This window comes from Nocardia flavorosea NBRC 108225 (assembly GCF_001613385.1).
Classification (GTDB): Bacteria; Actinomycetota; Actinomycetes; order Mycobacteriales; family Mycobacteriaceae; genus Nocardia; species Nocardia flavorosea.
This window is the reverse complement of the sequence record NZ_BDCG01000012.1, coordinates 400,927-456,218: the sequence shown is the minus strand read 5'-3', so window position 1 is coordinate 456,218 and position 55,292 is coordinate 400,927. Positions and strand designations below refer to the sequence as shown.

Genomic DNA, 55,292 nt, shown 5'->3' with positions numbered 1-55,292 from the left:
AGATCGGCGCGACCGACCACCGCCCGTCCTCATCCTCGAGTACGCCGAGATTCTTTCCGTGTAGATCCCCGTTGCCGGTCAGCCAAGCGAACAGGAACTGCAGGTAGAGATTTCTGACGGCCACACGCGGGGCGTGCGTCACTCCGGCCAGCGCTCGGACCACCTCGATCGCGTCTACGGCGTACTTCTCGGAGGGTGGGACGCCCAATACCTGCGTGGCATCTTCGAACGCCCGGCGAGTCCATACGCCATCGCGTGCGACACGATCGAACCGTCGTACGAGCAGTCCTGACGTGCCGGTCCGGTCGGCTATCAATTCAGCGGCCGCGACCGGTACTTTGAGCGCCCGAGCCGCCACGAGATGGGCCGCTTCGTTCTCGATGAGGTAGGGGAATCCGGGCTGCGTCAGTTTCAGGATGAACCGCCCGAAACCGGCTGCGAGAGGTGTGCTGATCATCGACGCGCTGGCTTTTTCCTGGACGCCGGGCAGCGCATGTGGATCCACCTTGTCCACCAGGGCAGCGAAGTCCAGATCCGCCGCAGACTCGCCGTCGATGAGTGCGGGAGCCTCCACAAGAGGTTCGCCTCGAGGTGTCACCTGTACGTCGCCCGGTGCGTCTGTACCCACCGCGAGCAGCAAGGAGAGCTCGTCGTCGAGGCCGGTTTTCACCGCGCGCTGTAGGACCGAGAGCCGGTGTCCTTCAGGTAGCAACCCTGCGAAGTAGGCGGGCAGACTGCCCCCGAATGTGCGAACAGGGTCGTCGGTCACCGGCAGTGTGGTGGCGATCGGCCGCGCGGAATCGGCCGAATACTCAGGAAGGTAGCGAAACTCGACAGTCCCTTCCGCACTCTTGGTCAGCTGTGCGGCCCGTCTGCCGGACTTGTAGATATCCGCAGCACGGATCGTGCGGAGACGCTCGAGGTCCGTCATTCGGTGACCCCCAGCGTGAGGCCTAAAACGTCGGCGACCTCGGCCACCGTCCCGACGCTGGTGGCTCCGGTGCCGTGCTCGATATCGCGGACCGTGCGCGTCGAAGTCCCCGCCAGCTCCGCCAGTTGCTCCTGGGTAAGCCGGTATCGGCGGCGGGCAGCGCGAATCTCTCCGCCGATACGTTCCGCTTCGTTCATCCAGCCCTCCGGACCGGCAGAATACTGCCGATTTGTATTTATGATGCCTTGAAACTAGTCCAATATCAGCAGATCGGCAAGATATTGCCGATTCTGTCTCGGTTCGCCTCGAGTGGGTGTTCGCAATTGGATGATTCGGCAATATATTGCCGAAGACATGCGGCCCCCGCCGGGCGTGCCCCGGAAACCGCCCGCGAAATCCTGATGGCCGGCCTGTTCACCGCTCGGCTCACGGTCCCGGGCGGGCAATCCCGGGGTGCCGCCGTTACCATCCCGCGGGCGTCGAACCGGCCCGGAACGTCGAGCTGCGGATACCGGCATCATCCTCCCCTCGCCCTCGGCGTGTGGCTGCGCAATAGTCTTTGCCGCACTGTGGCCAACTATGCGCACACCCGGCGCCGGGCTCACGCCGCACCGGAGCTGTTCCGGATCCCGTCCCCGCAGTGGAAGCCTGGAACCGTAATCGCAAGGCGCCAGCCCAGCTCACAGCCGATGTGCGCGATAGTAGATTCCGGATATGAGTTTCCGGCTGGCCGCCTACGCCGTGTGCATCACCGATGGACGGGTGCTCCTGGCCTGCCATAGCCCCCGGAACAGGGAGTCCACCTGGACTCTTCCCGGTGGCAGAGTGGAGCATTGCGAGGACCCATTCGAGGCCGTGACCAGGGAACTCACCGAAGAAACCGGCTGCCACGGCATCGTCGAACGTCTACTCGGCGTCGATTCGAGAGTTATCCCCGCGGCCGTCGCCCGCGCCGGAACAGAGCACCAGAACGTGGGAGTTTTCTACAGCGTCCGCATCGTCGGCGGTGAACTGCGACCGGAACCCGACGGCGAGACCGCCGAATCGGTCTGGACGCCGATCCCCGAGGTCACCGGCTTGCGCCGCTCATCGCTCGTCGACATAGGCCTCACGCTCGCCCGGACTCTTCCGCCGACCGGTCACGTACCACCGGTGGAGGTCGGCGGTTCGATCCAGCATTGAGCAACGCGATCGACGATCTCGATCAACTACACCTCGGGCACCACGGGGCGGCCCAAAGGCGGCTGACCGACGAATTCGCCGTCGAGCTCACCGTTGCATACCGTGCCACGGCCGCGGCCATCACCGGCGCACGGCAACATGACATCGTCGAGCTCGAGCATGTCGCGGTGGGCCGGGCCGGGATCAGCCCGCCTACACGAACCTGACGGACACTCCGCGCGCCCTGCACTTGGCGAGTCTTGCGGTGTCGAGCCTGGTCTACACAGCGGACAAGCATGTCACTGCCTTCGGCGGCAGTCCATTGAGCGGACTTGTTGCACACAACGTGGAGGAGAGTCGCCGCATCGCCCGAGAAGCCCTCTGCAACGTCGGGCGGTCGTGTGCTGGATCTGCGACGAGCCTGCCGAGTATCCCGGTTTTCGGGTGGCGTCTCGCACGCGCTGAATCCGCGAGCGGCGCGGCACTCACATCTCTCGATGAGCGACCCGGTCCTGAATCCGCACACTGACACCGACTGCGTGAAGGAAACCGAGCAGTGCTCCAGAGTCAGCCGAGACGATCAGATGGCTCTGGAATTCACAGCCTCGGGGTCGACGTCGGACAGGAGCCCGATCAGTCGGGGGCACGAGTCTTTGCCACGTTCGATCATGTTGGAGGTGTTGCTGCGAGCTTGTCCGATCAAGAGCGCTCGATCGCATCCTCACCGGTTCGCGTGCTCGGGATGAACGCCGCGATGATGATGCTGACTATCGCGGCGGCAAATGCGAGCGCGAGGGTGAGGAGGAAGCCGCTCTCGCTCGGCCCTGTCACGCCGCCGACTGTCGTGACGGACTGAGCGAGGATCGCGCCGGTGACGGCTGCGGCGATCGTTGTTCCGAGTGAGCGCATGAGTGCGTTGAGCCCGTTCGCGGCCCCGGTCGCGTGTGCCGGTACGGCTTGCATGATGAGTGCCGGCATGGCCGCGTAGCCGAAGCCGACGCCTACGCCGAGTACGACGCTGACGACGAGGATGTGCCATACCTCCGCGTGGAAGAGCAGCGCCAATCCGTAGGCGAAGGCGAGGATCACGGCACCGATGATGAGCAGCTGCTTCGCACCCCAGCGGTGCTGGACCTTGCCTGCGACGGGCGATACGACCATCATCGCCAGGCCTGAGGGGGCGACGATGAGCGCCGCGATCGTGAGCGTGCGGCCGAGGCCGATTCCACTCGCCCGCGGCAGCGTGAGCAGCTGCGGAAGCACCACGTTCGAGGCGAAGAGCGCGAAGCCCATCGCCACCGAGGCGAGGTTGGTGAGCAGCACCGGCCCGCGTGCGCTGACTCGCAGATCGACGAGCGGGTCCTTCACGTGCAGCTCGATCGGGCCCCAGATCAGCAGCACGACTGTGCCGCCGATCAGCAGGGCCAGGGTTCGTGCGTCTCCCCAGCCCCAATTGCCACCGCGCGAGACGGCGATGAGCACGCCGACGAGTCCGAGTGTGAGTCCGGCGATGCCGACGATGTCGATATGCCCGGGCGAGCGCTGTGCGCTCGAGGGTACGAACACCGCGCAGGCGATGAAAGCGAGCACGGCGATTCCGGCTGCCGCCCAGAACAGCGCGTGCCAGTCGAGGTTCTCGGCCACGACCGCGCTGAGCGGCAGGCCGAGCGCGCCGCCGACGCCGAGGGTCGCGCTGACGAGGGCGATGCCTGAGCCGAGCCGCTGCGGCGGCAGCACATCGCGAAGGATCGAGATGCCCAGCGGGATGACGCCGGCTACCGCCCCCTGCAGGGCCCGCGCGACGATCAGGGTCGCCACATCGTTCGAGAGCGCAGCGAGGATCGCGCCGACGGCCTGCAGCAGCAGGAGTGCCATGACGATACGGCGCTTGCCGAACATGTCGCCGAGCCGGCCGGCGACGGGGGTGCAGACAGCGGCGGCCACCAAGGTCGCTGTGATCGCCCATGCCGTGTTGTCGCTGGTGGTGTTCAGTAGCTTCGGGAGCTCGCCCTGGATCGGTATGAGGATGGTTTGCATGAACGACGCCCCGAGACCCGCGAAGGCAAGCACGGCGAGGGTCACCCCCGAACCGTGTCGAGTCGTGCGTGCGCGTCCGGATCTGCGCGCGCCGCGGTCATCGGCGGAGGCCAGGGGGATGCCCTGGGCCTGGGTGGAGGTCATCGGTGGTTCTTCCGTTCATTGCTCGTAGTCTCCGCGGAGTGAGACGGCGTCTCATTATGCGGAGACCGTATCACGATGTAGACTTCGGTTCATGTCGAACGGTGTGCGCGACCGCAGTCGTGAGATCCTGCGTGGAGAGCTTGCGGATGCCGCTGCCACCTTCTGCGTCGAGCACGGCTTCGACGAGGTGACGGCAGCGGAGATCGCACGCGGCATCGGCGTCTCTCGCGCCACCTTCTTCCGATACTTCGCCTCGAAGGAGGACGCGGTGGTATCCGCCGCACGCCTCGCCGCCACGCGCGCCGGCTCCTTCGCTCAGAGCGTCGCCGAGGCCGCCGACGCGGCCGCGCCCGGAACGACCGTGTGGGCAATCATGCGCACGGCCACGGAGTCGATGGTCAGCACGGCCGAGACGCGCGGAGACCTGTTGCGAGCGCGCATTCGCATGATCAGCGACGTGCCCGCGCTCAAGGGGTACCTGGCCTCCCAGCGGGGCAGCGACCAGTCTGCCGTCGTCGACGTGCTCCGTGCTCGACACTGCGATGACCGCACTGCCCACGCCCTCGCCGCTGCCGGGGTCGCGGCTGTCGATCTCGCCTGGCAGGAGTGGGCCCGCACGCCGGGCGCGAAACTGCGCCCTCTACTCGACGCTTACTTCGCGGCATTCGGCGATATCGCGACGCCGAAGCTCACGTGAGCCCACAGTAACCTCACTCGCGCCGGTTCCACGGAGATCGCGCGCCGGTTGTGCTCATGCGAAATCAGCTGTCGGGCGCATGCGGTAGTGTCCCGGTGGTCGATCGGCCAGGAAGGGGAGCAGTAGTGCTGGGGGTGGATTCGACCTTCGCCGGGTATCGGATCGAGGGCATTCTCGGTCGGGGCGGGATGGGGACCGTCTACCTTGCCCGGCATCCACGATTGCCCCGCAGTGTCGCGCTGAAACTGCTGAACCGTGAGGTCTCCACCGATCCGGAACTGTCCCGCCGCTTCGAACGCGAGGCCGACGTCGTCGCGCGCCTGGAGCATCCGGGGGTTGCCGACCGGAACGGCCGTGGGATGCTTGTAGCGACGCCGCACGATACGCAGGCGGCCCACCGAACGTTTGCTCCACACGATCCGGGATCCGTACCGAACGTGTATCCGGCAGTGGGTGCCGCGGGGAAGTGGTCCGGACCGCCGCCGCCGAAAGGGACGGCGGTTACCGCGGGGGTCCTCACGCTGATCCTCGGGCTCCTGTTCGTGGCCGGATTTGTCGGCGGCCTGGTGAATACCGTGACGGGCACGACCAGCGGCCCGGTTTCGATCGTGGTACTCATTATCTTTCTGCTGCTCATGGTTTTGTGGAACGGTGCGGCGATACTGTTGCTGTCGGGTAGACATGCCGGACGTATCCTGACCGCGATCTGCTGGGGTGTCGGCACCGTGGCCGCTGTTGTCGCGCTCTTCGTGACCAGATCCGAAGCAGGGTCGGGACTTTTTCTTTGCTTGCTGATGCTGTGCGCGGTTGCACTGACGTCGGCTGCGGGAGGTGCGACGAAACGCTGGGTCGAATATCGCACCTGTATCCGGGCCGAGAAATACAGGTAGGTACCGATGTTCCGAACTGGGTGCACGGCCGGGTTCCGGCAGAATCCTGCCGGGAAAGGGTTCGAGAGATTTCGGTGCCGGAAGGTTCGCCATGACGGGGGCACCGGCCTGAACGCCACGTGGGTCGTGTGCGCCGGAGCCGGTCTCGCCGCCCGGACGGGCGGCGACGAGGTGACAGCCATCGCCCCCATGGTGGCGGTTCCGGGCGAACAGGTCGGATCGGAGGGAGCAGGGGACAGATGACTATTCGGAACGAGGACCCGAGGATCGGCGATCCCGAGGAACCCAGCGGTTTCTCGCATACCGAAATCAACAACGCTTTCAGACCTCTGGTCCCGGGGGAGCACGGCATGATGGCCTCCGATCAGTACGGTGAGATCGCCAGGTTGTGGGAGCAGGGCGTGCAGGTGTTCGCTGCGCGGATACGGCGGTCGAGTTCGGCGGCGTGGGACGGGCCGGCAGCGGAACAGTCGCGGCAGGCGATCGGTGACTATGCCACGCGCGCCGAGGATTTGGTGCCGGCATTGAACGCTCTGGCGACGCAGGTCTACAACGCGGTGGTGGCGATCATGCGCACCCAGACCGAGCTGCCCGAGGTGCCCGAGGAGAGATCGCTGCTCAACAGTGGTGGGTGGTCGTGGCTCCCGGGGGTCGATTACACCAGCCGCGGTGACGCGGAGGAGCAGGCGCGACAGGTGATGTCGGACGAGTTCGTCAAACCGTTCACCCAGGTGGACGGCCTGATCCCGGCTTTCGGCCCACCGGTGAACCCCACCGCCCCGGTGCATACCGATCTGCCCGCCGGGCAGCCGGCCCCCGGCGTTCCGGGCAGCACCTCTACCGGGGACAATCCGGCAGGTCCGACTCCCGGCGCACCCGCGGGCGAGGATCCGTCTCAGGAGCAACAGCCCGGCGAAGGGCCGCCCGCCGCGCCGGAGAACACCGGCCCGGGCGATCCGGCCACCACAGCGGAGGGGCCGCAGGATCCCGCGTCCACGACGCCGTCCACCACCACTGCCGGTGTTCCCGCCACGACCCCCAGCACCACCACCCCCGGCACCACTACGACACCCGGCGCCCCTGGTTCCCCGGCACCAGGTTCCCCCGGTGGGGTTCCGGCGCCGGGCGCGCCACCGGCGCCGGGCGCCACCCTGCCCGGCGCCCCGAGAGCACCGGGTGCTCCGGGTGTGCCCGGCGCGACCGGCACACCCACCGGTGCCGCGGGCGCACCGCGTACCGGAATGCCGGGCATGATGTCGCCGGGTGCGGCCGGGCGCGGCGGGCAATCCCAGGACGACGAGCGCGACGGAATCCCCGACTACCTGATCACGGCCGAGAACACCCGGGAGCTTCTCGGTGAGCCGGAGGCGACACTTCCGGATGGCACGCTGGGTGGCGATGCGCCTTCCGCGCAACCATCGCGCGACACCTGAACCACCCACCACCGCCCGGCCCGCGCACCGCCCGCCCGCGGGTGGCGGTGCACCGCCCGCTGCTCGAACGCGAGGTTTACACCGACAATGACGAAATGGATCTGGGAGCCCGACGATTTCGCCGTCTTCTGGTACAGCGACGGTATCGACCGGTTTCCGCGTCCGCTGCGCTATCTGAGCCGCTTCCGTACCCGCAATCCTCTTCTGGCGCACGCAGCTGCTGTGCGCGCCCGCTATGACCGTGAGGAACACGAACTGATCCGGCGCGCGCTGCGCACCGTATCGCACGGCGAGATGCGGATCGAGATACTGGGGTCGTCCAGCGCGACGGCCCAGGGCCGCGTACGCGAGTACCGGATTGTCGGCTCTCGCACCGCGCATGCGGCGACGGTGCTGGCGCAATCGGCGGTCGACGGCATATCCGGTCCCGTGCACGCCCACCACATGCCCCCCGGGCAGCTCCCGAAATATCTTGCGGGTCTGCTGCCGGCATGCCGACCCGGCCGGGAATCCGCGGGCACCTTCCATATCGACGATCTCGGGCCGGGCACCCCGCGTGAGCGGGGGTATGCCCGCAGCCCGGGCGAACGGTACCGGGCGCTGGCGGGGCGGCCCGCCGATGGCGGCGGTATCGCGATTCTGCGGGTGGGGTCGATTCTGGATCGCCCGGATCCCTGGTTCGGGACCCAGTGGTACGACATCACCGGCGACGGTCGCTACCTGGAGAAACGTGCGCGCGAGCACATCACGGTGCGCCCGGCCGGTGAATCCGATTTTGCCTCGGGTTTCGCCGACTGGATAGACCGCGCCCAGCGCCGGCTCCGCGAGGACGAGCCGGACAGGTGGTGAACCAGTACACTGCCCGGCGTGGTGCCGGTGTGCATACCGCCGGCCGGTGTGGTGCCGGTCGGTGGGCGAGCTGCAGGTGCGGTGCGGGCGGCCGGTGTGCGCACACGTTCTCTCACGCATCGAGGTACCGCGCTATCTCGGTGAGTGTGGCTGCGCTGTGGAGGTGTGCGCCGTCGTCGGCGTCGAGCAGCATCCAGCCGGCCGGGATGTCCTGCCCGCGCACGAGTTCGTAGCCGAGGTCGCCGGCCCGCGCGGCAACGGCAGCGAAGGATACGGTGCCGGTGCGGTCGGCCGAGCCGCCGGTCATCGTCGGCGCTCCTCGTCTCGTGGCTGCCTGCAGTGCAGGGCATCGGCAATACGCCGGAGCGTATCGAGCGTGATCGGGGGGTTCCATTTCGGACCGTCCGGAATGGGAATTACACCCGGGGTCCTTTTCGGGATCTGGTTCATCGGAATCAGCCTTCGTGTGAATAGTTCAGTACGCGGAGAATTCCCGATCGCCGGGAACCATCCGTTGTTCCTCGATGAGCCGGGCCTTGGCCTGCCTTTTGATCGGACAGTCCGCGGAAAGGCATTCGAGGTGATCCTGCATCACCGCATGTGCGTACTGAACAGTCATCACGGGTACACGTCGGTGATCGGTCACCGGGATGCCGAACTGCATTGTCACCTCGCAACTTCGGGTTATGGACAGGGGTAGCGGTCCGGCGGTCAGGTGCGTGCAACCGCTGGATTCACCGGACATATGTGTGGAAACTTCCACCACGGAAGCTCCATATTTTTCGGTACGCGATGAAGTCAATCATCCTCTTCCGAAATTGTGAACCTATCCGTAAGATTCAGCCGCATACCGGATTTGATCCGAATGGATCGGTAATTCCGAACTGCTCGACCGTTCCATCTGGAATGACATAAACCCGAGTTACACACATGAAAGGCGACGCGTCATGTCGATCGAATCGGACCCACCCACGCTGCCCCGCCGAGTCCTCGGCCGCCGCCTGCGCGAGATGCGCGAGGTCGCCGGGTTGACGCGCGCGAAGGCTGCCCGGAAGTGCGAGATGGGTGCACAAACCCTGTGGCGCTTGGAGTCCGGTCGCAACAAGGAGACGAAGAAGATGGTGGTCAATGCCCTGTGCGATACGTACGAGGCGAGCGCCGACGATCGTCGCGAGCTCTTGTGGCTCGTAGATGAGTCCCGCAAGGACGGGTGGTGGCATTCGTATGCCGATGCCGTGGTTCCGGAGGCCGAGATGTTTGTCGGGCTCGAACAGGCAGCACGCACGGTCTTCTCATGGCAGACGATGACCTTGCCGGGATTGCTCCAGACTCCCGGATACCGGCGTGCCATGTGGACGATCGGGGAACCGCTCGGGAGGAAGATCGATCTCGAACGTGAAATCGACCTCCTCCGTCGACGTCAAGAGAGGCTGAGCGATCCGTCCGGCTTCACTCTGGAGGTCGTGCTGGATGAATCCGCGTTGCGGGCTCCCATCGGAGGGATGGCGGCGATGGCGGACCAGTTGGACCATCTCGTCGAACTCAGTGCACGGCCACATATCTCGATCCGTGTCGTACCCCTCGGCGCTCCGCAGCATCTTGGAATGGCGGCGAAGCACTTCGTGTACCTGGAGTTTCCGGATCACCTGAACCCGGTGCTCACTGAACCGCCCGTGGTGTACGTCGAAGGCTTCACCGGCGGGTTGTACCTCGACAAGCCGAACGAGATCGAGCAGTATCAGGCGGCTCGCGCGTCCGTTCTGGAAGTAGCATTGGACGATCGAGACACAGAGCGCCTCTTGGAGGCGACGGCGAGGGAGTACCGGCTATGAACATCGACCTATCCGGAGCGGCGTGGTTCAAGAGCAGCCGTAGTGCCAGCGGTAATGACTGCGTCGAGGTCGCTCACCTGCGTAGCGGCATGGTGGGAGTTCGGGATTCGAAGAACCCGGCCGGTCCGGCTCTGGTGTTCGATCCGGGCGCATGGGACGCCTTTACTGCTGTGATCAGCGACGACAACCTCGCGCCGAAAGCCTGAACCGCCTGCGTTCGAGTGCCGCTGGTCCAAGGCTGTGAAATCTAGCCCAGGGCTGTGCCTGGCGGAATGGGAATGGCAGGGGGCAGCGCCAGCGGGACCGCCGGTGGCGCACCGGCCATCAACTCGTTGTACCGGGCGGCGAAGGCGTCGTCGGTTTCCATGTACCGCTGCGCGATCACCCGGTGCAGCTCCTGGATGTCTTCCACGATTCGGTAGTGCTGCTCCAGGACCTCGAAGATGGCGTTGCCGTCATCGGCCCCTTTGGCCTTGGACCGGAATCTCCCGACGACAATTCTCGCCGAGTCCATGTCCTTCTCTCCCAGGTCCCACCGCTCCCGGTCTGCGATATCTTCCGCCATCGACTGTAGCTCCTGAATCAGGAGTTTGAAGCCTTCGCAGTCTCTTTCGATGTAGACGAACTCCTCGGCGTTGGCGCGCACCTCATCGGGCGCGCCTTGGCCGAGGCTCACCGACAAACTGCCCTCCCGGGCTTGGGTCAGAAGGCTCCCCAACGGGCGTGGTGGCGGGTCCTCGCTCACTGTCTACTCCTTCTCAGTTTTACGTGATCAGTGACGGTCCGGAGTCTTGGCGGCCTCACGCATCGGGGATCAATGGGACGACCTTTTCCGCCAAACCCAGCGCGAGGCCGCAGGTGTCGAGATCGCCGGTCTTGTTACGGGACTCAGGATTGCTCATCGACAGCTCGAGGCTGCCCCCGGCCATCTCCACATAGAAGATGCACCGACCACGAGGGTTCGGCTCGTCGACGGTCGTGACCCCGATCGCCGCCCGGCCGTCTACGGTGTATTCCTGGCGGACGACGAAATTCTCGTCGTCCCGCACAACTCCAAGAGTGAGGTTGGTGGTCGTGATGCCCACCGCATAACTGTCCGGTGCGACATACCGGCAGCCCCGCCACTTGATGCCTTGGCCGCCATCGACATTCGCATCCGATATCCCTCGCACCAGGTTCTCCGATGCCAGGATCTCCTGCGGGATAGCGCACGGATCGAACGACGCCGGCGCTTCCGGCGCAATCGGCAACCCGGTCGTTGTAGTCACCGCGGGTGCCGCGTCCTCGCCCCCGGTCCCGCACCCCGCAACCACCAGCGCCACCCCCGCCGCGCACACCAACCCCCGCAACGACCGAACAGCGACCATGACGAACCTTCCGACACCGGACTCACCTCGAACGGGAACCGGCCGGCCCCCCGCGTCCTCGCCGACCCTACCCATCTCACCGGCCCCCGCTCAACCTTCGTGCGTACTACTTGGGCTGCTCGCCGACGGAACAGTGGAGCGATCTCGCCTGATAGGCTCCGGCCGGTTCCGGATATGAAGGAGGGGAGGTAATGCCGGAAGAGTTATCCGTGGAGCCGGATCATCTGGACAACCTCGCGACCAAGCTGACAACGCTCGCCGATGGAAACGTCCAGGCGCAGGCGTACGTGCAGAAGCATGTCGATCTGTCGGTGGAGGAGGCGGGCCCGATGTGCTGCGAGAGAACCTTCCGACACACACTCCCGAATCACCTCGGCCGAGCGCGGAACCTCGACAGGAGCGCCCGGCCCCTCCGGCGGGGACCACGTCTGCTCGTGATATCCCCGCCGGTGCAGCGCAGAAGTCGAGACAGTCCTGGCGTGACGTGGTCGTCACCCCCGACGAACCAGATGAGGACGATCTGTACTTCCAAGAGCGACAGCGACGCGGCTGGCTGCAGTGAATCCGGTGCCGGCTGCAGTGCGTTCGATGCGGAAGGTTGATACGACCATCGCTTTGCGCCGCGAACGAGGGAAGATTGTCCTTCGTGAATTCGAGTGGAGTACCGCCGATGCGATCGGCGCACCTGCGCGGTTCGCCCTGGAACTCGCCCAGCCGCTACCGGATCGATGTGCCCGGCACGGCCGGCCCGCGGTCCGGCATATCGATACCGAGATGCGGATGCACACGGGCTTCAACGGCAGCCCGGTGGAGACCAGTTGGTGGTCCAGTTTCCTCGAGAGCTGGTTGACCCACGACCCCAGCTGGGGGCCGTCGACCGTCGGTGAGGTGAGTGGTCGCCGGCCGATGTGTGCACGGTGTATGCGGCAGCGGGCAATCCTGCACGGCATCGCCTACTGTCTCGGACTCGCCGGACCTCTCGCCCCGGTGGTGCTTTTCCTTGCGGCGCAGGCAGGTGTGCTGCAGTCGGTGTCGATGCCGTTGATCCTTGCCTTCTTTCCCGGCTGGCTGCCCGGCGGCCTGGCGGTGGCCCTCACGCTGTACGCGCGTGGTAACAGCCCGGTGCGGGCGCGCCCGCTCACCAGTGCCTCGGCGATGACGATCCGTGCCCACCCTGCCTTCGCCGAAGCGCTCGCCGCTCGCTGCCGGTAGCCGAGGCCTGTCACTCGCCTCCCGGTCACACATCCCAGGCGACGGGGAGGCTTTTCACCCCGTAGATGTCCGCGGTCTCCGGGCGCAAGGCAACCTCCTCGGCCGGTACGGCGAGGCGCAGTGTGGGAAATCTGTTGATCAGTGCGGGGAACGCGACCCGCATCTCGACGCGGGCGAGTTGCGCACCCAGGCAAAGGTGGGTGCCGTGGCCGAAGGCCAGGTGCCCGGCGGACTGCCTGCGGATATCGAGCGTGTGGGGGTCGGCGAAGTGCTCGGGGTCGCGGTTGGCGGTGTGGTACGACGCGATGACCACCTGCCCGGCTTCGATCGTCCGGCCGCCCAGCTCGACGTCTTCCAGCGCCGTTCTCATGAATGTCTTTGCGACACTCAGGTAGCGCAGCAGTTCCTCTACGGCCTGGTCGGTGAGCGCGGGATCGGCGCGCAGCGCGGCGAGCTGCTCGGGATTGCGCAGCAGTGCGAAGGTGCCCAGCGCCAGCATGTTCGCGGTGGTGTCGAACCCGGCCGCCAACAGGACCAGGGCCATCCCCCGCAGTTCTTCATCGGTGAGATCGGTGCCGGTGAGGTCGCTGATCACGTCGTCGGTGGGGTTCGCGCGTTTGGCGGCCACCAGTTCCGTGAGGTAGTCGTAGGTCGCGGTGACCGCGGCTATCTGCTCTTCGTCGCTGGTCTCCCCGTTCAGGAAGGATTCGACGTGGTGCTGAAAACGTCCCCGGTCCTCGTAGGGCACTCCGAGCAGTTCGCAGATCATGGTGGCGGGGATGGGCCGGGCGAAGGCGGTCACCAGATCTGCCGGCGGCCCGGCCTTCTCCATGGCGTCGAGGTGGTCGCTGGTGATCTGCTCGATGCGTTCGGTGAGTAGCCGCATCCGCCGTGCGGTCAACTTGCCCGCCAATGGTTTCCGGTAGCGCCCGTGCTGCGGCTCGTCCATGAGGAGGAACTCGCCGGGCGCTGCCGGAGGGGTCTCGAAACCCGAATAGTCGATGGTCGGGTGGAGCAGGAGCTCTTTGCGTGAGCTGAACCGTGAGTCGGCCAGCACCGACTTGGTCAGGTCATATCCGGTGATCAGCCAGCCGGGCTTTCCGCCGGGGAAGGTGTAGTGGCTGATCGGCCCGTGCCGGCGGGCCTCGATCAGCTCTGCCGGTGGGTCGAAGGGGCAGCCGGGCTGACGCTGCACAGGCATCGTCGTGACGGTGTGGAGGGATTCACTCATGGGCATCTCCGTCTCGCGGTAGTGCTGATCTGGCGCAGCTCGAAAAGCAGAAAGAGCCTGCCATGTACGTATCTGTATACGTAGAATACGTAGATGTATACGTATATGCAATACGGAGCTTGTGCGGTTTCGGCCGCGGTCGTCCAGCGTCATGTAACCCAAGTGCAAGAACAGGACCCGCGGGGGTGGATCCCAGTCGGTCGGACAGGGCGCAGGGAAAGGGGGTAGGGAAAGGGGGTAGGGAAAGGGGGTAGGGAAAGGGGGTAGGGAATGAATAATGCGCACACGAGGTCATATGCGGGACCGCATGTGGTGGAATTTCGAATAGGAGAGCTTGATCGTGGAATATCGCCAGTTCGGGCGCAGTGGTCTGACCGTGTCGGCACTCGGTCTGGGATGCAACAACTTCGGGATGCGCATCGACCGGCAGCAGTCCGCCGCGGTGGTGCACCGGGCACTCGACCTGGGCGTCACACTGTTCGATACCGCGCAGATGTACGGGCAGGGCACCTCGGAGGAGTATCTCGGGGCGGCACTCGGCACGCGACGGCCGGAGGTAGTTCTCGCGACGAAATTCGGTGGTCCGAAACCGGCCGGGCCGGATCAGGCGCCGGCGTCACGACGCAATGTCGTTCGCGAGTGCGAGGAGAGTCTGCGGCGGCTCGGCACCGACTATATCGACCTGTACTACCTGCATTTTTCCGATCCGCGAACACCGATCGAGGAGACTCTCGCGGCGCTGGACGATCTGGTGCATCAGGGCAAGGTTCGCTATATCGCCTCCTCGAACCTCGCCGGCTGGCAGATAGCGGATGCCCATCACATCGCGGCGAACCTCGGCGTGACTCGCTTCAGTGGTAGTCAGGTGGAATGGAGCCTGGTGAAGCGGGCCGTGGAGGACGAAATCGTCCCGGCGTGCGAGCGGTTCGACTTGGGCATCATCCCGTACTTCCCGCTCGCGTCCGGACTGCTGACGGGAAAGTACACCGCGGGCACGGAGTTTCCGGCCGGGTCACGTATGGCCGAGGTGCCGCGCCTTGCCGGTGACGCAACCGATGCGAATTTCGCCCTGGTCGACCGGTTGACTGCGATAGCGAAGGGGCAGGGGCACACCATCTTGGAGCTGGCCATCTGCTGGCTGCTCTCACAGCCTGGTGTCTCGTCGGTCATCACCGGCGCGACCACCCCGGAGCAGATCGCGGCGAATGTCGACGCCGCCACCTGGCGCCTGAATCCTGAGGAACTCGCCGCGGTCGAGAGTGCATTCGTGTAGTGGACTGCGAACCGCGCTTCGCGACATCGAGTCCCGGGGCGGCGGGGGCGCGGTCAGTATTGTGCACCGATGGTTTCGGTGGAGGCGGCCCCATGGTTGTCGGATCTTGCGGGATCCAGCGGATCTGGTGCGATATCGAGACGGGAACTGTCCCCAGGGGCCTGCGGGCACCAGCGCGAGAAACCGCTGGTGCCCGCGAGGTAGGGGCCGCCCTCACATGAGGAACTTCAGGGCCAGTTCGTTGAAACGCTGCGAATGTTCGTGCTGGGGCCAGTGCCCGCACTCGGGGAAGATCTCCAAATTCGAACCGGGGATCGACTCGTGCATCCGCTGCGCCTCTGTTGGAACCGATGACGACCAGGGCATCGGGCCGTTGTTCGGCGAGCGCCGCTCGTGCCGCAGCGAGGCCGTCGCGGAATCGGTGCGCCGCGTCGAGATCGTCCACCTCGGCCCAGTGCGTATTCATCAGGGTGCTGTGCGAGGCACCCACACCCATTACGAGTTCACTCACGGGATACTCCGTTCTCGGGTACACAACGTGATCGCGGTGTGCACGATGGCCCGGGTCAGCCGGACTGCCTCCCGGATGTCGACCACATTCATCCCGGACGGAAAATCCAGTGGCAGAGGAGCATCCGCTCCGATCCGGTCCATGCCGATACGAGCGGTCGGCAAGCCTCGCGCGCGCAGGATATTCGCGTCGGTGGCGCCGCTGTTGGCGACGATCGGTTCGTGTGGCCGGCCGGTCTCGTCCTCCCAGGACGCGATGGCGGCGGCGACCACCGGACTGCCGGGCGGGGTGTATGTGCCCGGGATGGCCAGCACCATGTCCCAATCACGATGACGACGGTGTATTCACTGAGCTACGGCGAGCGCGCGCTCGGGCTCAGCAGCAGTACGGTGCTCACGACCCTGCTGACGGCCACCGTAGCCATCCTGATCTGCCTGCCGTTGTTCGGCGCGCTCGGAGACCGTCTCGGTGTCCGCCGGGTATTCCTCGGCGGTGCGGCATCGCTCATATTCCTGCCGTTCTGCTGGTTCGCCCTCATGGACACCCGCCAGCTGGGCTGGATGATCCTGGGATTCGTGCTGATCTTCGCCGGCTATTCGGCCAACTACGCGGTCGTGCCGTCCTACTTCTCCCAGGTGTTCCCGCCCGCTGTCCGATTCACCGGTATGTCCGTCGGAATCACGATCGGTCTCATCGCCGGAACATGTGGCAGTCCTCGAATCGGGTATCCCGAACGCCCGGGCGGTCGAGATGCCCGGTGCCGGTCACTCGCCCATGCTCGATCACCCGGCCGAGTTCATCCGCCTGATCGCCGACCACCTCGAAGCCGCCGGACAGCCTTTGGGTTCGGTCATCGCGCACGTACTCACAGCTACTCGGAGTGGCGTGACCGACCCCGGCCACCCTGGTGCCGAGCGGTGCACCAGGGTGGCCGGGCGTCCGGCACATGGAGATCGCCGGCATCGGCCGGGCAGATGCACACCGTGCGGCACGCCCGGTTATGCGTGGGCCCGCAGCGCGGCGATGAGCCATTCGGCGCCCGGGACCATCGAGGGACGAGCGGGCCAGTCGTTGATGATGCCGAGCAGCGACCAGTAACGCTCGACACGCCTGTCGGTGAACGTGGCCATCTGATCGGCCAGCGCCGCTCGGTCGATGACGTCCGGAAGGGCCCGGGCGAGGATATCGGCCGCTGCCGCCGAGTCCGGTGCGATACCGGCCTCCAGCGCGGCTGTGCCGGCTTCCATCGCAGCGGTGCCGGCGGCGGTATCGGCCTCCGGGACCTGTGAGTCGCCGGCGCGGGCGCCGGTGACCGCCATTTCCCGGCAGCGCTCCCGGAAACCCTGGTCGCGGACCAGCTCGGCCAGTTCGATCCAGGCGTCGACCTGTTCGGGTGACGGATCGTCGGGCAGGGTGGCGGGCATCGACCGCATGCCGGTGGCGATCTGGGCGCCGGGGGCGTCCGGTTCGATCCCCGCGAATGCTTCGTCGACGAAATCGTCGATGATCCGCTGCCGTTCGGCGGCGGACAGGGTGGCGAGTTCGTGCATGATCCTCAACTCCTCGGTGGTGCTGTTGCGGTGTGCGACCGACCGCAGGACCGCGCGCCGCACCCGCAGTGTGCGGATTTCGGCGTCCAGGGCGCGTGCGTGCGCGGCCGCCACGTCCGCGAGACTGGCTTGCCGTTCCACCACTGCCCGCACGGTGGCCGTATCCAGGTCCAGTTCGCGCAGCGTGTGTACCAGTTCGAGCCGGGCGACGGCTTCGGTGTCGTACAGCCGGTATCCGGCGGGGCTGCGGGTGGTGGGCGGCACCAGACCCGTATCCGACCAGAACCGGATGGTCCTGGCGTCGAGGCCGGTGCGCTGTGCCAGCTGCCCGATGGTGAACAGGGTGTCGCGGTCGGTCACGAGTACAGCGTGAACCTTCCAGCGGGTGGAAGGTCAAGTCCTGCGGTAGTCGCGGTTCGACCGTCGCCGACGGTGTGGAATCAGAGCTGGTGGGCGGCAGTGCGGCCGCCGAACTCGCGGACGACGGCGGTCGAGGCGGTGGCGGCGATATCGTCGATCCAGACCGGGATCGGGGCGGCGCGTGCGATGTAGTCGCGGACCAGGCCGTAGGGGATGGCTTTGATGGCGGCGGCGGCCACCGCCATGCCGGATTCGTCGGCGACGCCGAACTCCGCTGTCACGGCGTCGCGTATGGCGGTATTCATCTCGTCGTTGACGGTGGCGATCGCGTCCCTCAGACCGGCCGGTCCGGTCTCGAGCAGTTCGTCGCGGTGGAACATCTTCATCGCCCGTGCCTCGGTGGGATGTTCGCGGCAATAGCGGGGTAGGTATGCCGCGGCGGCGAGTAGGGGATCCGGGCCGGACAGGGCGTCGATGAGTCGTCTTCATCGGGTCGGTGCACACCGTCATGGGGATCGTCATCTGGGCAACCCAGGATCAGGACCCCGAACCGTCGTTCTGGTTCACCGCATTCGGTGTCCTCGCCGTCGGTTTGGGGATCGCGGTCATCGAGGTCGAACGCGCCCGCGGATTCGTCACCGCGCCGATCCTCGCGGCCCTCGCGGTGCTGGCCGCTTTCGGGCTGATCTCCATGCCGGTCTCCGGTTTCGTCAGCCTGCTCCTGCCACTTGCCTTCGGCGTGATCGGCTGGAGCAAACGTCGCACAGTGGCCCGTGCCGCGACCTGAGGACCCGGTAGTCGACATTGCAGCTGCCTGCTCAGAGAGCGGCGGAGGGAGTGTCCGCCGGTACGACGACGGCCACAACGGCTCAGAATGCGAGGGAGTCCCAGAGGATTTCGATCGGGAACGGATATCCGAACTTCACCCCTGCCTCGTCGGCGTGCGCCCATTCGCCGACCAGCCGGTAGTCGGACCGGTGCAGCGGACGGACGCCTTCGGGCAGCGTGGCGACGCCGGTCTCCAATCCGTACGCCCGGATCTTCGCGATGGCGCTGACATCGCGTTGCAGAGTTACTTCCCAATACCAGACGATGCCTGCGGCGGCGTACCGGCTTGTCTTGGCCTCGATATCGGTTTGCGTATTGGCTGGTGACAACACCTCCCCGACCAGCACCGTATCGGCGGCTCGAACATCCTGGTAGGAGGGAATACACCGGTGCACCAGGAAGTCCGGAGTAAGGAAATTCGACTTTCCACTCGCTCCCAGAAAGACGTTGGTCTCGGACTCGACCTCCCAGCGCCGTTCGGGACGTGTGGACATGTCCACACGCGAACAACGCTCGATCTCGTTCACCAGTCGACGAGTGAACTTCTGGTGTTCGCGAGGCCCGCGCCGCACCCACACCACACGTCCATCCCAGAGTTCGATTTGTTCCGCGATCTCATCGGGTAGACGCTCCAGTTCCTCCCAGGTCATGTATTCGGGGAGGTCGGGCTTCTCGATCCGAGGCGAGGACATGGGTCAATCGTATGCGGACGACACGCCGCTGAGCAGCCGTGTAGCGATTCGAAACACCGGCCGCCTCGTGTTCACAGGCCGGCGATTCCCTTCCCGACGACAACCGCGCCCATGACGACCAGAACGATCGCCATCATCACGTGGTTGTTGTCCTGCAACCACGCCCGCACCCGGTCCAGCGGGCCGCGCAGCCGGTCGGCGGCCAGGGTGTAGCCGACGATCACGAACAGCACGCTGGAGGCGGCCAGCAGCGTGAACACGATGATGGCGACCACTTGCCCGCCGACACTGGTGCCACTGGACCCGATCACCACACCGGCCGACAGGCACAGCAGCAGATTCTTCGGATTCACCGCGGAGAGCAGCGCTCCCAGTCCGGCCGCCCGCTGCACAGTCACTGTGTCGATGGCGCTCATCCAGCCCGGTATCGCGGTATCGGCGCGAGACCGCCACTGCGCCGCGGCCAATCCCAGCAGCAGTATCCCGAGCACGATCTTCACCCACGCGCCCGCCGCCGACGGTTCCCTGTCACCTCCGCCGCCCAGCGGGCCGGCCAGCAGCACCACGATCACGGTGGCGGCGGCAATACCGGCGACCCAGCCGAGTGCGAACCCGCGCCCGGCTCGGCCGGCGTCGGCCGACAGGATCATCAGAATCGCGGCCACGATCGGAATGGGGGAGAGCGCCACCCCGACCGCCAGCGGGAGCAGATCACCGATCACTGTGCCCATCTGCTGGACAGTAGGACACAGCGCCAGTTCACGGCCCTTGCTTAACCGCTGCGGTTTCGTGTCGTTGGCGCATCGTGACCAGGGTGCTGCTGATGCCCGACCGGGAGCTGTCGGATCCCAGAGCCCACCGGCCGCGCCGCGGGAGAGGTGCTCGCCGATACCGACCTTTCGGGTGCCACCGTCCTCGTGACCGGCGGCTGTTCCGGGCTCGGACTGGAAACCGCCCGGAACCTGGCGGGCTGCCGGTGCCGGGGTTGTCGTCCCGGCCCGCCGCCCTGTCCGAGCCCGTGCTGCGCTCGCGGATGTGGACGGTTGCGAGGTGATACCCACGGATCTGGCCGCGCAGCGACCGGTGGCCCCCGATCGGTTGATGAACCCGTACGACCGCGGTGAACCTGCCTGCGAGGGTGCCGCGGCGATCGGACCGGTCGCAGAGGACACTCGATTTGTCGGCGTCGGCGAGTACGGTAGCCCTTGTCCACCTGCGGGTCTCGTAGGAGGTCTGCTTCTGGCGAGGCATGCGGGACTACTGGTGTGAGGTAGGGAAATGCTGGACGGACTGCGTGCGGTCGCGCTGGTGGCGGCGACCGTGGCCACCGGACTCATGGCGGGGGTTTTCGGGATCTATGCGCTGGCGATCATGCCGGGCCTGCGGACAACCGACGACCGGACGTTCATCGGTTCCTTCCAGGCGATCGACCGGGCGATCGTGAATCCGCTGTTCTTGCTGGCCTTCATGGGCGCGCTGGTCCTCTCGGTGCTCGCGGCACTTCTGCAGCTGGGCCCGGGGCGGGGGCCGGTGCTGCTCTGGACGGCCGCGGGGGCGGTGCTGTATCTGGTGGCGGTCGTGGTGACCGTCGCGGTTCACCTGCCGCTCAACGATGCGTTGAAAGCCGCCGGTGCGCCGGCGGAGATGGCGGACCCGGCGGCCGTGCGGGCGGCGTTCGACGAGACGCGGTGGGTGACGTGGAATTACGCCCGCGTGGCGACAAGTGGAGTGGCGTTCGGTTGCCTGGCGTGGGCGCTGGTGCAGTGGGGGCGGGCCCAAGCCACCGCTTGGCGGTGAAACCTAGCACGCACGTCCGGGGCGTTCCGAGATGGTTCAGCGCGCCGACGTCGGCCACGCCACCTGCTACACGCACTACACCGGCCGTGCGCTACGCCGGTTCACCGACGTTCGACCAGAGACGGCGGCGACGGTACTCGCCGCGCGGGCGCAGACTCGGGGGTGGCCCCGAATGTCGATATCGAACTGTTCGCCCGTGCCTGGGCCGGTGAGCAGATCGGTGTGCTGCAGTGGCGGCCGGAACCCGAAACCCACCGACGACCCGGGAAGACGACGGGTCAGAAGGCGAGTTCGGGTCAGCCGATACGAATGGGGAACGGGAAAACGATCCGCACGCCATGGTCGTCGGGGGTCCATTCGCCGGCCAAGAGATAGTTGGTGGGATGCAGTAGGTGCACTCCCTCCGGAAGTTCCCCGGCCCCGGTTCGGAGCGCGTAGGCAGACGGCAGCCCTATTCGTACCGGACGGTCACCGACGGGGTATCGGGTACGGCCTGGCAGGTGAGGATGTATCCCTCCTGTAGATCGTCGTCGGTGAGGGCGTCGTTGACCCGCATCGTGGCCTTGCCCTCGGTGAGTTTGGCCATGCAGGTGGCGCAGTTGCCGGATTCGCAGGAGAACGGGGGAGTCAGGCCCGCCCGGCGGGCGCTCTCCAAGAGGGTTTCGCCGTCGCGGCGGGGGACGGATTTCTTCTTCCGGTTGATGAAGATCGTGACCGTCCCCTCGTCGGCGGAGGTGGTCGGGGATGTGGTGGGACGGACCCCGTCGGTCTGTGGTGCCGCTGGTGGCGGGCTCGGGGCCGCCGACGCGGCGGCGGTCGAATCAGAGTGTCCTGCTGGAACAGTGGTGGGAGTGGTGGCCGGCGGCGCCGGCTTGACAGGGGCGCCGCCGAAGCGTTCCGAGAAGATCCGGCCCGGCCCGGGAAGTGCGTTCTCCACCAGTTCCATGAACGGTTCGGGGCCGCAGATATACGCGTCGCCCGCGGTGCTGTCGCCGACGAATTCCAGGACCTTCGCCGCGTCCACGTACCCGTGTTCGTCGTCGCGGTGCCGGAGGACGGTCAACCGGTCCGGATACTTCGCCACCAGCTCGTCCAGCGCGGCTTCGAAGATCGCCGACGGCCGGTCGCGGTCGGCGCACAGCAGCCGGACCTTGCGGTCGGTGCTCGCCAATGTGCTCTTGGCCAGCGAGATGATCGGGGTGATACCGCTGCCGCCGGAAAAGCCGAGTACCGGGACGTCGCCGTCGCGCAGGCAGAACCGGCCGGTGGGTACCGTCAGCTCGACCTCGTCGCCCTCGCTGAGGTTGTCGTGCATCCAGTTCGACACCGCGCCACCGGGGACCCGTTTCACCGTGGTCATGAACTCGGTATCGGTTTCGGGAGCGCTGGACATCGAGTACGACCGGAACAGCGGTTTGCCGTCGACGGTGATCTTGAAGGTGCAGAACTGCCCGGCCCGATAGGAGAACGGCCCGTCTTCCGGTTCCAGCACGAAGGTGCGGGTATCGGGTGTTTCCTTGACGATCCGGATCACTTTCGCGCGCCGGAACAGTGGTGGTCTCGCCATGGCCGCCTCCTTCTGGTAGTAAGATTCTATCCAAGCGAGAATAGTATTCTCAAATTCGGATAGGAACAGCGATGAAGTGCTATCGGATCGGGGGCGGCAGATGAGTGAGGCCACAGTGCCCGGCGGTGCACCGGCGCCTGCTGTGCCCGCGGGCGGTGCAGGCTCCGGCGCAACCGCGCGAGTGCCCGGGGCGCCAGCGGCGCAGGGATGGACAGAACGCACCGTGCTCGCGTTCGACGAAAACGAGTACACGCGCAACGATCTGGACGCCATGGCCGACGGCCTGGCCGAGGCGCTCGCGGCACGCGGGGTCCGGTCCGGTGCACGGGTGGCGTTGATGTCGTCCAATCGGCCCGAATTCGTGACCGCGGTACTGGCGATCTGGCGGCTGGGAGCCGCCGTGGTGTTGCTGAGCCCGGCCTGGAAGGACACCGAGGTCGCACACGCGCTGGAGATCACCGGCGCCCGGCACGCCGTCGGCGATCACCCGGTGCTCGCCGGTCTTACCGAAATGCTGTCACTGGACGATCCGCTACCCGCTGTCACGCGGACATTCGTGACCCCCGATCCGGCCGCCGACGCCGTCCTCGTGTTCAGTTCCGGCACCACCGGTTTGCCGAAGGCGGTGCGGCATACCCACGGGTCCTTCGCGGCGGCCGTGCGGCACTGGCAGGACGCACTCGGGCTCGGCCCCGCCGATCGGATCCAGGTCGCCACCCCGCCCTCGCATATCCTCGGCATCCTCAATATCGTCACCGCCCTCGAAACCGGCTGCTGGGTGCGGTTGCATCGCCGGTTCGACCTGCAGAAGGTGCTCGCGCACATCCAATCCGACCGGATCACCATCGAGATGGCGGTTGCGCCGATCGCCCTGGCCATGGCGCAGTATCCGGACCTGGAGTCCTACGACCTGTCCTCGCTGCGCTACATCATGTGGGGTGCGACGCCGGTGACGGCCAGCGTCGCCGAAACCGTGACCCGCCGGACCGGCGTCACCTGGCTCCCCGCATACGGGGCGAGTGAACTGCCGGTGATCGCGTGCAGCCCACTCGACGCGCCACGACTGGACAGTGTGGGCAAGGCCGTGCCCGGGGTCGAGGTGCGGGTGGTGTCGCTGGACGACGGGAAACCCGTGCCCCCGGGGCAAGACGGCGAGATACAGCTGCGCGCGGCGTCGGTGATGGCCGGCTATCTACCCGAATCCGCCACCGCGGCCGCATTCGACGACGGCTGGTACCGCACCGGTGATGTCGGAAACCTGGACGCCGACGGCTGGCTGCGGCTCACCGACCGGTCCAAGGAAATGATCAAGGTCCGCGGTTTCCAGGTCGCGCCGGCGGAGATCGAAACCGTCCTGCACGGCCACCACGCCGTATCGGACTGCGCGGTGTTCGGCGTACCCGACGGCGCGAACGGGGAGGCGATCGTGGCCGCGGTCGCGACCGCCGCGCCCGTAACGGCCGACGAGCTGATGGCCGTTGTCGAACAGCGGCTGGCCGGTTACAAGCGGTTGCGGCAGGTGCTGTTCGTGGACGAAATCCCGCGCCTGCCGTCCGGCAAGGTGCTGCGGCGAGTGCTGAAGGAGCGTTATGGACGTCCGGCTGACGAGTGAACAGCGGCAACTCCGGGACGCGGCCGCGAAACTGGCCGATGAGCTGGGGCCCGGATCGGTTCTGGATCTGGCCGACGGGAAACGCCGGTCCCGGCTCGAGGACGCGGTGGCGGCGACCGGGTTCCGGGATCTGCGATCCGACGGCGCCTCCGGGGTCGAGGTGGCGCTGGTCGCCGAGGAATTCGGGCGCGGTCTGGTGGATGTCGCGCTGCTCGGGCCGGTACTCGCCGATGATCTGCACGGCCGGTCCGACGGCGATACGTCGCGGTGGACGATCGCGGTGGAGGGGAACGCGATCGACGCCCGCGGCAGCGACCGGGTACTGAAACTGGAGGGTGGCCGGCTGCTGGCCGGATCGGTCGGTGACTCACTGCCCGGCGCCGACCTCACCCGCGGTACCGCCGCCGCCGTCGGCCCATGGGAGCCGCGCGGGGATATCTCCGACGCCCACCGCGACCGCTGGCAGGCGCTGGCGCTCACCATCACCTGCGCCGACCTGGTCGGTACGGCACGCGGTGCGCAGCGGCTCGCGGTGGAGTACGCGAAGATGCGAGAGCAATACGGCAATGCGATCGGCTCCTACCAAGCGGTGGCGCATCTGCTGGCCGAAAGCGAGGCCCTGATCGAAGGGTCGATCAGCGTGCTGTGGCATGCCGCATGGGCGGTCGACGAACTCGAGCCGGCCGAGGCGCTGCGCGCGGCCCGGATCGCCAAGATCTACGCGGCCCGCGCCACCCGCACCGTCTGCGAAACCGCCATCCAGGTGCACGGCGGAATCGGCAACACCTGGGAATGCCTGGCCCACGTGTATCTGCGGCGGGCCCTGGTGTCCACCGAACTGTTTCCCGTACGCCTGGAGGAGGCCGGTCTTGGACTATCGTGATTCCCCGGAAGAAGCAGCATTCCGGCAGCGGCTGCGCGACTGGCTCGCCGGTGTGGCAGGTAAATACCCCACCTCCGGCGACGAGTACTGGGCCCGGCAGGGCGAATGGCATGCCGAGCTGTACCGGGCCGGTTTCTTCGGATTGTCCTGGCCACGCGAGTACGGCGGCCAGGAACTGGCACCGGTCTTCGACGTGATCCTGGACGAGGAGCTCGCTATCGCCGGCGCACCGCCCCGGCCGAGCCTGGGCTATCTGATCCAGGGGCTGGGCCGGCACGCGAGCCCTGAACTGTGCCGCCGGTTCCTGCCCGGCATGATCGACGGCAGTCAGCGCTGGTGCCAGGGATTCAGCGAACCGGGCGCCGGATCGGACCTGGCCTCGCTCACCACCACCGCCACCCGCGAGGGTGACGAGTACGTGATCCACGGGCACAAGATCTGGACCAGCTATTCGGATGTCGCGGACTGGTGTCTGCTGCTGGCCCGCACCGATCCGGAAGCGCCCCGGCACAAAGGTATCTCGGCGTTCGTCATCGCCATGAAACAGCCCGGAGTGCAGCAGCGGCCGCTGGAAATGATGAGCGGAGTGACGACCGAGTTCGGCCAGGTGCTTTTCGACGGTGCGCGCGTACCCGCCGCCCAGATGGTGGGCGCGCCGGGCGAAGGCTGGAAGCTCGCGATGACCGTGGTCGGGCACGAACGCGAACCCGCCACCCTGGGGTATGCCGCGCGGTACGGAAAACTGGTGCGACAACTGGCCTCGCGGGTGGAAGGCCGGACGCCCGGCGAACTGGCCTGGGCTGCGGTGCAATCGGAAATGCTGCGACTGCACGTGCGCCGCCGATTGTCCGAGCAGCTCGACGGCGTCACCCACGGGCCGCAGGGGTCTCTGGACAAGCTGCTCATGACCTGGGTCGACCAGGCGGTCGGACATGCCGCCCTCACCGTCGCCGGAACCGGTGACCAGGAGATGTTCGGTTCCTACCTGTACAGCCGCGCGCAGAGCGTAATGGGCGGGACCTCGCAGATCCAGAAGAACATCATCGCTGCACGCATCCTCGGATTGGGAGTCTGAAATGTACGATATGCCACCGGAAATCGATGTCCGGGCCGACGGCGCCCTGCGTATCGTCACCCTGAACCGGCCGGACGCGCTCAATGCCGTCAACGATGCACTGCACACCGGGCTGGCGCGGTTGTGGCCGCGGCTGTCGGAGGATCCCGAGGTGCGGGCCGTGGTGCTCACCGGCGCCGGAAAGGCGTTCTCGGCGGGCGGAGATTTCACCTATCTCGAAGAGCTCGGCCGGGATACGGTGTTGCGCGAGAAAACCATTGCGCACGGCCGCGATATCGTCCTCGGAATGGCGCGGTGCCGGGTCCCGGTGGTGACCGCCGTCAACGGCCCCGCCGTCGGTCTGGGCTGCAGCCTGCTCTCGCTCAGCGATATCGTCTACATGGCCGAAAGCGCCTATCTCGCCGATCCGCACGTACAGGTGGGGTTGGTCGCCGCCGACGGCGGTCCGCTGACCTGGCCGCTGCACACCAGCCTGTTGCTGGCCAAGGAATACGCGCTCACCGGCGCCCGGATCCCCGCCGAACGTGCCCGGGAGATGGGGCTGGCCAATCACGTGGTCGCCGATCCGATGGCCGAGGCGCTGGCCTGCGCGAAACGGATCGCGGAAATGCCCCGCCAGGCTGTCGAGGCCACCAAGCGGGTACTGAACATGCAACTGGAGAAGGCGGTACTCACGTCCCTGGACTACGCCCTCACCGCGGAGTACCAGTCCTTCCAGACCGACGATTTCCACACCACGATCACCCGGCTCACCTCGGGGAAGAAGTAGCGTCCGGCACCGCGTCACGGCGCTATCGGCCATACCGCGGCCGCCGGGCCGGCGCGGCGCACGCCTCCGTGAGGTACCGGAAGGCCGGCCGGCCCTCGACGGCGACGAGCACGCCGACCATCGTCTCCTCGCCGAAGGCCGGCGCGTGCGCGTCCGGCGGCGGATCATCTCGGCGGGGCGGCCCCAGGATCGTGCCGGCCTCCGGAATCAGAGCAGGTTCCAGCGGGTGGCTCCGTGCGGTTCCGTGGTGGCGACCCCTACCACCGAGCGTGGGGTCAGGTAGTAGAGGTGCCAGGGCGGCGGGCCCGCGCTGGGTGCGTTGAACGGGGCGGTGAAGGCCTCGCCCTGGACCTCGACCGGCCACCCGTGTTCGCGATAGTAGGCGGCGACACGCTCCAGAGTGGCAGGATCGGTGACGATCGCGGCCGTACCCTCGACCACCACATCGATACCCTCGAGCTGGGCCGTGACGGTGCAGTGCGGTTGCGTGGCGAGATTCCGGGACTTACGGGTGGACGGTCCGCTCACGAAATAGAACCCGTCGTCCATCCACACGGCGCCGATACCGTTCGTGTGCGGGCGGCCGTTCGGGCAGCACGTGCTGAGAAACGCGGTGGATCCGGGGTCGGCCACATAGTTCGCCAGCGCGTCGGCGGCCCGTGACCACGGCAGCGGGGCGTTCCCGTAGCCGTCCAGATTGATGGTGTCGATCGGCATGATGTACCTCCACACGGTCGGGTACATCTACAGACCGATCCCGGGCCCGAATCTCATCGGCAGGACCGTGCCGCCACCGAATTGGGTGCCCGGAATGCGGAGGTAGGCGGCAATGGTGCTGCCCGGCCGGCCGACGCCGGTGCGGTGAAACGCCGGCCGGTCGATCTCGTCTGCGTCCTCACCGGGTGGCGAGCAGCGACTCCGAGCGTTGGATCGTGCCGGTGATCCCGGTGGCGTCCTGCGTGGCGAGCAAGGCCGCGGCCCGGCCCATCGTCTCGGGCGGTTCCACCATCTCGGCCGGGATATCGCTGCCGCCGGACGCGCGCCAGCCTTCGGTGAGTACGACGCGGGACGGGCTGAGACAGTTCACCGCGATATTGTCCGGGCGTAGATCCGCGGCCAGTCCCAGGTAGAGACGTTCCACCGCAGCCTTGGACACCCAGTAGGCGTTGGCGCCGCGATCGGTCATCTCGACCCCCGTGGTGGTGACAGCGATCAGTGCGCCGCCGCCGCGGGCACGGATATGCGGGATCACCTCGCGGGTCACCAGGAAAACTCCGGTGAGATTGACATCCAGGCACAACTGCCACCGTTTGAGCGGTGTGCTCTCCACCGGTCCCAGCCACAGCACCCCGGCATTCGCGACGAGGATATCGATTCCGCCGAATTCGGCAACGGTCGTGGATACCGCCTCGTGTACCGACTCCTCGCTGGTCACATCGCACGGTACTGCGAGTGCCCGCCCGCCTGCGGCTTCGATCCGCGCGGCCACTTCATGGATCGTTCCCGCGACCCGTCCGGTCTCCTCCGACCGGGCGGCCACGGCGACGGCCGCGCCCTGCTGCGCCAGCGTCTCGGCGATGGCGGCGCCGATCCCACGGCTGGCGCCGGCGACGAACGCGACCTTGCCCTCGAGGGGACCGCTGTTCGTCACCGGAAGCGGGCTGTTTCCGGCTGCCCGCGTGCCCGGACGGGAAGTGGCGCCGCCGTCCGAACCCGGACCTTCGGATCCCGTCGACTCGTCCGGATGGCCGGCGCTACGCCGACCGGGCCCGCCGGTCGCCCCGGGAGGGGTGGCCCGGTGCGGTCCGTGCGGCCCTGTTGTACTGCTTCGGGCCGGCGCACCGTGCCCGGCGCGGGCAGGCCTCGACGGTGCCTCGGGCCCCGCCCCGACCTCGCCGTGGCTCGGTTGTGTGGTACTCACTTCGGCGGAAACCGCAGTGCGCCGTCGAGGCGGATGACCTCGCCGTTGAGATAGTCGTTCTCCACGATCGACTGCACCAGTTGCCCGTATTCGGGGGAACGGCCCATTCGCTTCGGGAACGGGATCTGCGGCGACCAGTACTGTTCCAGCTGGTCGGCGGCCTTGCCGTAGGCAGGGGTGTTGAAGGTGCCGGGGGCGATGGTGACCACACGGATGCCCAGCGGGGACAGGTCGCGGGCCGCGACCAGTGTCATCCCGATGACGCCACCTTTGGCAGCCGAGTAGGGGAGCTGCCCGATCTGGCCTTCATAGCCTGCGACAGACGCGGTGTTGACGATGACACCGCGTGAACCTTCTTCGGTGGGGTCGGATTCGGCGATCGCCGCGGCGGACAGCCGCATGACGTTGAAGACCGCGGTCAGATAGAACTCGATGGTGGTGCGGAATCCATCGAGCGCCAGAGGGGACCCGTCCTTGCCCACCAGGCGTCCGCCGCCGGCCGGCCCGCCGTGGGTGTCTACGGAGATACGCAGCGGGCCGAGGGATTTCGCTTCCTCGATGGCCGCCTGGACCGACTCTTCGCTGGTCGCATCGGTGTGCACGTATCGGATGCCGAGTTCGCCGGCCAGTTCTTTGCCCTTGTCGTCGGCGACATCGGCCACCACGACTTTTGCTCCGGCGGCGTGCAGGCGCCGGACGGTCGCCTCGCCGAGCCCGCCCGTACCGCCGACGACAATCGCCGAACTTCCCTGGATCTGCATAGCGCTACCCTCTCTTGCGATTATCGCTCTCAGATTGAGAGAATACTATTCTCATGTATATCGGCAAGATCGTCGACGTGGCGGAAACTGGAGAGAACTGATGCCCGAAGCCGTGATCGTATCCGCGCTGCGTACCCCGATCGGCACCGCCGTGAAGGGAACCCTGCGCGAAACCACCGCCTTCGACCTCGCTCATCACGTGGTCGAAGCGACGGCAAAGCAGCTGGACACCGATGCGCCCGTCGATGACCTGATCCTCGGGGAGGGCCGCTACGGCGGCGGTGTGATCGCCCGGCACGCCGCCATCACCGCCGGTCTCACCGGAGTACCGGGCCTGGCGCACAACCGGCACTGCGCGGCCGGGATGGCGGCCGTGCAGACCGCGGCGGCAGGTATCCGGGCCGGAATGGACCGGTTGGTGCTGGCGGGCGGAGTCAACGCCGATTCCACCGGGCCCAAGGCGCGATTCCGGGTGGGACCGGACGAATGGGCCGATCCGTGGACCTCGCCCTCACATCCGGACCGCCCCGACGCCCCGAACCTCGATATGTCGATCACCGTGGGCTGGAACGCCGCGGTGAAATCCGGGATCACCCGCGAGGAGCTGGACGCCTGGGCGTTGCGTTCGCACCGCAACGCGATCGCGGCGATCGACGAGGGCCGATTCGACGACGAAGTCGTGCCGATCGACACCCCCTTCGGCCAGTTCGCCGTGGACGAGCATCCCCGCCGCTCGACCACCATGGAGAAGCTGGCATCGCTGAAGGTCCTGCACCCTGAAATCGAGGGATTCTCGATCACCGCCGGCAACGCGGCCGGCGCCAACGACGGCGCCGCACTGCTCACCGTCGCCAGTGACGAGCTGGGCCTACCGGCCCTGGCCACCATCCGGTCCTGGGCCTCGGTGGGCGTGGACCCCGCCGATACCGGCCTCGCCCCGATCGAAGCGATCACCAAGGCCGCGCAGAAGGCCGGGATCTCGCTCAGCGATGTGAAACTCTTCGAGATCAACGAAGCCTTCGCTTCGGTGCCCATCGCGGCCGTGCGCGCCCTCGACCTGAACCCGGACCTGGTGAACGTGAACGGCAGCGGCTGTTCCCTGGGCCATCCGGTGGCCGCCACCGGCGCGCGGATGATCGTCACAACAATTCACGAATTGCGCCGCCGCGGTGGTGGACTCGCCATCGTGGCGATGTGCGCCGGCGGTGGAATGGGTTCGGCGACCGTGCTCGAGGTCGCCGCTCCGTGACGTTTCGGCCCGGGGCCCCGGGACCGCAGCCCTGGACCGGGCTACGCGGTGCCCGGGCACAGACAACGCGGTCCCCGGAACGGCCGCCGTTCCGGGGACCGGCGACCGACCCCGTCCTGCACGACAACGCGAGAGGGCAAGTGCGACCGGATGTGGATCGGATGCCGCCGAACGTCCGGCGCCCATGGCTGCCGGTCCGGTCGCGATTCGGCCGCCGCGGCGCAAGGTGGGTTGCGGCCGCCGCGGTGCGCGGGAGGCACCTCGCCGAGGTGGACCGGTTCTACCCGTCGAGCCGGTTCTGCTCCGACTGCAGAGAACTCGATGGGCCGAACCGCTCTCGACCCGGGAGTGGATATGCCAGGTGTGTGGCGCGGTCGCCTAACACAGCGCGGAGCGACGTAGAGGAGTGCAGGAGTGCAGAACCCAGGCCGAGAGAGTCCCGAACCGCACGGTGCCGGAGTCGGCGTCATGGAGCCGGCGGCGTTGATCGCCGCCGCGAGGGACGGGTCGGTGCGCGCGGCGGGCCGGCTGCTCACCTTGATCGAAGGCGAGCGTCGCGACGAGGTGCTCGTGCTGCTGGAACCGGCCACGATTCGGGTGGTGGGGTTCACCGGTCCGCCCGGCGCCGGTAAATCCACCACTATCGCCGCTGTGGTCACGGCCTACCGTTCGCAAGGGTTGCGGGTGGCCGTGCTGGCCGTGGACCCGTCCTCGCCGTACAGCGGCGGTGCCCTGCTCGGCGACCGGATCCGGATGGCCGCCCATATCGACGATCCACAAGTGCTCATCCGTTCGATGGCCACGCGTGGGCACCTGGGCGGACTATCGGTGGCCGTACCGGCGGCCGTTCGATTGCTGGCCGCGCTGTCCTACGACCTCGTGGTGATCGAATCGGTGGGCGTCGGGCAATCGGAGATCGAGATCGCCGCCGTGGCCGATCCGACCGTTGTAGTCCTCACCCCGGGGGCCGGTGACGCGGTGCAGGCGGCGAAAGCCGGACTGCTGGAGGTGGCCGACCTGCTGGTCGTGAACAAGGCGGATCGCCCGGGGGCCGACCGGACCGTTCGTGAGTTACGGGCCGAATCCGAGGTTCCGATTCTCACCGCGGTCGCCGCCGAGGGTGCCGGAATACCCGAACTGGTCGCGGCCATCGATGATCACCACCGCGCCGACACCGCGGAACGGCGGGCCGCCCGGGCCAGATCGCAAATCCTGTCGCTGGCCTATTCGAGACTGCGTGCGCATCCGGAGCTCGGGACCCTCGCCGCCGCGGTGGCCGCTGGGCGGTGCGATCCCTACAACGCCGCGCAACAGTTGACGTCGGAGGCCGTGGAACTGCCGGCCGGTGACGTGTTCATGCGGAATGTTTGATGTGAGCCGGCATCTGCCGCCTCGGCCCTCGGCTCCGGCGGGTAGGAGTGGTCGCGGTCGGTAGTGACCGCGCGGCTCCTGCTTGTCCCGGGAGCACGCTGTGACCTCGGTGCATGCGGGAGACGTGATGCGCACCTCGCCGCTCCCCGGCGATCCGCGAGGTGTGCACCCGGGTGGGGATGCTCGACCATGGGGCCCAAGCAGCGAGCGGTCAGACCATCGTGCCGGGGACGGCGGCGATCAACCGCCGTCGACCACAAGGTCCTGACCGTTGAGATACGAGGCCTCGTCGGAAGCGACGAAGGCGACGGCCGCGGCGATATCCGCCGAGATGCCCAGCCGCCCGGCAGTGACCGTCGAAACGGCCGCGGTTTGCGCCGGCGCGGAGCCGGCTCGGCAGCGAGTGAGCGCGCGAGGTTTCCGGGGCCCGGATCGCTTCGTAGTCGTTCACGGGTCATCCCAGTGTTGCGGTGATCGGGGGCAGGTCGAGGACGGTGCGGATACCGGGGGACGCCGCGCAGACGTAGCGGACGGCGTTGACGGCCCGGTTCGCGGTGTAGGCGGGGGAGTGCTCGGCCATCTGATCGAGCGGGAACGGGAAAACCATATCGATTTCGAGGGGCGCGTCGCCTTCCACGCCGATATGCCAGCCGGTGGGACGGATTTCCCAGTCGGTCTCGGCCTGTGCACCGCAATGCCAGATGGGCTGGAACCGCAGGACGGTCCGGCCCTTGTGTATGCCGGAGATCGTGATGCGCTGGGCGGCAACGGTTCCCTGTGGGATCGTGCCGGCGGCGATGTCGAACGTGCGTGCCGCGGTGGCGATCTCACCCGTGGCGGTCACCTCGTCGAGCGGAAGCCCGATACCGTCGGCCAGCAACCGCAGTGACGGACCGAAACTGTTGCGCAGATGATCCAGCCGCACCTGTGCGAAATCCCCTGGCGGGCCGCCGAATCCCATGACATCGAAGAGGATTGCCGGTGAGTTCCGCTGGGACAGATCGGCGTATTCCTGGATGGTGAGTACGTCGAGGCGCCGTTGGATCGACGCCAGCACCAGCGGAACGGCTTCGGTGATGAACCCCGGACTGCTGCCCGTACTGTGGATCGAGGTGCCGCCGGTTGTGCATGCCGCCTCCACTCGCGCACGGACAGTGGGGTCCATACTGCCGGGATGGTGGAAGACGCCGGCGGTCGTCACGATATTCACGCCGGCGGCGAGTATCCGGCAGACCTCGTCGATATCGCAGGACTGGGGCATATAGAGCACGCAGTCCGGCGTGCCGCGCAGGATTTCGCCGATATCGCCGGTCGCGCGGACCCCGGTGGGGGCCGGTGATCCGCACAATTCGGCCGCATCGCGCCCCTGTTTGGCGGCGGTGTGCGAATAGACGCCCGCCAGAACGAGTTCCGGGTGGTCGACGAGCGCGCGCAGGGCCCGAGCGCCGATGGTGCCGGTGGACCACTGGGCGACCCGCAACGGTGTGGCGGAGGCGGTCAGGGGAGAGGGATGCATCGAATGCCTATCGGTCGTGCGGGCAGGATGGTTCAGGGCCGGAAGCGCAGCAGGGCTTCCTGCGCGAACGAGGCCACCAGGGTGCCGTCCGCGGTGAGGACGTCACCGCGTCCGTAGGCGCGGCCGTGTGCCATGACCAGGCCGGCATGCCGCAGCAGCAACCAGTCGTCGCTACGGAACGGGCGATGGAACCACAGCGTGTGCGAGGTGGTGGCGGAGGTGAATTCGGTGCCGTTGCCGCTGTGGTCGAAACCTTCGATCGGGCGCAGTACGGTGCCGATGACATTGAGATCGGTGGCATAGGACACCAGGCCGGGCGCGAGTTCGGCGCCGACCTCGGGTGTGCGCATCCACAGGTCGTATTCGGCCGGGCCGGCGGCCTTGTCGCCGAGGTCGGTGAGGGAGCGGGTCTCCCAGGGGATCAGGCCTATGTCGACCGTGTGCCCGGGGCCCGGAATCGGTGGCACCGCGCCGATTTCCTGGTTCTCCCGTCCCTCTTCGAGCGCGGTCATCGACAGCAGCGCGGTGGCGATCACATCGCCCTTCTGCCGGGCGACGACGGTGAGGGTGGCGAAGGAGCGCCCGCGATGCTGTGGCTGCACCACGTAGTAGACCGGGGCATCGCTCTTACCCTCCCGGGCGAAGATGACGTGGACGGATTTCACTGTTTTGTCCGGGCAGGCGAAAACCGCGGCGCGCAGGAACTGGGCCAACAGCTGACCACCGAAGAGCCGGTGGTACTCCAGCTGCTGATTGGGGCCCTCGAATACCGAGAGGGTGGCCTGCGGATCGGGTGCGGGTGCCTCGGCGTCGTCGGTCCGCGGTGTGGTCGGTCGCAGGCGTAGATCCATACAGGCGAGAAGGTCGGTCCAGAGATCGGGCATACAGCGAGTGTAAACCCGTATCTCTGATATGGAGAACGCTATTCTCGCCTAGATTCCGCGGGCGAACCCCTTGGCGCAGAATTCCCAGATCTCCTCGGCCGAGATCGGATAGGCCGTCTCGTCGTCGATTCCGCCGTTGGACTGTGCGGTGAACATCACCGTCTGCATCACCATGGCGGCCATCCGGCGCGGGTTGAGTTCCTCGCGCAGCAGGCCGTCCTTGTCGGCGTCGATCATGAGCTCGGTGAACAGCGCCAGCAGCGGCGTATGCGCGACCTTCACCTGGGCTGGATGGCTGACCAGCAACTGCGGGGCGAAGTCGGTGAACAGCGGGCGCTGCGCGGTGGGATCCGGGCGGCACAGTTCGTAGAGGAGTTCCACGGCGAGCTGTAACCGCTCCAGGGTGTTGTCCTTACCCGCGGCGGCGGCGCGGATCTGGTCCGCGGTGCGGCTCAGGGCGTCCTCGAACAATGCCAGCAGCAGTTCGTGCTTCCCGTCGAACTGCAGGTAGAAGCTGCGCAGCGACTGTTTCGAACGATCCACGACCTCCTGGACCGTGAAATCGGTGGTGCCCTTTTCGGTGATGATCGCCTGGGCGGCATCGAGGAACCGCTGCACGCGCTGTTCGGCCCGCAGCTTCGCGGTGCGGATCGAGCGCTCTACCGCACGCTGCTTCCAGGCGGGCTCTTCGCTCGGCGCGGTCACCGGCCGGCCCATCCGATCCCATATGAGGAGAACATGGGTGCACTGTACCGGAGAACGTCCCATGTCCGGGCAAGCACGTCCGGTGTTCGCACCGTTGAGGAGACTATTAATTTCATCTCAAGAGAATGCTATTCTCCTGAACGTAACGCAACCCCGCCCAACAGGAGGCAGCCCGGATGCTCTTCGAGTTCGATGCCGACCAACGGCTGCTGCGCGATACGGTCCGCGAGGTCACCGCCAAGGAATGCCCCGCCTCGGTGATCAGGGAGATCGTGGACGCGGGGGCCGATCCGGGCCGGTTGTGGAAAACCTATGCCGACCTCGGCTGGACCGAACTCGTGGAGCCGGAGGCGACCGTGGAGCTCGGGATCGTGCTCGAAGGCCTGGGGCGAGCCACCGATCCGACACCCTACCTCGCCACGATGACCCAGTTCGCGCCGCTGGCGGGTGATTTCGGTACGCCCGAAGGAACCGGCGCCGCAATCTTCGACGGAGTCACCGCGGTCCGTGACGGTGCAGACTGGCTGCTGCACGGGACGGCCGGCCAGGTTCTCGACGGTGACCGCTGCGACCGGCTCGCGGTGGTCACCACGGCCGGGGTGTTCGTCGTTCCCGCGCATACCGTCACCGCCCGGCGGCTCGAGGTTTTCGATCCGGTGCTGCATATCGCGGAGGTCACCGTCGACGGGGTGCGGGTCACCGATGCCGACCGCACCGCTGCCGACCCCGAGCGTGCCCGGCAACTGGCGCTGACGGGTCTCGCGCTGACAACAGTGGGTGCCTGCCAGCGCGTTCTCGACCTGGTTCTCGACCATGTGCGTACCCGCCGGCAGTTCGACACCGCTATCGGGGCGTTCCAGGCCGTCCAGCACAAGGCCGCCGATATGCACCTGGCCATCGAACGGGCACGAGCCCTCGGATACTTTGCGGCCCTATGCCTGGCCGAGAACGATCCGCGCCGCGCCATGGCGGCCGCGATGGCCAAAGCGTCGGCGGGGGAGTGTCAGTCGGTGGTATTCCGGCACGGTGTGCAGCTGTTCGGTGCCATGGGATTCACCTGGGAGAACGATCTGCAGTTCGCGATCAAACGGGCCAAGGCCGGCGAACTGCTGTTCGGTGGCGCGGCCACGCACCGGGCGGTGGTGGCACACGAGTATCTCGCCGCCCATCGCTGACCGGTCGCATCATGGGGGCGCGCACCAGGACGCCGGTCACCGGCGCAGCAAACGGAATACGAGCATCGGGAGTGTGCCCGGTGTACCCCTGAACCGAGGAGCATTGTTTTGTCTTATATCGACTATTCCGTCGCTGATAAGGTCGCGACGATCACACTGAACCGGCCCGAAGCGGCGAATGCCCAGAATTCCGCGTTGCTGGATGAATTGGATGCCGCGTGGACTCGTGCCGCCGACGACGACGATGCCGTGGTGATCGTCTTGAATGCGGCCGGGAAACATTTCTCGGCGGGACACGACCTCAAAGACGACAGCTGGCCCAAGCCGGACAAGATCACCCTCGACTGGATCTATCGGACCGAGAGCCGCCGGTATCTGGAATACACGCTGCGGTGGCGTAATGTGCCCAAGCCCTCGATCGCGGCCGTCCAGGGGCGCTGTATCGCCGGCGGGCTCATGCTGTGCTGGCCGTGTGATCTGATCGTCGCCGCGGATAATGCGCTGTTCTCCGATCCGGTGGCGATGATGGGTATCGGTGGCGTCGAATATCACGGGCATACCTGGGAACTCGGTCACCGCAAGGCCAAGGAGATCCTGTTCACCGGCCGTCCGGTGACAGCGCAGGAGGCCGAGCAGGCCGGGATGGTCAATATGGTGGTGCCGCTGGAGGAATTGGCGGCCAAGACGACCGAACTGGCGGGGCAGATCGCGCAGATGCCGCCGTTCGGGTTGCGGCAGGCCAAGCGGGCGGTGAACCAGACCATGGATGTGCAGGGCTTCTACGCCGCGATCCAATCGGTCTTCGATATCCATTCCACCGGTCACGGAAATGCGCTCAGTGTGAGCGGCTACCCGATTCTTGTGGATCTGGATCAGATGAAGACGAATATGAAGTAGCGAAACGGGGGCCGACGCCGTTCGCCGCGGCTCCGGCCCCCGTATCGAAGAAATGACGCCGAGCCGGAACCGGCGGTCAGGGATTCTTTCGACACGGGCAGCGTAACCGAACGACGTCCGCCCGGAACCCCGTTTTCGAATTTCCCCGGATGGACAAGAATTACCGAACGTCCATCGGAAAGGCTTCCGCCATGCGTTCCAGCAGAATCCGGCGTGCCACCACCCTTTTCGGCCTGGTGGCGCTGACCGCCACGGCCGTGATCGGCTGTGGTGATTCCGGAGAAGACGCGGCCGCGTCCACCTCCGCTCCGGCCGCCACCAGTTCCGCCACTCCCGCCGCGACCGCGCCGGAGACCGAGAAAGCGGTGACCGACGCTTTCGTCACCTTCTTCGACGGGAAAGCCGCGCCGGCAACCCGGGCGGGCCTGGTCGAGAAGGGGGAAGAATTCACGCCCTTCCTCGAGGGGATGGCCGCCGACCCGCGTGCCCAGGGGACGAGTGTGACCGTATCGGCCGTGGAGGTTGTGGACGATAAGACCGCCGACGTCACCTATACCTTGCTGCTGGGCGGAAACCCGGTGCTGCCGGACCAGTCCGGGCAGGCGATCAAAGAGGGGGACACCTGGAAGGTGGCCGCGATGACCTTCTGTGCGCTGCTTGCGGTCCAGGGCACGGGCGAAGTAGTTCCCGCCTGCGGCTGATCTCTTCCCGCGGTCGTACTCTCACGGTGGACCGGACGAGGAGACGTCGTATCGGTTGCGCAGTATCGATACGGCGTCTGCTCCGGATTCTGAAATGGCCTGTCGCGGGCGGGGATTCGGTGGACCGAACACGCTTGCCGCCGGTCGGACGGTTTAACCGGATGAATATCCGGCAAAATAGGTGAAATCGGCCGTACCCGTTGTGGTGCCGGGCTAAGCTCCCCGCGGCGTCCATAGAACGTGGTTTCCGTGGACGCCGATCATCACTCTTCAGAAAGACGAACCGATGTCACGAAGACACCGGGTAGCGCGAACTGCCGCTGCCTGTGGAGTCGCGCTCGCACTGAGCGCGGTCACTGGGTGCGGCAACTTCTTCGGACCCGACAACTGCTATGTCCTACCGGCGACGGAGGCGCCCGCCACCGAAGTCGCCGCCGCGAACCCGGGGGCCGGCGTGGCCGTCTCGGATTCTCCGGCCGCCGCCGCGGCGATAACCGGCGTCTACCAAGCGTTTTTCGCGCCCGCGACCGCAACCGAGGATCGGATGGCGCTGGTGGAACGCGGGACCGATTTCGAAACCGAGATCGCCGGTATGGCAAACCATATCCGTACCGCGCTCACCACGGTCGAGATCGCCGACGTGACGGTACTCGACCCCACTCACGCGGAATTACGATTCACCTTGAGTATTTCCGGTAACCCGGTGGTGACCAACCAGATCGGTCATGCGGTGCGGGAGAGCGACGGCTGGAAGATCTCCGCAACCACCATGTGCGGCCTGGTCGCTATTTCCGGCGGTATGTCACAGGCCTGCGCGTAACGCTGCGGCCGGGGCTAGAGCTGCGCCAGTCGGGGGGCGTAGCCGAACTCTCGCAACGTCGCACCGGCCTCCCGGGTGAGATCGCGGGAGCTGCCGAGCAATCCGTCCAGTACCAGGACCCGCCGGTAGTGGCGGTGGAATTCGTGCTCGGCGGTGAAACCGATTCCGCCCAGCACTTGCTGGCAGTGCCGGGCAGTCACCAGCGCCGCGCGACCGGCGGCGGCCTTGGCGAGCGCGGCGGCGAGAGAATCGTAGTGCTGCGGTACTGCGGTCTCGGGGTGAGCCGGATGGTGTGCATCGGACGGCCCTACCACCAATGTGGCCTCGGCTCCCTCGATGGCGACCAGGGTTTCGGCCAGCCGGTGCCGGACGGCCTGGAAACCCGCGACCGGTTTGCCGAACTGCACCCGCTCGAGCGCGTGGCGGCGGGCCAGCGCGAGCATGGCGCGCGCAGACCCGGTCAGCCACCAGCCCAGTGCTCGCCGCGCTTGGGCGAGCGGGAAAGCCCCGGTGGCAATCGATTCGATGGGCTTGCCGACGATGGACAGCGGCAGTTCGGGATCGAGGAGAACGACCGGCTCGGCGCGCTGCCCGCGTTCCGTGGGGCCGGTACCTTCCGTCCACAGCACCCAGCGGTCGCCGGTGAACGGTAGCGTTACCGGTTCGCCGAACGTGCGGCCTGCCGCATATGCCAGCACATCGTTGAGCAACGGTGCGTGGGTGCCGGTCTCCCCGAGTAACCGGAAGACGAGGGGGACTGCGATACCGGCGCTGTCGGTGAGCAACTCGTACCAGCCGAGGTCACCCAGCGCGGCATAGAGTTCGGCGCCGGTGGCCGCACCCATCGTCTTGCGCAGCGTATCGGTGAGCAGAGTCTGTTCGGCAGCGTCCACCGCTCACTCCTTTCCCAGGTCGAGCAGGCGGCGGGCGATGATATTGCGCTGGATCTCGGCGGTTCCGCCGTAGATCGTCGCCGCACGGGAATACAGGAATTCCGGGCGCCATTCGGAATCGGCGAGTTCGATCTCACCCGGCAGCAGATCGCGGGCGGTATCGAAAAGCTGCTGTTCGGCGGTGGCCAGCAGCACTTTGTCGATCGAGGTGTCCGGCCCCAGCGCGGCACCGCGGGCCAAACGCTGCTGGGTGGCGCGGGAGCGGCACCGCACGGTGTGCAACGCCAGGTAGGCGGCGCCGAGTTCCGTGTCGTCGGCGTGCGCGGTCTGGTCGAGGAGGCGGTCGAGCCGGGTGAACAGATGCGCGATCCGATGCCAGAAACAGGTGGACCGCTCGTAGGGCAGCAGATCCATCGCGACCCGCCAGCCGTCTCCGGGCCGGCCCAGCATCCGTGCCTCGTCGACCATCACATCATCGAAGTAGACCTCGGCGAATTCGTCGACTCCGTGCATGGTGCGCAACGGCCGGACGGTGATCCCCGGGGTATCCATATCGACGAAGAACGCGGTGATCCCGTCGTGGCCCGGGCCGGTACGGGTCAGCAGGACACAGCGGGACGCGAACTGCGCGAGGCTGGTCCACACCTTCTGCCCGTTGATCACCCACCGGTCGCCGCGTTGTTCGGCGCGGGTCCGCAACGAGGCCAGGTCCGAACCGGAACCCGGCTCGGAGAAACCCTGGCACCACTGTTCACTACCGTCCAGCAGCCGCGGCACCATCTCGGCGGCGAGCTGCGGGCGGGCATAGGAGATCATGGTGGGGGCCAGCACCTCCACCATGGAATAGATGCCCGGTTCGGCCAGGTCACGGCTCGCGACCTCCTCGCCGAGCACCGCACGCAGCAACGCCGGACCGCCGAACCCACCGACGGACTCCGGCCATCCGTAACGCATCCAACCGGCCTCGAACAGCGCCCGCCGAACCCGGCCCAGCTGCGCGACCTGCGCATCGAAACCGGGATCGGGCCCGGGGGAGAGGTCGTTGTCGTCGAGCCAGGCCCGCACCCGCGACCGGAACTCCCCGGCCTCGGCTACCGCCTCCGAGCCTGACTCGCTCATGCTGTGTTCATCGGGCATGAGCGAGGGCTCTGCGTGGTGACGCTTCGCTACCGCCTCCGAGCCTGACTCGCTCATGCTGTGTCCCTCGGGCATGAGCGAGGGCTCTGCGTGGTGACGCTTCGCTACCGCCTCCGAGCCTGACTCGCTCATGCCGACGGCCGCTCGAAGGCGTGTGGGATACCGGAATCGTGGATACCGCTGCGCCGGATGAAGGTCATCGCGCGGGTGGCCAGCCGCCAGCCCTTGTCGGTGCGCCGGTAGGTATCGGTGTAGTAACCGATCCGCATATCGTGGGTCGACTGCTCCACGAAACACAGTGGCTGTGTGCCGGTGCCGGAATCGCCGTCGAGTTCGATCAGCGGTGTCCCGGTGAGGAACAGGCCCTTCGGTGCGGCGTCGACGAGTTCGGGGAACACGTCGAGGGTGTAGGTGTCGCCGAAGGCGCTGTAGCTGCCGTCGGGGGTGAATACCCCGATCAGTCCCTCGATATCGCCCTTGGTGATGGTCACCGCGTAGCGGGCGAGGAGCTGCTGGATTTCGATCAGGTCATCGTTTGCTGCCATATACCTTTCCGCCTTTCATCACGAACCGCACCTGCTGGGTGACGGTGATATCGGCCAGCGGATCACCGGGTACCCCGATCACATCGGCGAGCAGTCCCTCGGCGAGCCGGCCGCGGTCGGTGACCTGGATGAGCTCGGCCGCCACCACCGTCGCCGCCCGCAGCACCGACAGCGGATCGAGTCCCCGCTCGACCAGGGCCACCAGCTCGTCGGCGTTGCGGCCGTGCGGTATCGCCGGTGCGTCGGTACCGACCGCGATCTTCACGCCCGCGTCGAAGGCGGCCTTCACCGAGGTCCGGGCGCGCGGGAACATCTCGGCCGCCTTGGCCTGTAGTTCCGGTGCCGCCTTGGAGACGTCCATGGCATCGGCCAGGCGCGTGGTCGGCACCATATAGGTGCCCTCCCGGACCATGAGATCGATGGCTTCGTCATCGATCAGGAAACCGTGTTCGATACAGTCGATTCCGGCCCCGACGGCCTCTTTCACGGCTTCGGCCCCGTGGGTGTGCGCGGCCACCCGCAGACCTCGCCGGTGCGCCTCGTCGACGATCGCCCGCAGTTCCTCGGTCGAATAATGCTGCGCGCCCGGTGCTCCCGTCAGCGACATGACGCCACCGGATACGCAGACCTTGATCAGCTGGGCGCCGTGCTTGATCTGATACCGCACCGCTTTGCGTACCTCGTCGACACCGTTGGCGATGCCTTCTTCGAGGGTCAGCTTCAGCACATCGGGGGCGAAGGCCGAGAACATGGTGGGGTCGAGATGCCCGCCGGTGGGGGTGATGGCGTGGCCGGCCGGCACGATCCGCGGGCCATCGATCCAGCCGGCGTCGATGGCCTTGCCGAGCGCAACATCCAGCAGGTAGCCGCCGGTCTTGACGAACAGGCCGAGGTTGCGCACGGTGGTGAACCCGGCGCGCAGGGTGCGGCGGGCGTTGCCGACGGCGCGCAGCATCCGCAGCGGCGGATCGTCCTGGACCGAGGAGCTCAGCCCGGTTTCGCCCCGGCCGCCCATCAGGAGGTTGACCTCCATATCCATCAACCCCGGCAGGAGGACGAGATCACCGAGTTCGATGATCTCCCCCTCCGGTTCGCCACCGACCCCGACGATCCGGTCCCCGTCGATGCGCAGGATGCCGGGCCGGACGATTTCGCCGGAATCCACATCGAGCAGCCCGGCGGCCCGCAGTGTCAGCATGGCTACACCACCGGTTCGCGCACGATGTCCAGGTAGGCCGCGCCGCTGTCGGGCACCCGCGGCTGCTTCCAGACCTCCACCGGGAACGACGCCATCACCAGCGACTGCATCAGGTGGAACAGGTTGCGGGCCTCGTCGGGCAGATCGTCGAGGTCGAACCGGTCGCAGTAGGCGATGGCATCCTCGAGTCGTGCCATCCCGGCGTCGTAGAAGTCCTGCATCTCCGGCATCGTGGAGGCCAGCCGTTTGGCGTACCGCTCGGGTTCGGTGGGCAGGATCCAGTCCGCGAACCGCGCCAGATCGGCGAATTCGGCGGGCAGCGCTTTCGTATCCTCAGTTACCATTGCGGTATTCCTCGACTTTCTTCTGCGCGGTCTTGTGCAGGTGGCGGAGCAGGATTTCCTGATCGTTGAGTGGGAAATCGGTGACGGTGCGGGTCGTGATCATCGTCTGGGTCGCCTCGAGGGTGTTCGCGTCCTGCAGCGCGTATTCCTTGAAGGTCACCCCCGCCAGCTCCTGCGCCAGCCGCTCCCGCGCGGTTTTGGCGGGCACGAAGTACAGGTTGGCCTCGAAGATGTGCTTGTCCACGGCGGTCGGCCAGTAGTGGTAGGTGAGGTACCAGCCCGGCGCCCAGAACAGCAGCGAGAAGTTCGGCCAGATCTCGAACTCGTCCACACCCCAGGCCCGGTGGCCGGCGGGATTGATCCCCACGGGCAGCGGGTCCAGGCCCTCGATATCGGGGCGGTCCCACGGGCCGAACAATCCGCTGCGCAGGACACGCTCGATCGGTTTGACCATGTTCAGGTCCTTGGGCGGCGCCATCCCGCCCCACGACGAGATCATCGAATGCGGCGGCTGCAGTTCGTAGTGCAGGGCCTCGTAGCCGTACCCGGCCAGTTTGTCGGCCTCGTCCTTCACCGCCTGCTTCATATGCAGGATCGGCGCGTGATAGAACTCGGCGAACGCATCGATGAACAGTTTCCAGTTGCTGCCGACCTCGGCCCGGTAACTGAATACCTCGGTCATCTCGTGGAACGGATAACCCTCCAGCCCCTTGATCATCGGACCGAGGAAGGTGGTCAGCGGTTCGGCGTCGTGGTCGAGGTTGACGAAGATGAACCCCTCCCATACCTCGCACCGCACATCTTTGAGCCCGTAGTCGGCGCGGTCCAGGCCGAAGAATTCCTTCTCCTGCTGGACGAAGGTCAGTTCGCCCTCGAGGCTGTAGCGCCAGGCGTGGTATTTGCAGGTGAACTGTTTGCAGAAGCCCGAGGTCTCCTCATTGGGGTAGTCGTCCCAGACGAGTTTGTTACCGCGGTGGCGGCAGACGTTGTGGTAGGCGTGGATCTCGTTGTCGTTGCCGCGCACGATGATCAGTGAGGTGCCGGCGGCCGAGAGTTCCTTGGTGAAATAGCTGCCCTTGCGTGGGAGCCGCTCCACCCGGCCTACATTCAGCCAGGTCTTCTTGAAGATCGCTTCGCGCTCGTCCGCGTAGAACTGCGGATCGATGGAATCGGAGTAGTCGACCGGTTCGGTACCCAGATCGGGGTAGTGTTCGGTCCAGCTACCCGCCGCCGGTTTGTTGAAGTGTGCCAAGGGATTACCTCTCGTACTCGGAGCGTATGCCGAAGGTGTTGAAGGCCGCGGCAAGCATGTTGTAGGTGCCGATGGTGAAGATCAGATCCATCCGCTGGTGTTCGTCGAGATGTGCACACAGTCCGTCCCAGGTGGCGTCGGACAGGTTCGATTTCTCATCGAGTTCGTCGACGGCGCGCAGGACCAGTTGCTCGACCGTCCCAGTGGCCTCGCCCCGGGTGACCCCGGCGATCTCCTCGACGGTGATTCCCTCCGCGAGCGCGGCTTCGTGATGGTGGTCCCACTCGTAGACACAGCCCCGCAGGTGCGCGACGCGCAGGATGGCGATCTCGCGCAGCCGGGCCGGTAGCGGAGAGCGGAACAGCAGGTGGACGTTCAGGGTGAGGAACGCCTTGGTCAGCGCGGGATGCCGGGCGAGCGTCGACAGGGCGTTGCTCGCCGACTCCGGGTTGCGCAACCTGCGCGGCAGCATGACCCGCAGCGCGTCGTCGACGTCCTCGTCCCACCGGTCCGCGGGTAGCGGTGGTACTCGCATCGCGCCTCCTCTCGATGAGAATGAGATTCTCGCTTTCGGATAACAGGTTTCCATGAGCTTCGCGGATAGTCAATGCGAAGGCGTTTCGACAGGTGATGAGCCTGCCGGCGACACCTTCCTGCCCGACCGTGTCGCCGCTGGTGTGGATGCCCACGCCGATGTGTACCCGAAACAGGATATTGATTCTCGATAAGTGAGAAGCTAGTTTTCATTCACCGAGAGCTGGGTACGGCGGTCGATCGGCCAGGGTTTCCGACTCGAACTCGGTGTATGGGCGGCCCGCTCGCCCGATCACGATCGGCTGACCGATGGGGGTCAGCTCAGAAAGGACCATCGTGAGACCGAAGAGAACAGCTGCCGCCCTGATAGCGGTGGCGTTACTCGCCACCGCCGGCTGCTCAGGACGTAGTGGTAGCGAAACCGAGAACTCCTCGTCCGGAGACAAGGTCGTGGCCGATTTCGGCGACCTGACCGGTGTCTGCGGCGACGGTGACGCCGCGGGATCGCCCACCCAGGGAGTCACCGACAGCGAGATCACCGCAGGTGTCTTCACCGATATCGGTTACTCCAAGAACCCCGAATTCGTCGACGCCGCGAAAGTGTTCACCTCCTGGTGCAACGCGGCGGGTGGGATCAACGGCCGCACCATCACCACCGAAATCCACGACTCGAAAGTGATGGCGGTCCGCCAGAAGATGGTGGAAGCCTGCCGCACCGATTTCGCGCTCGTCGGCGGTGGCGCCGGACTGGACGGGCTCGGAGTGAAGGAACGGCTGGAATGCACCCTGCCCGATTTCCCCGCGCAGATCTCCCAGCAGCCCAACCTCGGCACGGATCTGCAGGTGATCGCCTCGCAGAGCACCTACGCCCACTACGACCCCTACAACGCCTCGCGCCAGTGGCTGACCAAAGAGGCCTATCCGGAATCGGCCGGTGCGATCGGCATCATCAACGGCGATTCGCCGGTGACCAAGGTGCTCGGCGACAAGGCCGTCGAATCGCTGAACGCGATGGGCGCGAAAGTGGTCTACAACCAGCTGTATCCGGTGGGCGGGGTGACCGACTGGACACCGTACGCACAGGCCATCAAGAACAGCGGCGTGCGTGGCCTCATCTTCATCGGCGAGGACGGGCCGCTGGCCAAACTCGAGGAGAAGCTGACCTCGATGGATTACCAGCTGGACTGGATCGACCCCACCAACAACGCTTTCCGGCCCGATTACATCGAACTGCTGGGTCGCTCGGCAAGCTTCCAGAACAATATCGTGGATCTCGGGGGCGTGGTCCCGCCGCAGCTGGCCGACGAATCGCCGGCCATGCAGCAACTGCAGAAGTTGTACGAGCAGTACGCACCGGACGCGGTGATCAGCCTGCCCGCGATCCGCGCGTTCTCGGCCTGGCTGCTGTTCGCGAAAGCCGCGAGCGCCTGTGGTTCCGAACTCACCCGCACCTGCGTGGTGGATACCGCGAAGAAGGAGGCCGAATGGACCGGTGGCGGGCTGCACAGCCCGAACGACCTGTCCGCGAAGGATCCGGCGCCGAACTGTTTCAACGTCATGCAGGCCACCCCCGAGGGCTGGAAGGCGCCCGAATTCGGTGCCAACGAGGGCCTGTTCCGCTGCGGAACCCCGCCCTACCGGTACACCGGTGACTACGGCGAGCCGATGACGCTCGCCGATGTCGGCAAGACCATGGCGGACGTCAAGTAACCGGCCATGGATCAATTCCTCGCCTTCGGGATCGTCGGGCTGAGCACCGCGGCCGTCTATGCCGTGATCGGCAGCGGTCTGGTGCTCACCCATACGACCACCGGAATCTTCAATTTCGCGCACGGCGCGGCCGGGATGATGGCGGCCTTCTCCTACTGGCAGCTCACCACCGGCTGGGGTGTACCCGTACCGGTCGCCCTGGCGATCGTGCTGCTGGTGCTGGCGCCACTGTCCGGGCTGCTCGTCGAACGGGCGCTGCGGGCCGTGCAGGGATTGGGGGACGCGGAAAAACTGGTGATGACGGTCGCGCTGCTCAGCGGCCTCATCGCCACCGCGCGCTGGATCTGGGATCCGATGCGGGCGCGCACGCTGCCCACCTTCTTCGCCGATGCCGAACCGATCCGGCTCGGCGCCGCCACCGTCACCTGGCATCAGGCATTGACCATGCTGGTGGCGATCGCGGTCGCGGTGGCATTGCGCGTGCTGCTGTTCAACACCCGGACGGGTGCGGAGATGCGGGCCACCGTCGACGACCGGGCGCTGGCCGGGCTCACCGGCGCCGATCCGGTCCGTGCCAACCGGGTCGCCTGGATCCTCGGTATCGAGTTGGCCGCGGTGGGCGGCATTCTCATCGCGCCCACGGTCTCGCTGGACGCGTCCACGCTCTCGCTGCTGATCGTCAGTGCCTACACCGCGGCGATCTTCGGGCGGTTGCGCAGTCTGCCCATGACCTTCCTCGGCGCGATCGTGGTGGGTCTGATGGAGAGCTACCTGACCGGGTATCTGCCGCAGAACGAATACCTGCCCGGCCTGCGGCTCGCGGCGCCGGCGCTGTTGTTGTTCGCAGCGTTGCTGTTGTTCCCGCACGGCCGGTTGCGCGGCCGCGACCGCAAACTCAGCCCGGTGCCCACACCGTCGCGCAGCGGTGCACTGTTCTTCGCGGCGGTGATCGTGATCCTCGGACTGATAGTCGCCACCACGCTCGGCGAAAGCGATCTCATCGCCTACGGGCCGATGTTCGCCTTCGGCGTCATCGCCTTGTCGTTCGTACCGCTGTCCGGCTACGCCGGGCAGATCTCGCTGTGCCAGCTGAGCATGGCCGGTATCGGGGCGATCGCCTACGGGCAACTCGCCCCGGACGGCGAACTGTGGGGTCTGTTCGCGGCAGTGGCAATCTCGGCGCTGGCGGGTACAGTGATCGCGATCCCGGCACTACGCCTTTCGGGCGTCTATCTGGCGCTGGGAACCGCCGCCTTCGCGGTGGTACTCGATCGGTGGATCTTCACCCTGCCGTCCTTCGACATCGCGGGCGTGGAGATCTCGTTCTTCGACCAGGGTTCGGTAGAGATATTCGGACCGAACCTGTTCGGGCTCCGGCTCGATACCGCCGCGGGCATCACCGTTTTCGCGGCGGTCTGCCTGGCGGTGGCCACGCTCGGTGTGGCGGCCCTGCGGCGCGGCCGGTTCGGGCGCCGGCTCATCGCATTACGTGACAGCGAAGCCGCCTACGCCACCCTCGGCGGTAACCTGTTGCGCGCCAAGGTGGCGGTTTTCGCGCTGAGCGCCGGGCTGGCCGGGCTCGGTGGTGCACTGTTCGGGATGCAGATGGGTTCGGTGACCCCCGAACAGTTCAATTTCGTGGCCGGTCTGCCGATCTTCCTGGTGGCGGTGTTCGCCGGCCTCGGGGCGCTGGGCAACGGCCTGTTCGTGGGTGTCGCGCTCTATGGGCCGATGCTCGCGATCCCGGTGCTGTTCCCGTCGACCGAGAACCTCGTCCACGTCCTTCCGGCGCTGGCCGGTATCGCGTTCGGCGGCGGTGTGGTGAGCCACGGCGCGATCGCCCGTATCCGGGAGGGATTCGAGGCGGCGATCCGCAACCGGGTGACGCTGGTGCTGATGGTCGCCGTACCGGTGGCGTTGTGGCTGGTGCGACTGGCCGGTGTGATCGACGGCTGGATGTTCTTCTGGGGCTCGTTCCTCGCGGTCTTCGCGATCCGGATCCGGGCGAACAACCGGGAACAGCGCGCCGGCGCCGGCGAACCGGATGTGCCCGTCGAATGGTGGGGCGTGAAACGGCCGTGGCGGCCGGAGGACAAGGAGGTGCTCGACCATGCCATCACTTCTGGACGTCAGTGATATCACCGTCACCTTCGGCGGCCGGCGCGCCCTCGCCGGCGCCGGGTTACAGGCCGAAGCGGGCGAAGTCACCGGATTGATCGGGCCGAACGGGGCCGGGAAGAGCACGCTGTTCGACGTGATCTGCGGATTGCGGCGGCCCGCGGGCGGACGGGTCCGGTTGGCGGGCCGCGATATCACCCGGCTCGACCCGGCGCGCCGGGCCCGGCGCGGAATGGCGCGGACCTTCCAGCGACTCGAACTCTTCGGCCGCCTGTCGGTCCGGGACAATCTGCTGGTCGCCGCGGAACTCGGCCCCCGGCGGCGCCACGCGGACAAGGTCGTCGACGAGATCATCGACCGGTTGGGTCTCGGCGAACGCGCCGGTGATCTGGCCGATTCACTGCCCACCGGGCTGGCCCGGCTGGTCGAGGTCGGCCGAGCACTCGCGGTGCGGCCGACGCTGCTGCTGCTCGACGAGCCCGCCGCCGGCCAGGACAGCGCGGAAACGGATCGCTTCGCCGAACTGTTGCGCTCGGTGGCCGCGGACGGCACCGCGGTGGTGCTGGTCGAGCACGATATGGGACTGGTGATGAGCGTCTGCGACCAGGTCTACGTACTCGATCTCGGCAGCGTGATCGCCAGTGGATCGCCCGAGGTGATCCGCCGCGACGAACAGGTCCTGGCGGCCTACCTGGGGGACTCGTGACCGCCCTACTGGAACTGACCGGAATTCGTGCCGCCTACGACGCGATCACCGTCCTGCACGGTGTAGACCTGAGTGTGCGGGCCGGCGAAGTGGTCGCGCTGCTGGGCCCCAACGGCGCCGGTAAGACCACCACGTTGAAGGTGGCCGCCGGGGTACATCCGATCGCCGACGGCGAACTACGGCTCGGCGGGCGCACGGTCAACGGAGTCGATCCGCGCGCCCTTGCCCGTGCGGGTGTCTGCCTGATCCCCGAGGGCCGGGGTATCTTCCCCAACCTCACCGTTCGCGACAACCTGCTGATGATGTCGTTCACCGGCCGCCCGGTCGCCGAGATCGAAGATATCGCGTTCGCGCGGTTCCCGATCCTGGCGCAGCGGGCCGGGCAGACCGCGGGCACCCTCTCCGGTGGCGAACAGCAGATGCTGGCACTGGCCCGCGGCCTGGCCACCGACCCGGCGGTACTGCTGCTCGACGAATTGTCCATGGGGCTCGCGCCACTGGTGGTGGAACGACTGTACGAACAGGTCGCCGAAATCGCCCGCCAGGGAGTGGCGGTACTCATCGTCGAACAGTTCGCCGCCGCGGTACTGGATATCGCCGATACCGCCGCGGTACTGGTGCGCGGCCGCATCGAACATCAGGGCCCACCCGATCTCGGGCTCCGCAACCAATTGGCCACTCTCTATCTAGGAAGTCCCTCATGACCGAATCCACACGTGCGGATCGTTTCGTCCAGGAACTCGCGGAGTTGAAGATCCCCGATCCCGCCGCCGGCCGCGGTGGTCTGTGGCTGCGGGCCGGTGTCGCCTTACTGATTCTGGGCCCGGTGGTGATCGTGCTGGGCTATCTGATGTCCAACAACACTTCCGACGCGCTGGTGCAGCGCGACGCGATCATCATCGCCCTGGGCGGTATCGCACTGAGCATCGTGGGGGCGGCGCTGTTCCTGCGGTACTCGCTGACCGGGGTGCTGCGGTACTGGATGGCGCGGCAGTCCTACGACATGGCTCAGCTCGCCGGGCGCCTGCCCGGCGAGCCGGGCCGGGAACTCGGGGAGGTCGGTGTGCCGCAACGGTGAGCCGGTCGATTCGGCAGCGGTTCCGCGGGCGCGATGACGAGAGTTCCCGGGCCGATGAGTTGATCTGAGTGACGGCGGGGACCGGCTCGTATACGAGCCGGCGACCTGCGGCCGCGCGGGGACGCGGCGGCGATGACGAGAGGAGTTGATGTGCCCGACGGTATGAGTTTCGAACTGTCCGAGGATCAGCGGCTGATCCGGGATTCGGTAGCCGAGCTGGCCCGGAAGTTCGACGATCAGTATTGGATGGAGAAGGACCGGGATCACCAATTCCCCACCGAGTTCTATCGCGCCATCGCCGACGGCGGCTGGCTGGGAATCTGTATCCCCGAGGAGTACGGCGGGCACGGCCTCGGGATCACCGAGGCGTCGATCCTGGCCGAGCAGGTCTCCCGGTCCGGCGGCGGGATGAACGCGGCCACCGCGATCCACCTGTCCCTCTTCGGTATGCAGCCGGTGATCGTGCACGGTTCGGAGGAACTGAAACAGCGCACGCTTGCGCGGGTCGCACGCGGTGACCTGCACGTCTGTTTCGGCGTCACCGAACCGGGCGCCGGTTTGGACACCAGCCGGATCACCACCTTCGCCCGCCGCGACGGCGACCACTACGTGGTCAACGGCCGCAAGGTGTGGATATCCAAAGCGCTGGAATCCGAGAAGATCCTGCTGCTGACCCGCACCCAGAAGTACGACGAGGTCGAGAAGAAGACCAGCGGGATGACGCTGTTCCTCACCGATCTCGACCGCGATCACGTCGATATCCGGCCGATTCCGAAGATGGGCCGCAATGCGGTCTCGTCGAACGAACTGTTCATCGACGATCTGCGGATCCCGGTCGAAGACCGGGTCGGGGAGGAAGGCCGCGGGTTCGAATATCTGCTCGACGGCCTCAATCCGGAGCGGATGCTGATCGCGGCCGAAGCGCTCGGAATCGGGCGGGTCGCACTGGATCGTGCGGTGCGCTACGCCAACGAGCGCGAAGTTTTCGGGCGGCCCATCGGCAAGAATCAGGGAATCCAGTTCCCGCTGGCCGATTCGCTGGCCCGGCTGGACGCGGCCGAACTGGTGCTGCGGAAAGCGACCTGGTTGTACGACCAGGGCAAACCCTGCGGCCGGGAGGCCAATACCGCCAAATATCTGTGCGCCGAAGCCGGTTTCGAAGCCGCCGACCGCGCGATGCAGACGCACGGCGGGATGGGGTATTCGGAGGAGTATCACATCTCCCGGTATTTCCGGGAGTCACGCGTGATGCGGATCGCGCCGATCAGTCAGGAAATGATCCTCAACTATCTGGGGTCACACGTGTTGGGAATGCCGAGGAGTTACTGATGGCAGCGAAAAACGGACTATTCGATCTGACCGGCCGCGCAGCCATGGTCACCGGTGCCGCCGGCGGTATCGGTTCGGCCGTGGCGCGGGCACTGGCCGCCCACGGCGCAGCGGTGCTGGTCACCGATCTCGACGGTGCCGCGGCGGGAACGGTCGCGGAGAAGATCACCTCCGACGGCGGCACCGCGCGGGCCTGCGCGCTGAATGTCGCGGACCCGGAATCCGCGGTCGCGGCCGCCGAGCAGGCGGCCGAACTGGGCGGCGGGAAAATACATATCGTGGTGAACAATGCCGGAATCACCGCACCGGCCATGTTCCCGAAAACGACCCCGGACTCCATGCGCAAGATCTTCGATGTGCACGTGCTGGGAACCTTCAACTGCAGTCAGGCCGCACTGCCGTACCTCGCCACGGACGGCACGGGGCGCATCATCAACGTCACCTCCTCGGCGGGACTCACCGGGACATTGGGGCAGGTGAACTATTCCGCCGCCAAGGCCGGGATCATCGGGGTCACCAAATCGCTGGCCCGCGAACTCGCGCGCAAGAATATCCTGGTGAACGCGCTGGCACCGCTGGCCGCCACCCCGATGACCGAAACCATCCGCACCGACGAGAAATTCGCGGAGCAGATGATCAACCGGATCCCGTTGCGCCGCTGGGCCGAACCCGACGAGGTGGCCGGGGCCTTCGTGTTCCTGGCCTCCGATGCGGCATCCTTCGTCACCGGCCAGGTGCTGCCGGTCGACGGCGGCATGGTGATGTGATGCCGTCCGCCGGTCCGTTGGCCGGGGTGCTGGTGGTGGCGCTGGAACAGGCCGTTTCGGCGCCCATGTGCACCCGTACTCTCGCCGACTTCGGGGCCCGGGTGATCAAGGTGGAGAACCCGGCGGGCGGGGATTTCGCCCGGCACTACGACGATGTGGTCGCCGGGCAGGCCGCGCATTTCGTCTGGGTGAACCGCGGCAAGGAATCGGTGACCCTGAACCTGAAAGCCGAACGCGGCCGCCAGGTCTTGCACGAGCTGCTCGCCCGCGCCGATGTACTGGTATCGAATCTCGCGCCCGGCGCCACCGCGCGCCTCGGAGTGGACCCGGCCGCCCTCGCCGAACGGTATCCCCGGCTGATCGCCCTGGAGATCGACGGTTTCGGCGCCGGTGGACCGTTATCGCACAAACGTGCCTACGATCTGCTCGTCCAAGCCGAGTCCGGGGTGTGCGCGGTGACCGGCCGGCCCGGTGAACCCGCGAAACCGGGTCCGGCGGTCGCCGATGTGACCACGGGACTGTATGCGGCGCTGTCGATCCTGGCAACCCTGTGCGGGCGCTACCGGGACACCGGCCCGGCCGGGGGCGCCATCAGCCTCAGCCTGTTCGACACGATGGCCGAGATGATGGGCTACCACCTGAACTACACCCGGCATGCCGGTGTCGAACAGCAGCCGCTCGGGATGAGCTCACCCGCGGTCGCGCCCTACGGCGCCTACGCCACCGGTGACGGGCAGACGGTCGTCCTCGGCACCACCAACGACCGCGAATGGCAACGGCTCGCGCGCGATATCCTCGGCCGCGCCGATCTGGCCGAGGATCCCCGGTTCGGCAGCAACTCCGACCGGGTTCGGCATCGCGAGGATCTCGACGAAGTGATCGGCGCCTGGTGTGCCGGACACACCCTCGCCGAGGTGCAGAAGGCCGCCGACGACGCCGGAATCGGCAACTCCCGCTACAACACCACCACCGACATCCTCGAGCACCCGCAGCTCTCCGACCGCGATCGCTGGCGCGAGATCGACAGCCCGGGCGGGCCGATCCCGGCGCTGCTGCCTCCGGCTGTCGTCGACGGTTTCGCACCGCCGATGGGGGCGGTACCGGGACTCGGCGAGCACACCGACGCGGTACTGCGCGAACTGGGCCGGACAGCGGCGGAAATCGCCGAACTGCGCAGGGCGAAGGTGATCGGTCCCGAATACGCCGCGGTGGCGGCCGAACGGGGTCAGTCGTGAACGCCGTGGGCAGTGCCGGTGAACTGCTCGTCGCCGATCACGACGGCATCCGCACCGTCACGCTCAACCGTCCACACCGCAAGAACGCGATGACCTGGGCCATGTGGCGCGACCTGGCGGACGTTCTGCGCGATACCGGTTTGGACCGGTCGGTGCGCGCCCTGGTGCTCACCGGAGCCGGCGGTGCCTTCTGCTCGGGTGCCGATATCTCGGTGCCCGATGCCCGGCACCCCATGGACAAGATGCGGATATTCAGCGATCTGGCGCTGCAACTGCACGAACTGCCGACCCCGGCCGTCGCCAAGGTGACCGGGGTGGCGGTCGGTGCCGGCTGGAACCTGGCATTGGGCTGCGATCTCGTGGTGGCCACCCCGGAGGCGACGTTCGCGCAGATCTTCGCCCGGCGCGGTCTCTCGCTCGACCTGGGCGGTTCCTGGCTGCTGCCGAAACTGATCGGGTTACAGCAGGCGAAACGGCTGGCACTGCTCGCCGAAACCATCGATGCCGCCCGCGCCGAAGCGCTCGGACTGGTCACCTGGATTGTCGCCGCCGACGAGATCGACGGGTTCACCGATGATCTCGCCGCCCGGCTGGCGGCCGGTCCGCCGGTCGCGCTCGCCCAGACCAAGGCATTGCTCAACGAAGGTGCGGATGCGACGCTCCGGGAGGCGCTCGCCGGTGAATCCCGGGCGCAGGGAGTCAATTTCGCCACCGCCGACGCCCCCGAGGCCTATGCGGCCTTTGCCGAGAAACGAGCACCCGGGTTCACCGGCGCATGGGCGCTGCCGCGCGCAGGGAACGGCGATGCCCCAGGGGGAGCGAAGGCGGTCGGGAGCCGGAAGAATGACCAGTAGCCGAGGTGTGCCCTCGACTGCCGGAAGCACCTGGATCCCGCAGGAGCCTGCCGGCCCCGATCAGGGTGACCCCGGCCTGCGTCGGCCGAACGGGTTGCAGCGGTACCCGGTGGACCGGGCCGCAGATGACCGCAGGATGGCCCGCGCGATCAGGCGCCGGGCCGTCCGAATCGGCGCGGCCCGCGTACGAGAATGGGACACGCCGGTTCGGGAGGTTCACCGCGGGTCGCCGGGGCGATCGGGTCGGGACCGAATCCCGGGTCGGACACTCCTGGGCGGTAGCTCTCCGGGGACCGGGCCGGCACCCTGTGGCGGCGGCCCGGGAGGCATCGGCACTCGGCCGAGTGCCGGATCAGGATCCGCGATCAGCAGTGGCTTTCCAGCTGTCCGGCCGGAGAAGGGCGTGGGCCTGGGGCTCGCGGTTCGCGATGATAGGGACAGCGGCGAACAAGCCGGTCGAAAGAGACGCCTCGCAGGCGTGCCGGGTATGGACGGCCTCGGCGGGGACGTCTCGGAACGGAGTGGGTAGATGCGCGAAGTAGTGATCGCCGGTGCGGTGCGTACACCGGTCGGCAAGCGGAAGGGCGGGCTGTCCGCGATGCATGCCGCGGACCTGTCGGCGGTGGTGTTGCGGGAGCTGGTCGAGCGGACCGGGGTGAGCCCGCAGCTCATCGACGATGTCGTGTGGGGTTGTGTGTCCCAGGTCGGTGATCAGTCGAGCAATATCGGCCGCTACGCGGTACTGGCGGCGGGATGGCCGGAATCCATTCCGGGGACGACGGTGAACCGGGCGTGCGGGTCGAGTCAGCAGGCGCTGGACTTCGCGGCGCAGGCCGTGATGTCGGGCCAGCAGGATGTGGTCGTCGCCGGGGGTGTCGAGGTGATGAGCCG

Annotated in this window: 61 protein-coding genes (2 of these 61 only partly in view); 32 read left to right on the top strand and 29 right to left on the bottom strand. The window is 66.9% G+C overall.

Annotation, left to right across the window (positions count from 1 at the left end):
* Window positions 1-931, bottom strand: the 5' portion of a protein-coding gene (locus NFL01S_RS15100; RefSeq protein WP_062975612.1) for a type II toxin-antitoxin system HipA family toxin. It extends 263 nt beyond the left edge of the window; the window shows 931 of its 1,194 coding nt (coding positions 1-931); it begins with the start codon at window positions 929-931; its stop codon lies beyond the left edge, outside the window.
* Window positions 928-1,128, bottom strand: a complete 201-nt coding sequence (locus NFL01S_RS15095) for a helix-turn-helix domain-containing protein (protein WP_062975610.1) — start codon at window positions 1,126-1,128, stop codon at window positions 928-930. Before NFL01S_RS15095 ends, NFL01S_RS15100 begins: the two co-directional genes overlap by 4 nt.
* A 517-nt stretch (window positions 1,129-1,645) precedes the next feature.
* Here NFL01S_RS15095 and NFL01S_RS15090 point away from each other — a divergent pair.
* On the top strand, window positions 1,646-2,113 hold the full coding sequence (locus tag NFL01S_RS15090; protein ID WP_062975608.1) for an NUDIX hydrolase: 468 nt from the start codon (window positions 1,646-1,648) through the stop codon (window positions 2,111-2,113).
* Window positions 2,110-2,319: a hypothetical protein gene (locus NFL01S_RS36110; RefSeq protein WP_062975606.1), complete on the top strand. Its 210-nt coding sequence runs from the start codon at window positions 2,110-2,112 to the stop codon at window positions 2,317-2,319. The genes NFL01S_RS15090 and NFL01S_RS36110 overlap by 4 nt, the downstream gene beginning before the upstream one ends.
* Window positions 2,320-2,791: 472 nt before the next feature.
* Here the strand turns inward: NFL01S_RS36110 and NFL01S_RS15080 are convergent, their stop codons facing one another.
* Window positions 2,792-4,174, bottom strand: a complete 1,383-nt coding sequence (locus NFL01S_RS15080; RefSeq protein WP_245670701.1) for an MFS transporter — start codon at window positions 4,172-4,174, stop codon at window positions 2,792-2,794.
* 190 nt (window positions 4,175-4,364) lie between these two features.
* Here NFL01S_RS15080 and NFL01S_RS15075 point away from each other — a divergent pair, with 190 nt between their 5' ends.
* The 4 genes from NFL01S_RS15075 (at window position 4,365) to NFL01S_RS15060 (ending at window position 8,142) form a co-directional block, all read left to right on the top strand.
* Window positions 4,365-4,970, top strand: coding sequence for a TetR family transcriptional regulator (locus NFL01S_RS15075; protein WP_062975603.1), 606 nt, complete (start codon window positions 4,365-4,367; stop codon window positions 4,968-4,970).
* A gap of 125 nt (window positions 4,971-5,095) precedes the next feature.
* The gene (locus tag NFL01S_RS37610) at window positions 5,096-5,860 is read left to right on the top strand and encodes a protein kinase family protein (protein ID WP_062975601.1); all 765 of its coding nucleotides are present in this window, start codon (window positions 5,096-5,098) and stop codon (window positions 5,858-5,860) included.
* Window positions 5,861-6,099: 239 nt separating this feature from the next.
* Complete coding sequence (locus NFL01S_RS35440) at window positions 6,100-7,293, top strand: hypothetical protein (RefSeq protein ID WP_062975599.1); 1,194 nt, start codon at window positions 6,100-6,102, stop codon at window positions 7,291-7,293.
* A gap of 87 nt (window positions 7,294-7,380) precedes the next feature.
* On the top strand, window positions 7,381-8,142 hold the full coding sequence (locus tag NFL01S_RS15060) for an ESX secretion-associated protein EspG (RefSeq protein WP_062975597.1): 762 nt from the start codon (window positions 7,381-7,383) through the stop codon (window positions 8,140-8,142).
* A 112-nt stretch (window positions 8,143-8,254) separates the two neighbouring features.
* Here the strand turns inward: NFL01S_RS15060 and NFL01S_RS15055 are convergent, their stop codons facing one another.
* Window positions 8,255-8,449, bottom strand: coding sequence for a hypothetical protein (locus tag NFL01S_RS15055; protein WP_062975595.1), 195 nt, complete (start codon window positions 8,447-8,449; stop codon window positions 8,255-8,257).
* A 168-nt stretch (window positions 8,450-8,617) separates the two neighbouring features.
* Window positions 8,618-8,764 carry a hypothetical protein gene (locus tag NFL01S_RS15050; protein WP_245670717.1) on the bottom strand — a complete coding sequence of 49 codons (147 nt, stop codon included), beginning with the start codon at window positions 8,762-8,764 and terminating at the stop codon, window positions 8,618-8,620.
* A 325-nt stretch (window positions 8,765-9,089) separates the two neighbouring features.
* Between NFL01S_RS15050 and NFL01S_RS15045 the strand changes: the two genes are divergently transcribed.
* Window positions 9,090-9,974, top strand: a complete 885-nt coding sequence (locus NFL01S_RS15045) for a helix-turn-helix domain-containing protein (protein ID WP_062975591.1) — start codon at window positions 9,090-9,092, stop codon at window positions 9,972-9,974.
* Window positions 9,971-10,180, top strand: a complete 210-nt coding sequence (locus NFL01S_RS15040) for a DUF397 domain-containing protein (RefSeq protein WP_062975590.1) — start codon at window positions 9,971-9,973, stop codon at window positions 10,178-10,180. The genes NFL01S_RS15045 and NFL01S_RS15040 overlap by 4 nt, the downstream gene beginning before the upstream one ends.
* Window positions 10,181-10,221: 41 nt before the next feature.
* On the opposite strand, the gene NFL01S_RS15035 is transcribed toward NFL01S_RS15040, so the two are convergent.
* Both NFL01S_RS15035 and NFL01S_RS15030 read right to left on the bottom strand, forming a co-directional pair.
* Complete coding sequence (locus NFL01S_RS15035; RefSeq protein ID WP_062975588.1) at window positions 10,222-10,719, bottom strand: hypothetical protein; 498 nt, start codon at window positions 10,717-10,719, stop codon at window positions 10,222-10,224.
* A gap of 55 nt (window positions 10,720-10,774) precedes the next feature.
* Complete coding sequence (locus NFL01S_RS15030; protein ID WP_063915946.1) at window positions 10,775-11,341, bottom strand: DUF3558 domain-containing protein; 567 nt, start codon at window positions 11,339-11,341, stop codon at window positions 10,775-10,777.
* Window positions 11,342-11,929: 588 nt separating this feature from the next.
* Here NFL01S_RS15030 and NFL01S_RS15025 point away from each other — a divergent pair.
* Window positions 11,930-12,553 carry a hypothetical protein gene (locus tag NFL01S_RS15025; RefSeq protein WP_062975584.1) on the top strand — a complete coding sequence of 208 codons (624 nt, stop codon included), beginning with the start codon at window positions 11,930-11,932 and terminating at the stop codon, window positions 12,551-12,553.
* A gap of 25 nt (window positions 12,554-12,578) precedes the next feature.
* On the opposite strand, the gene NFL01S_RS15020 is transcribed toward NFL01S_RS15025, so the two are convergent.
* Complete coding sequence (locus NFL01S_RS15020) at window positions 12,579-13,784, bottom strand: cytochrome P450 (protein WP_062975922.1); 1,206 nt, start codon at window positions 13,782-13,784, stop codon at window positions 12,579-12,581.
* Window positions 13,785-14,124: 340 nt separating this feature from the next.
* Here NFL01S_RS15020 and NFL01S_RS15015 point away from each other — a divergent pair, with 340 nt between their 5' ends.
* Window positions 14,125-15,057 (top strand): aldo/keto reductase, encoded by a 933-nt coding sequence (locus NFL01S_RS15015; RefSeq protein WP_062975582.1) that lies wholly within the window; start codon window positions 14,125-14,127, stop codon window positions 15,055-15,057.
* A 213-nt stretch (window positions 15,058-15,270) separates the two neighbouring features.
* On the opposite strand, the gene NFL01S_RS37330 is transcribed toward NFL01S_RS15015, so the two are convergent.
* The 4 genes from NFL01S_RS37330 to NFL01S_RS15000 all read right to left on the bottom strand — a co-directional run bounded on the left by NFL01S_RS37330 (window position 15,271) and on the right by NFL01S_RS15000 (window position 17,864).
* Entirely contained in the window at window positions 15,271-15,384 is a 114-nt protein-coding gene (locus NFL01S_RS37330; RefSeq protein ID WP_280507312.1) for an alpha/beta fold hydrolase, read from the bottom strand.
* 180 nt (window positions 15,385-15,564) lie between these two features.
* Complete coding sequence (locus NFL01S_RS15010; protein ID WP_062975580.1) at window positions 15,565-15,885, bottom strand: hypothetical protein; 321 nt, start codon at window positions 15,883-15,885, stop codon at window positions 15,565-15,567.
* Between the two features lie 681 nt (window positions 15,886-16,566).
* On the bottom strand, window positions 16,567-17,478 hold the full coding sequence (locus tag NFL01S_RS15005; protein ID WP_062975578.1) for a MerR family transcriptional regulator: 912 nt from the start codon (window positions 17,476-17,478) through the stop codon (window positions 16,567-16,569).
* A gap of 80 nt (window positions 17,479-17,558) precedes the next feature.
* Window positions 17,559-17,864, bottom strand: a complete 306-nt coding sequence (locus NFL01S_RS15000) for a hypothetical protein (protein ID WP_245670700.1) — start codon at window positions 17,862-17,864, stop codon at window positions 17,559-17,561.
* A 101-nt stretch (window positions 17,865-17,965) separates the two neighbouring features.
* Here NFL01S_RS15000 and NFL01S_RS14995 point away from each other — a divergent pair, with 101 nt between their 5' ends.
* Complete coding sequence (locus NFL01S_RS14995; protein ID WP_062975576.1) at window positions 17,966-18,265, top strand: DUF6463 family protein; 300 nt, start codon at window positions 17,966-17,968, stop codon at window positions 18,263-18,265.
* 82 nt (window positions 18,266-18,347) lie between these two features.
* On the opposite strand, the gene NFL01S_RS14990 is transcribed toward NFL01S_RS14995, so the two are convergent.
* Both NFL01S_RS14990 and NFL01S_RS14985 read right to left on the bottom strand, forming a co-directional pair.
* A complete protein-coding gene (locus NFL01S_RS14990) occupies window positions 18,348-18,998 on the bottom strand; it encodes a Uma2 family endonuclease (protein ID WP_062975574.1) in 651 nt (216 codons plus the stop codon).
* 71 nt (window positions 18,999-19,069) lie between these two features.
* Window positions 19,070-19,729: a GAP family protein gene (locus NFL01S_RS14985; RefSeq protein WP_062975572.1), complete on the bottom strand. Its 660-nt coding sequence runs from the start codon at window positions 19,727-19,729 to the stop codon at window positions 19,070-19,072.
* Window positions 19,730-20,276: 547 nt separating this feature from the next.
* On the opposite strand from NFL01S_RS14985, the gene NFL01S_RS14980 reads away from it, so the two are divergent.
* Window positions 20,277-20,795, top strand: a complete 519-nt coding sequence (locus NFL01S_RS14980) for an anthrone oxygenase family protein (RefSeq protein ID WP_062975569.1) — start codon at window positions 20,277-20,279, stop codon at window positions 20,793-20,795.
* Window positions 20,796-21,246: 451 nt separating this feature from the next.
* Here NFL01S_RS14980 and NFL01S_RS14970 read toward each other — a convergent pair whose 3' ends face one another.
* On the bottom strand, window positions 21,247-22,362 hold the full coding sequence (locus NFL01S_RS14970) for a ferredoxin--NADP reductase (protein WP_062975565.1): 1,116 nt from the start codon (window positions 22,360-22,362) through the stop codon (window positions 21,247-21,249).
* 223 nt (window positions 22,363-22,585) lie between these two features.
* Between NFL01S_RS14970 and NFL01S_RS14965 the strand changes: the two genes are divergently transcribed.
* From NFL01S_RS14965 to NFL01S_RS14950, 4 genes are read left to right on the top strand one after another with little or no spacing between them, the layout of a single operon-like run.
* The gene (locus tag NFL01S_RS14965) at window positions 22,586-23,974 is read left to right on the top strand and encodes a class I adenylate-forming enzyme family protein (protein WP_245670699.1); all 1,389 of its coding nucleotides are present in this window, start codon (window positions 22,586-22,588) and stop codon (window positions 23,972-23,974) included.
* Entirely contained in the window at window positions 23,952-24,857 is a 906-nt protein-coding gene (locus NFL01S_RS14960) for an acyl-CoA dehydrogenase family protein (protein WP_062975563.1), read from the top strand. Before NFL01S_RS14965 ends, NFL01S_RS14960 begins: the two co-directional genes overlap by 23 nt.
* Complete coding sequence (locus tag NFL01S_RS14955; protein WP_062975561.1) at window positions 24,844-25,932, top strand: acyl-CoA dehydrogenase family protein; 1,089 nt, start codon at window positions 24,844-24,846, stop codon at window positions 25,930-25,932. The genes NFL01S_RS14960 and NFL01S_RS14955 overlap by 14 nt, the downstream gene beginning before the upstream one ends.
* Before the next feature lies 1 nt (window position 25,933).
* Entirely contained in the window at window positions 25,934-26,701 is a 768-nt protein-coding gene (locus NFL01S_RS14950; RefSeq protein WP_062975559.1) for an enoyl-CoA hydratase/isomerase family protein, read from the top strand.
* A gap of 207 nt (window positions 26,702-26,908) precedes the next feature.
* Here NFL01S_RS14950 and NFL01S_RS14945 read toward each other — a convergent pair whose 3' ends face one another.
* The 3 genes from NFL01S_RS14945 to NFL01S_RS14935 form a co-directional block, all read right to left on the bottom strand.
* Window positions 26,909-27,418: a pyridoxamine 5'-phosphate oxidase family protein gene (locus tag NFL01S_RS14945; RefSeq protein ID WP_062975558.1), complete on the bottom strand. Its 510-nt coding sequence runs from the start codon at window positions 27,416-27,418 to the stop codon at window positions 26,909-26,911.
* Window positions 27,419-27,596: 178 nt separating this feature from the next.
* Window positions 27,597-28,352 carry an SDR family NAD(P)-dependent oxidoreductase gene (locus NFL01S_RS14940; protein ID WP_062975556.1) on the bottom strand — a complete coding sequence of 252 codons (756 nt, stop codon included), beginning with the start codon at window positions 28,350-28,352 and terminating at the stop codon, window positions 27,597-27,599.
* A gap of 266 nt (window positions 28,353-28,618) precedes the next feature.
* On the bottom strand, window positions 28,619-29,383 hold the full coding sequence (locus NFL01S_RS14935) for an SDR family NAD(P)-dependent oxidoreductase (RefSeq protein ID WP_062975554.1): 765 nt from the start codon (window positions 29,381-29,383) through the stop codon (window positions 28,619-28,621).
* 100 nt (window positions 29,384-29,483) lie between these two features.
* Here NFL01S_RS14935 and NFL01S_RS14930 point away from each other — a divergent pair, with 100 nt between their 5' ends.
* Window positions 29,484-30,632, top strand: a complete 1,149-nt coding sequence (locus NFL01S_RS14930; protein WP_062975552.1) for a thiolase family protein — start codon at window positions 29,484-29,486, stop codon at window positions 30,630-30,632.
* Window positions 30,633-31,100: 468 nt separating this feature from the next.
* Window positions 31,101-32,003 carry a methylmalonyl Co-A mutase-associated GTPase MeaB gene (gene meaB, locus NFL01S_RS14925; protein WP_062975550.1) on the top strand — a complete coding sequence of 301 codons (903 nt, stop codon included), beginning with the start codon at window positions 31,101-31,103 and terminating at the stop codon, window positions 32,001-32,003.
* A gap of 240 nt (window positions 32,004-32,243) precedes the next feature.
* Here the strand turns inward: meaB and NFL01S_RS37605 are convergent, their stop codons facing one another.
* The 4 genes from NFL01S_RS37605 to NFL01S_RS14910 all read right to left on the bottom strand — a co-directional run bounded on the left by NFL01S_RS37605 (window position 32,244) and on the right by NFL01S_RS14910 (window position 35,108).
* On the bottom strand, window positions 32,244-32,336 hold the full coding sequence (locus NFL01S_RS37605; protein WP_371851829.1) for an SDR family oxidoreductase: 93 nt from the start codon (window positions 32,334-32,336) through the stop codon (window positions 32,244-32,246).
* A 121-nt stretch (window positions 32,337-32,457) separates the two neighbouring features.
* Window positions 32,458-33,519, bottom strand: a complete 1,062-nt coding sequence (locus NFL01S_RS14920) for an NAD(P)H-dependent amine dehydrogenase family protein (protein ID WP_062975548.1) — start codon at window positions 33,517-33,519, stop codon at window positions 32,458-32,460.
* A 32-nt stretch (window positions 33,520-33,551) separates the two neighbouring features.
* Entirely contained in the window at window positions 33,552-34,403 is an 852-nt protein-coding gene (locus tag NFL01S_RS14915) for an acyl-CoA thioesterase (protein ID WP_062975546.1), read from the bottom strand.
* A gap of 48 nt (window positions 34,404-34,451) precedes the next feature.
* On the bottom strand, window positions 34,452-35,108 hold the full coding sequence (locus NFL01S_RS14910) for a TetR/AcrR family transcriptional regulator (protein ID WP_174555688.1): 657 nt from the start codon (window positions 35,106-35,108) through the stop codon (window positions 34,452-34,454).
* Between the two features lie 176 nt (window positions 35,109-35,284).
* Between NFL01S_RS14910 and NFL01S_RS14905 the strand changes: the two genes are divergently transcribed.
* From NFL01S_RS14905 to NFL01S_RS14890, 4 genes are all read left to right on the top strand, one after another.
* The gene (locus NFL01S_RS14905) at window positions 35,285-36,283 is read left to right on the top strand and encodes an acyl-CoA dehydrogenase family protein (protein WP_062975542.1); all 999 of its coding nucleotides are present in this window, start codon (window positions 35,285-35,287) and stop codon (window positions 36,281-36,283) included.
* A gap of 108 nt (window positions 36,284-36,391) precedes the next feature.
* A complete protein-coding gene (locus tag NFL01S_RS14900) occupies window positions 36,392-37,180 on the top strand; it encodes an enoyl-CoA hydratase (RefSeq protein ID WP_062975540.1) in 789 nt (262 codons plus the stop codon).
* Between the two features lie 191 nt (window positions 37,181-37,371).
* Window positions 37,372-37,881: an MTB12 C-terminal domain-containing protein gene (locus NFL01S_RS14895; RefSeq protein WP_062975917.1), complete on the top strand. Its 510-nt coding sequence runs from the start codon at window positions 37,372-37,374 to the stop codon at window positions 37,879-37,881.
* A 286-nt stretch (window positions 37,882-38,167) separates the two neighbouring features.
* Window positions 38,168-38,701, top strand: coding sequence for an MTB12 C-terminal domain-containing protein (locus tag NFL01S_RS14890; protein WP_157116543.1), 534 nt, complete (start codon window positions 38,168-38,170; stop codon window positions 38,699-38,701).
* Between the two features lie 14 nt (window positions 38,702-38,715).
* Here the strand turns inward: NFL01S_RS14890 and NFL01S_RS14885 are convergent, their stop codons facing one another.
* The 7 genes from NFL01S_RS14885 to NFL01S_RS14855 form a co-directional block, all read right to left on the bottom strand.
* A complete protein-coding gene (locus NFL01S_RS14885; protein ID WP_157116566.1) occupies window positions 38,716-39,546 on the bottom strand; it encodes an acyl-CoA dehydrogenase family protein in 831 nt (276 codons plus the stop codon).
* A gap of 51 nt (window positions 39,547-39,597) precedes the next feature.
* Window positions 39,598-40,713, bottom strand: a complete 1,116-nt coding sequence (locus tag NFL01S_RS14880; protein ID WP_062975915.1) for an acyl-CoA dehydrogenase family protein — start codon at window positions 40,711-40,713, stop codon at window positions 39,598-39,600.
* Between the two features lie 146 nt (window positions 40,714-40,859).
* Window positions 40,860-41,276 carry a nuclear transport factor 2 family protein gene (locus tag NFL01S_RS14875; protein WP_062975533.1) on the bottom strand — a complete coding sequence of 139 codons (417 nt, stop codon included), beginning with the start codon at window positions 41,274-41,276 and terminating at the stop codon, window positions 40,860-40,862.
* Complete coding sequence (locus tag NFL01S_RS14870; protein WP_033245730.1) at window positions 41,260-42,474, bottom strand: metal-dependent hydrolase family protein; 1,215 nt, start codon at window positions 42,472-42,474, stop codon at window positions 41,260-41,262. The genes NFL01S_RS14875 and NFL01S_RS14870 overlap by 17 nt, the downstream gene beginning before the upstream one ends.
* A gap of 2 nt (window positions 42,475-42,476) precedes the next feature.
* Window positions 42,477-42,818 (bottom strand): hypothetical protein, encoded by a 342-nt coding sequence (locus tag NFL01S_RS14865; protein ID WP_062975914.1) that lies wholly within the window; start codon window positions 42,816-42,818, stop codon window positions 42,477-42,479.
* A complete protein-coding gene (locus NFL01S_RS14860) occupies window positions 42,808-44,070 on the bottom strand; it encodes an aromatic ring-hydroxylating oxygenase subunit alpha (RefSeq protein WP_062975532.1) in 1,263 nt (420 codons plus the stop codon). Before NFL01S_RS14860 ends, NFL01S_RS14865 begins: the two co-directional genes overlap by 11 nt.
* Before the next feature lie 4 nt (window positions 44,071-44,074).
* Window positions 44,075-44,605: a carboxymuconolactone decarboxylase family protein gene (locus tag NFL01S_RS14855; RefSeq protein WP_062975530.1), complete on the bottom strand. Its 531-nt coding sequence runs from the start codon at window positions 44,603-44,605 to the stop codon at window positions 44,075-44,077.
* 335 nt (window positions 44,606-44,940) lie between these two features.
* On the opposite strand from NFL01S_RS14855, the gene NFL01S_RS14850 reads away from it, so the two are divergent.
* From NFL01S_RS14850 to NFL01S_RS14805, 10 genes are all read left to right on the top strand, one after another.
* Window positions 44,941-46,314 carry an ABC transporter substrate-binding protein gene (locus tag NFL01S_RS14850; RefSeq protein WP_245670698.1) on the top strand — a complete coding sequence of 458 codons (1,374 nt, stop codon included), beginning with the start codon at window positions 44,941-44,943 and terminating at the stop codon, window positions 46,312-46,314.
* 6 nt (window positions 46,315-46,320) lie between these two features.
* On the top strand, window positions 46,321-48,450 hold the full coding sequence (locus tag NFL01S_RS14845) for a branched-chain amino acid ABC transporter permease (protein WP_062975526.1): 2,130 nt from the start codon (window positions 46,321-46,323) through the stop codon (window positions 48,448-48,450).
* On the top strand, window positions 48,425-49,138 hold the full coding sequence (locus tag NFL01S_RS14840) for an ABC transporter ATP-binding protein (RefSeq protein ID WP_062975524.1): 714 nt from the start codon (window positions 48,425-48,427) through the stop codon (window positions 49,136-49,138). Before NFL01S_RS14845 ends, NFL01S_RS14840 begins: the two co-directional genes overlap by 26 nt.
* Entirely contained in the window at window positions 49,135-49,842 is a 708-nt protein-coding gene (locus tag NFL01S_RS14835) for an ABC transporter ATP-binding protein (protein WP_062975522.1), read from the top strand. The genes NFL01S_RS14840 and NFL01S_RS14835 overlap by 4 nt, the downstream gene beginning before the upstream one ends.
* Window positions 49,839-50,216 carry a hypothetical protein gene (locus NFL01S_RS14830; RefSeq protein WP_062975520.1) on the top strand — a complete coding sequence of 126 codons (378 nt, stop codon included), beginning with the start codon at window positions 49,839-49,841 and terminating at the stop codon, window positions 50,214-50,216. The genes NFL01S_RS14835 and NFL01S_RS14830 overlap by 4 nt, the downstream gene beginning before the upstream one ends.
* 162 nt (window positions 50,217-50,378) lie before the next feature.
* Window positions 50,379-51,545: an acyl-CoA dehydrogenase family protein gene (locus NFL01S_RS14825; RefSeq protein ID WP_062975517.1), complete on the top strand. Its 1,167-nt coding sequence runs from the start codon at window positions 50,379-50,381 to the stop codon at window positions 51,543-51,545.
* A complete protein-coding gene (locus tag NFL01S_RS14820) occupies window positions 51,545-52,312 on the top strand; it encodes an SDR family NAD(P)-dependent oxidoreductase (RefSeq protein ID WP_062975515.1) in 768 nt (255 codons plus the stop codon). The genes NFL01S_RS14825 and NFL01S_RS14820 overlap by 1 nt, the downstream gene beginning before the upstream one ends.
* Window positions 52,312-53,547 (top strand): CaiB/BaiF CoA transferase family protein, encoded by a 1,236-nt coding sequence (locus NFL01S_RS14815; protein WP_062975513.1) that lies wholly within the window; start codon window positions 52,312-52,314, stop codon window positions 53,545-53,547. Before NFL01S_RS14820 ends, NFL01S_RS14815 begins: the two co-directional genes overlap by 1 nt.
* A gap of 5 nt (window positions 53,548-53,552) precedes the next feature.
* Window positions 53,553-54,401 carry an enoyl-CoA hydratase/isomerase family protein gene (locus NFL01S_RS14810; RefSeq protein ID WP_062975913.1) on the top strand — a complete coding sequence of 283 codons (849 nt, stop codon included), beginning with the start codon at window positions 53,553-53,555 and terminating at the stop codon, window positions 54,399-54,401.
* Window positions 54,402-54,930: 529 nt separating this feature from the next.
* Window positions 54,931-55,292, top strand: partial view of a thiolase family protein gene (locus NFL01S_RS14805; protein WP_062975511.1) — the beginning only. Its footprint extends 802 nt past the window's final position; 362 of the gene's 1,164 nt are visible here — the first part of the coding sequence; it begins with the start codon at window positions 54,931-54,933; its stop codon lies off the right edge, out of view.

Coding starts and splice junctions, on each gene's coding strand:
- NFL01S_RS15020 (WP_062975922.1), bottom strand. CDS start 13,784: ATGAGTGAATCCCTCCACACCGTCACGACGATGCCTGTGCAGCGTCAG.
- NFL01S_RS14845 (WP_062975526.1), top strand. CDS start 46,321: ATGGATCAATTCCTCGCCTTCGGGATCGTCGGGCTGAGCACCGCGGCC.
- NFL01S_RS14870 (WP_033245730.1), bottom strand. CDS start 42,474: ATGCTGACACTGCGGGCCGCCGGGCTGCTCGATGTGGATTCCGGCGAA.
- NFL01S_RS14915 (WP_062975546.1), bottom strand. CDS start 34,403: ATGCCCGATCTCTGGACCGACCTTCTCGCCTGTATGGATCTACGCCTG.
- NFL01S_RS14830 (WP_062975520.1), top strand. CDS start 49,839: ATGACCGAATCCACACGTGCGGATCGTTTCGTCCAGGAACTCGCGGAG.
- NFL01S_RS14895 (WP_062975917.1), top strand. CDS start 37,372: ATGCGTTCCAGCAGAATCCGGCGTGCCACCACCCTTTTCGGCCTGGTG.
- NFL01S_RS14905 (WP_062975542.1), top strand. CDS start 35,285: ATGCTCTTCGAGTTCGATGCCGACCAACGGCTGCTGCGCGATACGGTC.
- meaB (WP_062975550.1), top strand. CDS start 31,101: ATGGAGCCGGCGGCGTTGATCGCCGCCGCGAGGGACGGGTCGGTGCGC.
- NFL01S_RS14815 (WP_062975513.1), top strand. CDS start 52,312: ATGCCGTCCGCCGGTCCGTTGGCCGGGGTGCTGGTGGTGGCGCTGGAA.
- NFL01S_RS14960 (WP_062975563.1), top strand. CDS start 23,952: ATGGACGTCCGGCTGACGAGTGAACAGCGGCAACTCCGGGACGCGGCC.
- NFL01S_RS15000 (WP_245670700.1), bottom strand. CDS start 17,864: ATGAAGATGTTCCACCGCGACGAACTGCTCGAGACCGGACCGGCCGGT.
- NFL01S_RS15040 (WP_062975590.1), top strand. CDS start 9,971: ATGAACATCGACCTATCCGGAGCGGCGTGGTTCAAGAGCAGCCGTAGT.
- NFL01S_RS14950 (WP_062975559.1), top strand. CDS start 25,934: ATGTACGATATGCCACCGGAAATCGATGTCCGGGCCGACGGCGCCCTG.
- NFL01S_RS37330 (WP_280507312.1), bottom strand. CDS start 15,384: ATGCACGAGTCGATCCCCGGTTCGAATTTGGAGATCTTCCCCGAGTGC.
- NFL01S_RS15045 (WP_062975591.1), top strand. CDS start 9,090: ATGTCGATCGAATCGGACCCACCCACGCTGCCCCGCCGAGTCCTCGGC.
- NFL01S_RS14890 (WP_157116543.1), top strand. CDS start 38,168: ATGTCACGAAGACACCGGGTAGCGCGAACTGCCGCTGCCTGTGGAGTC.
- NFL01S_RS15010 (WP_062975580.1), bottom strand. CDS start 15,885: ATGGTGCTGGCCATCCCGGGCACATACACCCCGCCCGGCAGTCCGGTG.
- NFL01S_RS35440 (WP_062975599.1), top strand. CDS start 6,100: ATGACTATTCGGAACGAGGACCCGAGGATCGGCGATCCCGAGGAACCC.
- NFL01S_RS14855 (WP_062975530.1), bottom strand. CDS start 44,605: ATGCGAGTACCACCGCTACCCGCGGACCGGTGGGACGAGGACGTCGAC.
- NFL01S_RS14865 (WP_062975914.1), bottom strand. CDS start 42,818: ATGGTAACTGAGGATACGAAAGCGCTGCCCGCCGAATTCGCCGATCTG.
- NFL01S_RS14840 (WP_062975524.1), top strand. CDS start 48,425: ATGCCATCACTTCTGGACGTCAGTGATATCACCGTCACCTTCGGCGGC.
- NFL01S_RS14990 (WP_062975574.1), bottom strand. CDS start 18,998: ATGTCCTCGCCTCGGATCGAGAAGCCCGACCTCCCCGAATACATGACC.
- NFL01S_RS15090 (WP_062975608.1), top strand. CDS start 1,646: ATGAGTTTCCGGCTGGCCGCCTACGCCGTGTGCATCACCGATGGACGG.
- NFL01S_RS14980 (WP_062975569.1), top strand. CDS start 20,277: ATGCTGGACGGACTGCGTGCGGTCGCGCTGGTGGCGGCGACCGTGGCC.
- NFL01S_RS15055 (WP_062975595.1), bottom strand. CDS start 8,449: ATGACCGGCGGCTCGGCCGACCGCACCGGCACCGTATCCTTCGCTGCC.
- NFL01S_RS15025 (WP_062975584.1), top strand. CDS start 11,930: ATGCGGAAGGTTGATACGACCATCGCTTTGCGCCGCGAACGAGGGAAG.
- NFL01S_RS15030 (WP_063915946.1), bottom strand. CDS start 11,341: ATGGTCGCTGTTCGGTCGTTGCGGGGGTTGGTGTGCGCGGCGGGGGTG.
- NFL01S_RS14930 (WP_062975552.1), top strand. CDS start 29,484: ATGCCCGAAGCCGTGATCGTATCCGCGCTGCGTACCCCGATCGGCACC.
- NFL01S_RS14935 (WP_062975554.1), bottom strand. CDS start 29,383: ATGCAGATCCAGGGAAGTTCGGCGATTGTCGTCGGCGGTACGGGCGGG.
- NFL01S_RS14825 (WP_062975517.1), top strand. CDS start 50,379: ATGAGTTTCGAACTGTCCGAGGATCAGCGGCTGATCCGGGATTCGGTA.
- NFL01S_RS15095 (WP_062975610.1), bottom strand. CDS start 1,128: ATGAACGAAGCGGAACGTATCGGCGGAGAGATTCGCGCTGCCCGCCGC.
- NFL01S_RS14875 (WP_062975533.1), bottom strand. CDS start 41,276: ATGGCAGCAAACGATGACCTGATCGAAATCCAGCAGCTCCTCGCCCGC.
- NFL01S_RS15075 (WP_062975603.1), top strand. CDS start 4,365: ATGTCGAACGGTGTGCGCGACCGCAGTCGTGAGATCCTGCGTGGAGAG.
- NFL01S_RS14970 (WP_062975565.1), bottom strand. CDS start 22,362: ATGGCGAGACCACCACTGTTCCGGCGCGCGAAAGTGATCCGGATCGTC.
- NFL01S_RS15060 (WP_062975597.1), top strand. CDS start 7,381: ATGACGAAATGGATCTGGGAGCCCGACGATTTCGCCGTCTTCTGGTAC.
- NFL01S_RS14985 (WP_062975572.1), bottom strand. CDS start 19,729: ATGGGCACAGTGATCGGTGATCTGCTCCCGCTGGCGGTCGGGGTGGCG.
- NFL01S_RS14820 (WP_062975515.1), top strand. CDS start 51,545: ATGGCAGCGAAAAACGGACTATTCGATCTGACCGGCCGCGCAGCCATG.
- NFL01S_RS14945 (WP_062975558.1), bottom strand. CDS start 27,418: ATGCCGATCGACACCATCAATCTGGACGGCTACGGGAACGCCCCGCTG.
- NFL01S_RS14885 (WP_157116566.1), bottom strand. CDS start 39,546: ATGGGTGCGGCCACCGGCGCCGAACTCTATGCCGCGCTGGGTGACCTC.
- NFL01S_RS14880 (WP_062975915.1), bottom strand. CDS start 40,713: ATGAGCGAGTCAGGCTCGGAGGCGGTAGCCGAGGCCGGGGAGTTCCGG.
- NFL01S_RS14920 (WP_062975548.1), bottom strand. CDS start 33,519: ATGCATCCCTCTCCCCTGACCGCCTCCGCCACACCGTTGCGGGTCGCC.